The organism is Symbiopectobacterium purcellii, assembly GCF_019797845.1.
Classification (GTDB): domain Bacteria; phylum Pseudomonadota; class Gammaproteobacteria; order Enterobacterales; family Enterobacteriaceae; genus Symbiopectobacterium; species Symbiopectobacterium purcellii.
Genome location: NZ_CP081864.1, coordinates 4,775,472 through 4,833,142, shown reverse-complemented (window position 1 = coordinate 4,833,142; position 57,671 = coordinate 4,775,472). Strand labels below are relative to the sequence as shown.

Below are 57,671 nucleotides of genomic sequence, written 5' to 3'. Positions count from 1 at the left end.
CAACATCGTAGGCCGCACAAATCTCGCAGATTTCACGGAAGTGAACGTAGAGGAAGTTCTCCTGATGGTGCGACAGGCACCACTTCGCCATGATGGAGCCGCCGCGCGATACGATGCCGGTCAGGCGCTGTGCCGTCATCGGCACATAGCGCAGCAGCACTCCCGCGTGAATGGTGAAGTAATCAACCCCTTGCTCTGCTTGCTCAAGCAGCGTATCGCGGAACATTTCCCACGTGAGGTTTTCCGCGACACCATTGACCTTCTCCAGCGCCTGATAAATAGGAACGGTACCAATCGGCACCGGGCTGTTGCGCAGTATCCACTCGCGGGTTTCGTGAATATAGCGTCCGGTGGAGAGATCCATCACCGTATCGGCCCCCCACAGCGTGGACCAGACCAGTTTTTCCACCTCTTCCTCGATGGACGAAGTGACCGCCGAGTTGCCGATGTTAGCGTTTACCTTGACCAGAAAATTGCGCCCGATAATCATCGGTTCTGATTCGGGGTGATTGATGTTGGACGGGATGATGGCACGGCCTGCGGCGACTTCCTGGCGCACAAATTCCGGGGTGATGTTGTCCGGTAGGATTGCGCCAAAGCTTTGCCCCGGATGCTGGTGGCGTAGCACTTCGCTGCGAATGCGCTCGCGTCCCATGTTTTCGCGGATGGCGATAAACTCCATTTCTGGCGTGATGAGCCCTTGGCGCGCATAGTGCAACTGCGTGACGCACTTGCCTGATTGGGCGCGTTTGGGTTGCGGTAACTGTTCAAAGCGCAGGTGATCCAACCCGGCATCCGCCAATCGCTGTTGGGTAAAACGGGAACTGACGCCGGAAAGCGGCGCGGTGTCGTTACGTTCTGCAATCCAGTCAGCCCGCAGTTTGACCAGCCCGGTACGCACGTCCGGCCGCGCATCGGGATCGCCATATGGCCCCGCGGTGTCATACACCGGCACGGCTTCGTTAGGTTCATAGCGGGGAGTGTCTTTGTCGCCCCCCAATAGCGTTGGGCTAAGGGCGATTTCCCGCATCGGCACCCGGATATCACTGCGCGACCCGGTAAGGTAGATGCGCGTGGAGTTAGGGAAGGTGGTGCCGCGCAGGTTATGAATAAACGCCTCGGCGGCTTCGCGCTTTTCGCGACGGCCAGACGGGGTTTTAGGTGTTGTGGCGGGTGATTGAGACATAGCATGTTCCTGATTATGGTTAAGGAAAAATGCTTGTCTGGAGCTCGCAGGGAGTAATTGTGGTTGCCTTGGCCCGATTTTACGCGCTATGTCGGTAACAACATGGCGGTGACAACGGTGACAAAACAGAATGGATTACTCTTGTTCCCTTCGCAGGTTTTAACCTGATCAGGTTCCGCGGATCCCGAATAAACGGTCTCAGCCTGCGGTTTATGTAGGACATAAACACGCTAGGCACTCCGACAAGATACGCCCGATCTACCCGTCATACTTCAAGTTGCAGGTGCGTTGGCTGCGTTCACTCACCCGAATCACTTACCTGAGTAAGCTCATCGGGATTCATTCACTTGCCGCCTTCCTGAAACTCGAATTATTTAGGGTATAGTCAGCACAGTGGCTGCTTACCAGGCAATAACCTCATTACCATGAGGTTAATAAAACCCTGACACTTTAGGACGTCTGAGAGACACTGTCAAAATGTAAGGTGGGGCGATGGCGTTATTCTTTATCAATGACCAGACGAATCAGTCGATCTTCCAATGCAAAGCGTTCCGCCATGGCTTCGCCGACGCTTGACAGCGCTTGCTGAAACTCAATGCAGTTATCGTGATCGATAGCGGTCGCCAGACTGCTGTCGTAGAAATCCATAATGAATTGTGTGTTGGCCTGCAACGCCAGTGCCAGACGGTGCGTTTGCGCCAGCTTTTGATCGCTCAGTGCGACCGCCTCTTGCAAGATGCGCTCATAGACATGGAAATGGCAGGCGGAAAGATAGTCCACAAGGTTGTGGCAAAAATCATCCAGGGCCTGCTCATCGAGCGGGGTGTGTTTATCTTTGTTTGGCTTAATGCCGACCAGATGGTAATAGGCAACCAGAAGTTGCTTGCGCGCTTGTAGCCATTGGTCGATTAACGCATTATTGCCACCAACGTACTCAGTCAGACTTTGTAATTGGTTTAACATTGATGACTTCGTGCATTGATAAGAAAGAACAATCGGTGACGATGAAATTCTGCCATATCCCTGACAGTTAAAATGCCAGTGAAGTGTCTGTGGAGCAATAGAAAAGATATGGAACAAACATTAAAAGGTGATGAGCATGGATGGTGGGTGGTCAGCCATGAGGGTCAAGTGTGGCTGCCTGAAGGGAAACTCCCGCATGGCACGGCAGTACAGTGCGGATTGGAAGGCATTGTTGGGCGCCAGATAGGGGAGTGGCAGGGAGAATGCGTGTGGCTGGTCAGCCACCAGAAAACGTCGCACATGGATTCTGTGCGGCAACTGCTGGATGAAGACGTGGCACTGTTTCAACTGGCCGGTCGCGGTGTACAACTGGCCGAGTTTTATCGTTCGCACCAGTTTTGCGGCTATTGCGGTCAGAAAATGGTGCACAGCAAAACGGAACTGGCTTGCTTGTGTCCGCACTGCAAAGAGCGCTACTACCCGCAAATCGCCCCGTGCGTGATCGTGGCGATCCGGCGTGGCGACGAGATCTTGCTGGCGCAGCATCAGCGTCACCGTGGCAATATGTATACCGTGCTGGCGGGGTTTGTGGAAGTGGGCGAAACCCTCGAACAGGCCGTTGCCCGCGAAGTGATGGAAGAGAGCAATATTCGTATTAAAAATCTGCGCTACATCAGCTCGCAGCCATGGCCGTTCCCGCATTCGCTGATGATGGCGTTTATGGCGGAGTATGCCGACGGCGACCTGCGCCACGATCCCAAAGAACTCCGCGATGCGGGCTGGTTCCGCTACGATCAACTGCCAATTCTCCCGCCGCCGGGTACGGTCGCGCGACGTTTGATTGAAGACACTGTGGTACTGTGCCGTGATGGGCAGGAATAGCGCTGTTGGCGTGCTACACTTCGCGCCAATCGTTTCGTTATCGCGTTTTGACCCCTCTCAGGATGACAAAAGGACATCGCATGCCAGACCTGAAAAATGATCGCTATCTGCGCGCGCTACTGCGCCAGCCCGTTGATGTTACGCCGGTATGGATGATGCGCCAGGCAGGCCGCTATCTGCCAGAGTACAAAGCAACGCGCGCACAGGCGGGTGATTTTATGTCGCTGTGCAGAAATCCAGAGCTGGCTTGCGAAGTCACGCTGCAACCGCTGCGGCGCTATGCGCTGGATGCCGCCATCCTGTTTTCCGATATTCTCACCGTGCCGGATGCCATGGGATTAGGGCTCTATTTCGAAACCGGGGAAGGACCGCGTTTTACCCATCCGGTTCGGAACGCTACGGATGTGGCGCGCTTGCCAATTCCCGATCCTGAGCAGGAGCTGGGCTATGTGATGGATGCGGTTCGCACCATTCGCCGCGAACTGGCGGGTGCTGTGCCATTGATCGGTTTTTCCGGTAGCCCTTGGACACTGGCAACCTATATGGTGGAAGGCGGCAGCAGTAAAGCGTTTACGGTTATCAAGAAAATGCTGTTTGCTGAGCCACAGACGCTCCACTTGCTGTTGGATAAGCTGGCTGACAGCGTGATTCTGTATTTGAATGCGCAGATCAAGGCCGGTGCTCAATCGGTGATGATTTTCGACACCTGGGGCGGCGCGCTGAGCGGGCGCGACTACCGTGAGTTTTCACTGCATTACATGCACAAAATTGTGGATGGTCTGCTGCGTGAGCATGAGGCGCGGCGCGTGCCGGTAACGCTGTTTACCAAAGGCGGCGGCCAGTGGCTGGAGGCGATGGCCGCGACAGGGTGCGATGCGCTGGGTCTGGATTGGACCACGGATATCAGTGAGGTGCGGGCGCGGGTTGGGGACAAGGTGGCGCTGCAAGGCAATATGGACCCATCAATGCTCTATGCACCGCCAGCGCGTATCGAGCAAGAAGTCGAGACGATTTTGACCGCGTTTGGTCAGGGGAATGGGCACGTGTTCAATTTGGGGCATGGGATTCATCAGGATGTGCCACCGGAACATGCCGGTGCTTTTGTGGATGCGGTGCATCGCTTGTCGCGCCCGTTTCATCAATAATCGCCATCATCAGGATTGAACGCGCCTTAAGGGGTAGGCTGATGGATACGCAAGCGTTGAAAGCGGAGCAGAAACGGCGGGCGCAGGAGATCGTGCATGTTGACAGCCTGCCCTTTGCCGAGCCTAGGTTTATTGGCGGGGCTGATGTTGGGTTCGAACAAGAGGGGGCGGTGACGCGAGCGGCGATTGCGATATTGCACTACCCTTCACTTCAGTTGGTTGAGTTCCAGATTGCCCGTATCCCGACGGTAATGCCCTATGTGCCGGGGTTGCTCTCTTTTCGTGAGTGTCCTGGCCTGTTGGCAGCGTGGGAAAAGTTGGTGCAGAAGCCTGATTTGCTGTTTGTTGACGGTCACGGCATTTCACACCCCAGGCGGTTGGGCGTTGCCAGCCATTTTGGGTTATTGGTGGATGTCCCAACCATTGGCGTGGCTAAAAAACGGCTGTGTGGTCAGAGTGCCCCACTTTCTGAAGCACCCGGCAGCCAAAGCGCGCTGATGGATCATGACGAACAGATTGGCTGGGTGTGGCGTAGCAAGGCACGCTGTAATCCGCTGTTTATCTCAACCGGCCATCGGGTGAGCCTGAACAGCGCGCTGATGTGGGTAAAACGCTGCCAGCAGGGCTATCGTTTACCCGAACCTACGCGTTGGGCGGACGCCGTTGCCTCACAGCGGCCAGCCTTTCAACGCTGGCTGCGTGAAAATCCGCAATAACGCAGGCGGGATGCGGTAAGTTTAAGAATTCAGGCATAGGGCAAGGCAAAATTTTCAGGTACACTGCCTGCCATTAAAAATAATGAGCGTCGACGATGTTACGTAATCCGATTCACCTGCGGCTGGAGAAGCTGGAAAGCTGGCAGCATGTGACTTTTATGGCTTGCCTTTGCGAGCGGATGTATCCGAACTATTATGAATTCTGCCGCCAGACCGAGTTTGGTGATGCGCAGCTGTATCGACGCATCCTCGATCTGGTGTGGGAAGTGCTGGTGGTGAAAGAGGCCAAAGTTAATTTCGACAGCCAGTTGGAGAAATGGGAAGACGCTATTCCCTCCGCGGATGATTACGATTTATACGGTGTCTATCCGGCCATTGACGCGTGCATTGCATTGGGTGAACTCATTCATTCGCAACTGAGTGGTGCCACGCTCGAGCATGCGATTGCTATTAGCGAAACCTCCATTCGCACGGTAGCGATGCTGGAAATGACGCAAGCTGGTCGTGAAATGACGGACGAAGAACTCTACACGCTGCCCGCTATCGAAGAAGAATGGGATATTCAGTGGGAGATTTTTCGATTGCTGGCGGCGTGTGAAGAGCGTGATTTGGAATTGATTAAAGGGCTGCGCGCCGACCTGCGGGAAGCTGGGAGCAGCAATATTGGCATAAATTTAGGCCAATAAGGCGATAAAACGTGATTTAAGGCCCTAAATGACAAGTTGAAGGGCTTCACATCCGCCCCCTGTCTGGTCTACATTTGGGGGGCGTAAAAAAAGTGGCTGTCGGTGCGTGTATGCAGGAGAGTGCTTTTGAGCATATCCGTCGCACTCGATGCTAAGCAAGCGATAAACACACTGTAAGGATAACTTATGAATAAGACTCAACTGATTGATGTGATTGCAGACAAAGCTGACCTGTCCAAGGCTCAGGCTAAAACAGCGTTAGAAGCCACTCTGGCCGCGGTAACTGAGTCTCTGAAAGCAGGCGATGCAGTACAATTAGTGGGTTTTGGTACGTTTAAAGTGAACCATCGTAACGAGCGCACTGGCCGCAACCCGCAAACGGGTAAAGAAATCAAAATCGCTGCGGCGAATGTCCCGGCATTTGTTGCGGGCAAAGCACTGAAAGACGCTGTTAAATAAGCGAATGCCAGTGAAGGATTCAAGCAAAGGGGCGTTAGCGCCCCTTTTGCTTTTGTGGCGCAGGTTGGGTTCGGTGGCTATTGCCGGATTGCTCACCGCCTGCTCCAGTCACTCGCCACCGCCAACGACCTTCGCCACCGGCTATGTCGGCGATCGCGCGGTGGTGCGCGTGTGGCGCAAAGATGATAGCCAACAGCACAGCACACAGTTAGTGACACTCTCCAATGCGTTGCAGGATGATAATCTGTGGCCCGATCGCCACGGGGTAGAAACGCGCTACCTGTTTGTTCAGGATCACCTGCGTGAAATAAAACGCAGTTATCGCGGCGCCCATCCGGAAAGTCTCCATCTTCGATTTGCCGATGACGGCACGGTGAGTTTTATGCAACGGCAACTCGATGATCGGCGTGAAAGCGTTTCTGGCGATGAGATTGCGCTGTTTCAGTTTGATGCCAAGCGGGTGCTGGAACTCAGCGAGGTGTTACGCACTGGCAGTGTGAAACTGCGTCAGGGGTTGCTACAGGGCAATCGCGTACTCACCTGCGATGGACAAAATGTCAGCCCTGATTTTGATAGGCTTTCGCTGAGATGGATAGCGGAACAGCGACAGCACCGCCCTGAGGTCACGCAGCGCGTGGCGTGGTTGGATGCCCCTGCGGGTACGCAACTGCTGCTGGTGGCTGAGGAAGATTTGTGCCAGTGGAAGCCATTTCTCAGCGAATAGTGAAGACGTCTGACAACCCGTGGCGTATCAATAAAAAAGCCGGATCGCTCCGGCTTTTTTGTTTTGGCAGTGCTTACTGATTCTGCTCGCGTGCAATGGCGCGATAGCCGATATCGTTGCGGTAGAAACCGCCATTCCAGCGGATATCTTTGGCAACCTCATATGCTTTCTGCTGCGCCAGCGCGACAGTGCTACCCAGGGCGGTTACGCACAGTACGCGTCCACCGCTGGTGACGACGTCATCGCCACGCAGTGCGGTGCCAGCCTGAAACACCTTACTGTCTTCCGCTTCTTCTTGCGGTAATCCGCTGATGACATCGCCGGAAGCGTAGTCACCGGGATAACCGCCTGCCGCGATCACCACGCCTAACGCGGGACGCTCATCCCAGACAGACGTTGTCTGATCCAGTTTGCCTGCACAGGCTGCCAGACACATCTCCACCAGATCCGAGCGCAGGCGCATCATGATCGGTTGCGTTTCCGGATCGCCAAAGCGGCAGTTAAATTCGATCACCTTAGGCTGGCCCGCGTCATCGATTATCAATCCGGCATACAGGAAACCGGTATAGGTATTTCCTTCCGCCTTCATGCCGCGCACTGTCGGCCAAATCACCTGATCCATCACGCGCTGGTGAATCTCATCGGTCACCACCGGAGCGGGAGAGTATGCGCCCATACCGCCCGTGTTCGGACCGGTGTCTTTATCGCCAACCCGTTTGTGGTCCTGGCTGGTGGCCATGGGCAATACGTTATCGCCGTCGACCATGACGATAAAGCTGGCCTCTTCACCTTCCAGAAACTCTTCGATGACGATACGGTGCCCGGCATCGCCAAACGCATTGCCTGCCAGCATATCCTGAACCGCACTTTCCGCTTCTTCCTGCGTCATGGCAACGATAACGCCTTTGCCCGCCGCCAGACCGTCAGCCTTTACAACGATAGGCGCGCCGTGCTTGCGCACATAGGCCAGCGCAGGCTCAACCTCGGTGAAATTCTGATAGAACGCGGTCGGGATCTGCTGACGCGCCAGGAAATCTTTGGTAAAGGCCTTGGAGCCTTCCAACTGTGCAGCCGCCTGCGTCGGGCCAAAAATCGTCAGACCCGCGGCGCGGAAAGCATCAACCACGCCAATCACCAGCGGTGCTTCCGGACCGACGATGGTTAAACCAATCTGTTTTTCCTGGGCAAAAGCAACCAGCGCCGGAATATCGGTAGCGGAGATCGCCACGTTTTGCAGCGCAGGTTCGCGTGCCGTACCTGCATTGCCGGGCGCGACATACACATTATCTGCCAGCGGCGACTGGGCGGCTTTCCACGCCAGCGCATGTTCGCGCCCGCCATTACCAATGATTAAAATGTTCATCTGTGTCATATCCTGAATTAGTGGCGGAAATGGCGCATGTCGGTGAAGATCATAGCAATGCCGTGTTCGTTAGCGGCGGTGATAACCTCGTCATCACGAATGGAACCCCCCGGCTGAATCACACAGGTAATGCCAACGGCGGCGGCGGCATCGATACCGTCACGGAACGGGAAGAATGCATCGGAAGCCATCACGGAGCCTTCAACCTGCAATCCTTCATCGCCGGCTTTAATGCCCGCGATTTTTGCGGAATAGACGCGGCTCATTTGTCCTGCTCCGATGCCGACAGTCATATTATCACGGGCATAGACGATGGCATTGGATTTGACGAACTTCGCGACTTTCCAGCAGAACAGTGCATCGCGCAGTTCGGTTGCTGTCGGTTGACGCGCTGTGACAACGCGCAGTTGGCTCGCATCAACCATGCCCAGATCGCGATCCTGTACCAGCAGGCCGCCGTTGACGCGTTTGAAATCCAACCCGGAAACGCGTTGCTGCCATTGGCCGCAAATGAGGACGCGCACGTTCTGTTTTGCCGCAGTGACTTTCAAGGCCGCCGCACTGGCTGAAGGCGCGATGATCACTTCCACAAACTGACGGCTGATGATCGCTTGCGCGGTGGCTTCGTCCAGTTCGCGGTTAAACGCGATGATGCCGCCAAACGCAGAGGTAGGGTCAGTTTTGTAGGCGCGTTCGTAGGCCGCCAGAATCGACTCGCCAATAGCAACGCCACAGGGGTTGGCGTGTTTCACGATAACGCAGGCCGGTTCGGCGAACTCTTTTACGCACTCCAGCGCCGCATCGGTGTCGGCAATATTGTTGTAGGACAGTGCTTTGCCCTGCAACTGTTCTGCTGTCGCAACAGAGGCCTCTTTCAGCGTCTCTTCAATATAGAAGGCAGCCTGCTGATGGCTGTTCTCGCCGTAACGCATATCCTGCTTTTTGATGAAGTTCAGGTTCAGCGTGCGCGGGAAGTGGCCGGCCGGCTTATCGGTCTCACCATGGTAAGGCGGAACCAGGGTGCCAAAGTAGTTGGCGATCATGCTGTCGTAAGCTGCGGTGTGTTCAAAAGCTTTAATCGCCAAATTGAAGCGGGTTTCCAACGTCAGAGAGTGCGCATTGGTATCCATTTCATTGATGATGTCAGTGTAGTCACTGCTTTTTACCACGATAGCGACATCGTTATGGTTCTTGGCGGCGGAGCGCACCATGGTCGGGCCGCCAATATCGATATTTTCGACGGCATCAGCCAGGGAGCAATCGGGGCGAGCTACCGTTTGCGCGAAGGGATAGAGGTTTACCACTACCATATCGATGGGGCTGATGTCATGTTCTGCCATGATGGCGTCATCCGTGCCGCGACGACCCAGGATCCCGCCGTGTACTTTCGGGTGCAGGGTTTTAACGCGACCATCCATCATCTCTGGGAAGCCCGTGTAGTCGGACACTTCAGTGACGGGCAAGCCCGCATCAGCCAACAGGCGGGCAGTACCGCCAGTGGACAGCAGCTCCACGCCACGTTGAGAAAGCGCCTGAGCAAATTCGACAATACCGGCTTTGTCAGAAACGCTGAGTAAAGCGCGGCGGATAGGACGAGGTTGTGACATGGTGATGTATCCCTTGGCTTTGGATAGGCATAAAAGAACAGTATATGAATGCAGTTTTGCTGTTTTTATCCTTTATCTGGATAAAACCGCATTCCTATTCTGTTCTTGTGCGGTAATTTTGCGCGGGAGAATTGTAGCGAAAACGTTTGCGTGATGCTCGTCTAATTTTAGGGAGAATCTCATTTGTGGATAACATTGTGCAAAAGTGGGTATAAAGCGGGGTTTTGCTGTGGAATTCAGCAAACAGTCAATTTTATTCAAAATACCTATTGCAGGCTGCGCGGAAATCCCTATACTGCGCCTCCACTGACACGGCAACAGCGACACGCGGTTGTGGTAACAGTAAGAAGTAAAACAGGAAAGCCGAACGCGAAATTGAAAAATTAACGTTGACTTTTCAGCGGTGCAGCGTAATATACGCCTCCCGCGCCACGGTTGATGTGGCAACGCTCTTTAACAATTAATCAGACAATCTGTGTGGGCACTCACAGGACTTTATCGTAAAGCCTACGGGCTTAAAAAATAAAAGTCTTGAAGAGTGAACAACAGTTAATTCATTACGAACTAACAGTAATAATTCTTTGAGCATCGCTTCTCTTGCAGAAGCAAATCAAACTTTAAATTGAAGAGTTTGATCATGGCTCAGATTGAACGCTGGCGGCAGGCCTAACACATGCAAGTCGAGCGGTAGCACAGGAGAGCTTGCTCTTTGGGTGACGAGCGGCGGACGGGTGAGTAATGTCTGGGAAACTGCCTGATGGAGGGGGATAACTACTGGAAACGGTAGCTAATACCGCATAACGTCGCAAGACCAAAGCGGGGGACCTTCGGGCCTCGTGCCATCAGATGTGCCCAGATGGGATTAGCTAGTAGGTGGGGTAATGGCTCACCTAGGCGACGATCCCTAGCTGGTCTGAGAGGATGACCAGCCACACTGGAACTGAGACACGGTCCAGACTCCTACGGGAGGCAGCAGTGGGGAATATTGCACAATGGGCGCAAGCCTGATGCAGCCATGCCGCGTGTGTGAAGAAGGCCTTCGGGTTGTAAAGCACTTTCAGCGAGGAGGAAGGCAGTAAGGTTAATAACCTTGCTTATTGACGTTACTCGCAGAAGAAGCACCGGCTAACTCCGTGCCAGCAGCCGCGGTAATACGGAGGGTGCAAGCGTTAATCGGAATGACTGGGCGTAAAGCGCACGCAGGCGGTTTGTTAAGTTGGATGTGAAATCCCCGGGCTTAACCTGGGAACTGCATTCAAAACTGGCAAGCTAGAGTCTCGTAGAGGGGGGTAGAATTCCAGGTGTAGCGGTGAAATGCGTAGAGATCTGGAGGAATACCGGTGGCGAAGGCGGCCCCCTGGACGAAGACTGACGCTCAGGTGCGAAAGCGTGGGGAGCAAACAGGATTAGATACCCTGGTAGTCCACGCTGTAAACGATGTCGATTTGGAGGTTGTGCCCTTGAGGCGTGGCTTCCGGAGCTAACGCGTTAAATCGACCGCCTGGGGAGTACGGCCGCAAGGTTAAAACTCAAATGAATTGACGGGGGCCCGCACAAGCGGTGGAGCATGTGGTTTAATTCGATGCAACGCGAAGAACCTTACCTACTCTTGACATCCAGAGAATTTAGCAGAGATGCTTTAGTGCCTTCGGGAACTCTGAGACAGGTGCTGCATGGCTGTCGTCAGCTCGTGTTGTGAAATGTTGGGTTAAGTCCCGCAACGAGCGCAACCCTTATCCTTTGTTGCCAGCGGTTCGGCCGGGAACTCAAAGGAGACTGCCAGTGATAAACTGGAGGAAGGTGGGGATGACGTCAAGTCATCATGGCCCTTACGAGTAGGGCTACACACGTGCTACAATGGCGTATACAAAGAGAAGCGACCTCGCGAGAGCAAGCGGACCTCATAAAGTACGTCGTAGTCCGGATTGGAGTCTGCAACTCGACTCCATGAAGTCGGAATCGCTAGTAATCGTAGATCAGAATGCTACGGTGAATACGTTCCCGGGCCTTGTACACACCGCCCGTCACACCATGGGAGTGGGTTGCAAAAGAAGTAGGTAGCTTAACCTTCGGGAGGGCGCTTACCACTTTGTGATTCATGACTGGGGTGAAGTCGTAACAAGGTAACCGTAGGGGAACCTGCGGTTGGATCACCTCCTTACCTAATGATACTGATCTTGTGAAGTGTTCACACAGATTGTCTGATGAAAGAAATCGAGCGGTTAGAAGACCTTATAGGCTTGTAGCTCAGGTGGTTAGAGCGCACCCCTGATAAGGGTGAGGTCGGTGGTTCAAGTCCACTCAGGCCTACCAAAATCGTTCTTGTGCTGCGTTGTGAAACAACTCGCATACTGGTGTATGCGTCGTCATTTCACGCCTTGCTCAAAAACGATTTGGCAAAGGTCTAACATTCGATGGGGCTATAGCTCAGCTGGGAGAGCGCCTGCTTTGCACGCAGGAGGTCTGCGGTTCGATCCCGCATAGCTCCACCATTTACCGTATCGATACCCAATACTTCAGAGTGTACTGTTTGACAGTATGCTGCGAAGTATTTTGCTCTTTAACAATCTGGAACAAGCTGAAAATTGAAACGAGCAATAGTGGCTCACTACTACTATTGTGATTCTCTCAAGCTTTCACACCTGAAACATTTTCGGGTTGTGAGGTTAAGTGAATAAGCGTACACGGTGGATGCCTAGGCAGTCAGAGGCGATGAAGGGCGTGCTAATCTGCGAAAAGCGTCGGTAAGCTGATATGAAGCGTTACAACCGACGATACCCGAATGGGGAAACCCAGTGCAATTCGTTGCACTATCATGTCATGAATACATAGTGGCATGAGGCGAACCGGGGGAACTGAAACATCTCAGTACCCCGAGGAAAAGAAATCAACCGAGATTCCCCCAGTAGCGGCGAGCGAACGGGGAAAAGCCCAGAGTCTGAATCAGCTTGTGTGTCAGTGGAAGCGTCTGGAAAGTCGCACAGTAAAGGGTGATAGTCCCGTACACGAAGATGCACAGGTTGTGAGCTCGATGAGTAGGGCGGGACACGTGACATCCTGTCTGAATATGGGGGGACCATCCTCCAAGGCTAAATACTCCTGACTGACCGATAGTGAACCAGTACCGTGAGGGAAAGGCGAAAAGAACCCCGGCGAGGGGAGTGAAATAGAACCTGAAACCGTGTACGTACAAGCAGTGGGAGCACTCTTTATGGGTGTGACTGCGTACCTTTTGTATAATGGGTCAGCGACTTATATTCTGTAGCAAGGTTAACCGTATAGGGGAGCCGCAGGGAAACCGAGTCTTAACTGGGCGTTAAGTTGCAGGGTATAGACCCGAAACCCGGTGATCTAGCCATGGGCAGGTTGAAGGTTGGGTAACACTAACTGGAGGACCGAACCGACTAATGTTGAAAAATTAGCGGATGACTTGTGGCTGGGGGTGAAAGGCCAATCAAACCGGGAGATAGCTGGTTCTCCCCGAAAGCTATTTAGGTAGCGCCTCGTGAATTCATCTTCGGGGGTAGAGCACTGTTTCGGCTAGGGGGTCATCCCGACTTACCAACCCGATGCAAACTACGAATACCGAAGAATGTTATCACGGGAGACACACGGCGGGTGCTAACGTTCGTCGTGAAGAGGGAAACAACCCAGACCGCCAGCTAAGGTCCCAAAGTCATGGTTAAGTGGGAAACGATGTGGGAAGGCATAGACAGCCAGGATGTTGGCTTAGAAGCAGCCATCATTTAAAGAAAGCGTAATAGCTCACTGGTCGAGTCGGCCTGCGCGGAAGATGTAACGGGGCTAAACCATGCACCGAAGCTGCGGCAGCGACACTTAGGCGTTGTTGGGTAGGGGAGCGTTCTGTAAGCCGTTGAAGGTGAACTGTGAGGTTTGCTGGAGGTATCAGAAGTGCGAATGCTGACATAAGTAACGATAAAGCGGGTGAAAAGCCCGCTCGCCGGAAGACCAAGGGTTCCTGTCCAACGTTAATCGGGGCAGGGTGAGTCGACCCCTAAGGCGAGGCCGAAAGGCGTAGTCGATGGGAAACAGGTTAATATTCCTGTACTTGGTGTTACTGCGAAGGGGGGACGGAGAAGGCTATGTCATCCGGGCGACGGTTGTCCCGGTTTAAGCGTGTAGGTGGGTGACTTTGATAAATCCGGGTCACTGTTAACACTGAGGCGTGATGACGAGGTACTACGGTACTGAAGTGACAGATGCCCAGCTTCCAGGAAAAGCCTCTAAGCATCAGGTAACATTGAATCGTACCCCAAACCGACACAGGTGGTCAGGTAGAGAATACCAAGGCGCTTGAGAGAACTCGGGTGAAGGAACTAGGCAAAATGGTGCCGTAACTTCGGGAGAAGGCACGCTGTGCGAGGTGTAGGGATTTACTCCTGAAGCTTTGCGCAGTCGCAGATACCAGCTGGCTGCAACTGTTTAATAAAAACACAGCACTGTGCAAACACGAAAGTGGACGTATACGGTGTGACGCCTGCCCGGTGCTGGAAGGTTAATTGATGGGGTTATCCGCAAGGAGAAGCTCTTGATCGAAGCCCCAGTAAACGGCGGCCGTAACTATAACGGTCCTAAGGTAGCGAAATTCCTTGTCGGGTAAGTTCCGACCTGCACGAATGGCGTAATGATGGCCAGGCTGTCTCCACCCGAGACTCAGTGAAATTGAACTCGCTGTGAAGATGCAGTGTACCCGCGGCAAGACGGAAAGACCCCGTGAACCTTTACTATAGCTTGACACTGAACCTTGAGCCTTGATGTGTAGGATAGGTGGGAGGCTTTGAAGTGTGGACGCCAGTCTGCATGGAGCCAACCTTGAAATACCACCCTTTAATGTTTGATGTTCTAACCTGGGCCCATGATCTGGGCTGGGGACAGTGTCTGGTGGGTAGTTTGACTGGGGCGGTCTCCTCCCAAAGAGTAACGGAGGAGCACGAAGGTTAGCTAATCCTGGTCGGACATCAGGAGGTTAGTGCAAAGGCATAAGCTAGCTTGACTGCGAGAGTGACGGCTCGAGCAGGTACGAAAGTAGGTCTTAGTGATCCGGTGGTTCTGAATGGAAGGGCCATCGCTCAACGGATAAAAGGTACTCCGGGGATAACAGGCTGATACCGCCCAAGAGTTCATATCGACGGCGGTGTTTGGCACCTCGATGTCGGCTCATCACATCCTGGGGCTGAAGTAGGTCCCAAGGGTATGGCTGTTCGCCATTTAAAGTGGTACGCGAGCTGGGTTTAGAACGTCGTGAGACAGTTCGGTCCCTATCTGCCGTGGGCGTTGGAGAATTGAGGGGGGTTGCTCCTAGTACGAGAGGACCGGAGTGAACGCACCACTGGTGTTCGGGTTGTCATGCCAATGGCATTGCCCGGTAGCTACGTGCGGAAGAGATAAGTGCTGAAAGCATCTAAGCACGAAACTTGCCCCGAGATGAGTTCTCCCTTGTCCCTAGAGGACGCTAAAAGGCCGTTGAAGACGACGACGTAGATAGGCTGGGTGTGTAAGTGCAGCGATGCATTGAGCTAACCAGTACTAATGACCTGTGAGGCTTAACCTTACAACGCCGAAGATGTTTTGGTGGTTGTGAGTGGTGATGAAGAGAATCGTTACTCGTAATTCAGCTTGTTGACAGATTGGTCTTGCTGGCTCGAAAGGACGGGTGAGATGAAACAGAATATGCCTGGCGGCGATAGCGCGGTGGTCCCACCTGACCCCATGCCGAACTCAGAAGTGAAACGCCGTAGCGCCGATGGTAGTGTGGGGCTTCCCCATGTGAGAGTAGGGAACTGCCAGGTTTTTATATCGATTATCAGACGATGTCTGATGATAAAAAGTAGCGAAAGGGCTGTCCGAAAGGACAGCCCTTTTTGCTGTGCGTGCTTTTTGGTTATATAGCGTTTTTTAATCGTAACACGCACATAATCCCATACAGTTTATATGTATTAATTTGTCCCTCCTCCTGCGGCAAAGGCCTGAAAATGGCTGAATGAATTAGCTGTAATTATGTACAAACCTATCGTAATACCAGGTTGTGAGCTTGCTCATCCCGCGTCGTCACTATTTCGACTAAAACAGATAAGCCCTGATAAAAATGTCAGGTGCATGTCGTGTCTCTGTACAACCTGCACGTATTGACGTGGGGTTAAAACCTGCAAACAAGCCAAAAAGCTGTCGGCTGCTCATAAAGGAGTAGATTATGTACAGGCGTTTACTGGTCGCAATGGCTGTCGCTACAGCATTATGTGGCGCAACACAGGCTTCGGCGCTCACCGTAGGGTTTTCTCAAATCGGTTCCGAGTCGGGATGGCGCTCTGCTGAAACCAAAGTCGCTAAACAAGAAGCAGAAAAACGGGGTATCACCTTAAAAATAGCGGATGCACAACAGAAACAAGAGAACCAGATCAAGGCAGTAAGATCGTTTATTGCACAAGGCGTTGATGCTATTTTTATCGCGCCTGTGGTCGCAACAGGCTGGACGCCAGTCCTTCAGGAAGCCAAGGAAGCAAAAATACCGGTATTCCTGTTGGACCGTATGATCGATGTTAACGATCCCTCCCTGTATACCGCTGCGGTTGCTTCTGACAGCGTCTACGAAGGTAAGGTTGCAGCCGAATGGTTGCTGAAGGATGTGGCAGGCCAGCCCTGTAACGTTGTTGAACTGCAAGGCACGGTGGGGTCGAGCGTCGCAATAAACCGCAAAAAGGGGTTTGTTGACGGCATTGCGGCTTCTCCGAATGTGAAGATCATCCGCTCGCAATCAGGCGATTTTACCCGTAGTAAGGGTAAAGAGGTGATGGAAAGTTTCATCAAAGCGGAGCAGAACGGCAAGAATATCTGTGCGGTTTATGCCCATAACGATGACATGGCGATCGGTGCCATTCAGGCTATTAAAGAGGCCGGATTAAAACCGGGCTCGCAAATTAAAGTGGTTTCTATCGATGCTGTTCCCGATATTTTTAAAGCAATGATCGACGGTGAAGCAAATGCCACAGTAGAGCTGACGCCAAATATGGCGGGTCCGGCATTTGATGCGTTAATTGCCTTGAAAAAAGAAGGGAAGCAGCCGCAGAAATTTATTCAAACGGAATCAAGATTATTATTGCCGGATACGGCGCAAGCGGAATACCAGTCCAAAAAAGACCTTGGTTATTAAGCCTGATAACGATGGCGTGCAATGCGCCATCGTTACCTGATGTTTTAGGCGTAATCAATAAGGTTGTGTTTTGACCAACACCCAAACGCAAGTGGCATAGGTGAGTCTGATGGACACTGAATTGCTGTTGGACATCCAGGGAATGAGCGTCGAATTTCCTGGCATTAAAGCGTTGGACAGCGTCGATTTCACGCTACGCAAAGGGGAAATTGTTGCCCTGCTGGGTGAAAACGGCGCGGGAAAATCGACGCTGATAAAAGCATTGACCGGGGTTTATCGGCGTTCAGCAGGAGCAATTTTTCTCGAAGGTAACGCTATCGATCCGTTAAACACGGCACACGCACAATCCTTAGGTATCGGTACCGTTTACCAGGAGGTCAATCTATTACCCAATCTGTCGGTGGCTGCGAATTTGTTTTTGGGCCGGGAGCCCTTGCGCTTCGGCATGATTGATCAGAAATAAATGGCGCGGCTTGCCAGAGAAATTGTCGCCTACTACGGGCTACAGATAGAGGTTACCGATCCTTTAGGCAATTACTCGATCGCCATTCAGCAGATCATTGCTATCGCTCGCGCGGTCGATCTTTCCGCCAAAGTGCTGATCCTTGATGAACCTACTGCCAGTCTGGATGCAAATGAGGTCGACATGCTGTTCGGCATTCTGTCCCATTTGCGTGAGCACGGTGTGGGCATGATTTTTGTCACCCACTTTCTCGATCAGGTTTATCGCCTTAGCGATCGCATCACCGTGTTGCGCAACGGCAAACTGGTGGGCAGTGAAATGACGGCGGCGTTGCCACGTATCGATTTGGTACAGATGATGCTGGGCCACAGTTTTGATGAATCGCTATTGAAGCGCTCAGCCCATGCAACTGAAACCGGCGATCCTTTGGTCGAATTCCGTGGCTATGGCCGTCGTAATATGGTTGATCCCTTTGATTTGTCCGTTGCGCCGGGCGAAATCGTCGGGCTGGCTGGATTGCTGGGATCGGGTCGCACAGAAACCGCACAGCTTATCTTTGGCATTAAAACGCCGGATAGCGGCGAAGCCAGGGTTGATGGCCAGCCCGTCTCCATTCGCAGCCCACGCAAGGCGGGTAAACTGGGATTTGGTTATTGCCCTGAAGATCGTAAAACCGAAGGCATCGTGGGTTCAGCGACTGTTCGAGAGAACATTATTCTGGCGTTGCAGGCCCAGCGTGGTTGGTTACGTCCGCTGGCGTTAAAAGAGCAAACCCGCATTGCAGAAATGTTTATTGAGCGATTAGGGATACGAACGCCGAGTCCTGAACAGGAAATTCAGTATCTTTCTGGTGGCAATCAGCAAAAGGTGTTGCTCTCGCGCTGGCTGGCGACAGAACCTCGTTTTCTTATTCTTGATGAACCGACGCGCGGTATTGATGTGGGTGCCCATGCCGAGATCATTCGTTTGATAGAGAAGCTGTGTGAGCGTGGTATGGCGCTGCTGGTTATCTCCTCTGAGCTGGAAGAGCTGACCGGGTATGCCGATCGCATCATTGTGTTGCGCGACAGAAAGCAGGTGGCACATCTGGCGCATCAGGAGATTTCCGTTGCTGCCGTGATGCAAGCCATTGCATTACAACCAGGAGGTACGCATGACGGACAGCCATGTTAAACCCGTGCGGCGGGTGCGCTTCGGCGTCAGTAAAGGGCTACCACAGATTGCGGCGTTGGTGGTCATCCTGTTAATCGATAGCCTGGTAGCGCCCAACTTCTTTTCGCTGCATGTGCAAGATGGACGCTTGTTCGGCAGCCTGATCGATATCCTGAATCGCGGCGCTCCGGTCGCATTGCTGGCCTTGGGCATGGCGCTGGTGATCGCCACCGGCGGTATTGACCTCTCGGTAGGGGCAGTGATGGCGATAGCCGGTGCCACGGCAGCGAGTCTTGCGGCGCAAGGGCATACGTTACCAGTGATTTTACTGACGGCTGTGCTCACCGGTGCCGTGTGTGGGCTGTGGAATGGCTTTCTGGTCGCCGTGTTACAGATCCAGCCCATTGTAGCGACCTTGATGCTGATGGTAGCTGGTCGTGGTGTCGCACAGTTGATTACCGAAGGGCAGATTATTACCTTCGCACATCCTGCGCTGGCACATCTGGGCAGCGGCTCGCTGTTCTACCTGCCGATGCCGGTGATTATCGCCTGTGCCATGCTGCTTCTGCTCTGGTTACTGACGCGCAAAACCGCGTTGGGATTATTTATCGAAGCTGTGGGTATCAACGTTCGCTCGGCGAGAAACGCGGGCATCAGCACGCGCCTGATCTTGATCTCCGTCTATGTCATCTGCGGTATCTGCGCGGCGGTGGCGGGTGTGATTATTACGGCCGACATTCGTGGTGCGGATGCCAACAATGCCGGTTTGTGGCTTGAACTGGATGCCATTCTGGCGGTAGTGATAGGCGGTGGCTCCTTGCTCGGTGGGCGGTTTAATCTGCTGCTTGCCGTGGTTGGGGCTTTGATTATTCAAAGTATGAATACCGGTATTCTATTGGCAGGATACCGTCCTGAACTCAATCTGGTGCTCAAGGCGTTGGTGGTGTTGGCGGTGCTGATTATGCAGTCTCCGCGTTTCTCGCTGCGCCGCCTGTTGCGGAGGCACGAATAATGCTGAAACGAAATATTCCGCTGTTGATTACGCTGGGTGTTTTTATCGTCGGCTATCTGTTTTGCCTGAGTCAGTTTCCGGGGTTTGCATCCACGCGTGTGTTCTTCAACCTGCTGACGGATAATGCCTTTATCGGGATCGTCGCTGTCGGTATGACCTTTGTGATTCTCTCCGGAGGGATCGATCTCTCCGTCGGCTCGGTGATCGCTTTTACCGGTGTACTGTTAGCCAAGCTGATTGGCACCTATGGCATGCACCCCGGCTATGCCATTGCGCTGGCGCTGGTGATGGGGGCGGCATTCGGTGCGCTAATGGGGTGGATTATCGACACCCTGAAACTGCCTGCGTTTATCATCACGCTGGCCGGTATGTTCTTTGTTCGCGGCATGAGTTTTATTGTCTCTCAGGAGTCTATCCCGATTGAACACCCAGTATATCAACAGCTTGCTGGATTGGCGTGGCGCATGCCCGGCGGTGAGAGTCTGACCTTTTTGGCGTTGATTATGCTGATGACGGTGATTGTCGGAATGGTCTTGGCGCACCGCACCTGTTTTGGTCATCGCGTTTACGCCATTGGCGGCAATATCACGTCAGCGGAGCTGATGGGGGTGCGCGTGAGAAAAACCACCATTCAGATCTACATGCTTTCCAGCACGCTGGCAGTATTGTCTGGAATTGTGTTCTCGCTCTATACCTCCGCGGGTTACGCGCTGGCAGCGAGCGGCGTAGAGTTAGATGCGATTGCAGCGGTGGTGATTGGCGGCACGCTCCTGACGGGCGGCGTGGGAACGGTGCTGGGCACTTTCTTTGGGGTACTGATTCAAGGGCTGATTCAAACCTATATCACCTTTGATGGCACCCTCAGTTCCTGGTGGACCAAGATCGTTATTGGCATCCTGCTGTTTACCTTTATCGTCTTGCAGAAAGGACTTAGCGCATTTTGGGTCGCCAAACGCGCCTGACGGCGCTACGCGGCTCACAACATATCGGCAATAGGGGTTTTAAGCAGTTGACGAATTAGCGCCTGCTGGTCGCTGTTTTGCAGCCAAACGGCGTACAGCGGGCGGATCACCGGTGGGGTATGCTGCTGTACGTAAAGCAGCGGATAGGTTTTTTCCCAATGGCGCGGCAGAAAGGCACAGCCGCCGGTAGTCAGTAATAGCTGGCGCGTCAGGTGCGCTGAGGTGGTGGTCAGGATGGGAAGCTGTTCGTTACTCAATAACCGCCCTTCATGTTGATGAAAATCCGCGCCCCATTCCAGTTTGATGAAAGGCCGTTCGGTCTGTTCCTCATCCTGTGTGGCGAACAACGCCAAAGAGAAGTTTCCTAACAGATGGCTGGTTAACTCTTCCATTTTGGGCTGCTCGGTAGTGATCAGCAGGTCCAACCGCCGTTCGTGTAACTGCTGCACCAGAGAGTGGCGCTGTGCGATGCGCGCTTCAAGCTGAAGCAGCGGGCGCTGTTGATACAATGTTTGCAGCCAGGGCGTCAGGTAGGCTTCCCACAGCGATGCCGTCGCACCAATCGATAGCAACTGGTGCTGCTGTGAGCGTGCGACCTCTTTTTTGGCCAGTTGCAAGGTGCCCATCAGACTCTCTGCGTAGGGCAACAACCGCTCGCCTGCTGGCGTCAGGCGAATATTATTGCGATGGCGAGTGAACAAATTTGCACCAAGTTGATTTTCTAATTGGCGAATACGAAAGCTGACCGCCGACTGGGTCAGATAGAGCGATTCTGCGGCGCGCCCAAAATGCCGTGTTCTGCTGACTTCCAGGAAGGTTTTCAGTAATTCGGTATCCACGCTCATCTCCAAAAAAAATTTGTCATGATGATTTAAATGTTTTGTTTTACAGAATGTCAAGCCTATCTAATACTCCGCGCCATAAACAGCACGACCATAAAAGAATTAGGAGCGTGTAAGATGGCGGAAAGCTTCTCTACAACGAATCGTTTTTTTGATAATAAATCCTACCCACGCGGCTTCTCTCGTCACGGTGACTTCACCATTAAAGAGGCCCAGATGTTGGAGCGCTATGGTTATGCGCTGAATGAGCTCGACTTGGGTAAACGCCAACCGGTGACCGAGGAAGAGAGTCAATTCGTCGCCATGTGCCGCGGTGAGCGTGATGCGTCCACGGACATGGAAAAAACCTGGGCCAAATATGTTGCGCGTATTCGTCGTCCGAAGCGTTTCCACACGCTGTCAGGCGGTAAGCCGCAGATGGATGCGGTGGAAGAATACACTGATAGCGACGATTAAGTTCTTCACTCGCGGGGCCAATGGCCCCGTTTTTATGCCTGTGCTTTACCCTAAATCGCGGTGTAAGCGGCGCAGTAGCCTGTCCATGCAGCGATAACTGATCGCCTCCGCCAAATGGTCGCGCTGGATATCGGACTGTTGCGCCAGATCGGCGATGGTCCTCGCTACCTTCAAAATGCGGTGCCAGGCGCGCACAGACAGCTCCAGCTTGGTCATTAACGCTTCCAGCCAGACGGCATCCTCTTCGTGCAAGCGGCAGTGAATATCCATTTCCGGCGGTGTCAGGCGCGCATTGATCTTCCCCGCACGTGCCAGTTGCCTCTCTCGCGCCGCCAATACGCGCGCTCGAACGTAGGCACTGCGTTCTCCCTGTCGCCCCTGTTTGTGCAACGTTCCGGGGGGCAGTAGCGGAACGTCAATCGATAGATCGAATCGGTCGAGAAACGGCCCGGAGAGTTTTCCCAGATAGCGCAGGATCTGCTGTATCGGCAGGCGATTATGGATACCTTGATAATGCCCGGATGGACTCGGGTTCATGGCGGCGACCAGCTGCACGCGAGCGGGATAATTCACTTTGGCCCGGGTGCGGGAAATCACGATTTCACCGGCCTCTAACGGCTCCCGCAGGGCATCCAGTACGCGCCGCTCGAACTCGGGTAACTCATCGAGAAACAGGATGCCATTGTGCGCCAGTGAAATTTCCCCCGGCTTTGGCAGCGTGCCGCCGCCCACCAGTGCTGTCATGGATGCGCTGTGGTGCGGTGCTCGGAAGGGGCGAGTGTGCCATGAGCCGAGTGCGGTATCCGCCGCGCTCACCAGGCTGTTAATGGCTGCGACCTCCAGCGCCTCTTCATCGCTCAACGGGGGCAATAGCCCGGCAAGACGGCTGGCCAGCATGGTTTTTCCGGTGCCGGGGGGGCCCATCAGCAGCAGGTTGTGGCCTCCGGCGGCGGTGACTTCGAGCGCCCGTTTTCCCTGCTCTTGCCCAATAATATCCCCCAGGTCCGGGCTATTGGCGAAGGTAGAGGGATGAACGTCAATCGGCTGACTGTCAGTCAACGGTTCACCGCTGTGCAAAAAGGCACACACCGCATTCAGGTGTTCTGCCAGCAGTACGTCGCCGTGCCCGATAAGCGCCATTTCCTGCTGATGAGCCAGTGGCAAAATAAGCTGGCGGCCTGCCTTGCCAGCCGCGATGGCTGCCGGGATCGCGCCGGTGACCGCGCGCAGCGCCCCGGATAACCCTAATTCACCCAGAAACTCATACTGCGCTAACGCCTTGCCACAAATCTGCTCTGAGGCTGCCAGAATCGATAGCGCGATGGGCAGATCGTAGCATCCCCCCTCCTTGGGCAAATCCGCCGGGGCGAGATTGACGGTGATTCGTTTGGCGGGAAAGGTGAACCCGGCATTGAGCAGTGCGCTGCGCACCCGATCCCGTGCTTCCTTAACCGTCGTTTCCGGCAGACCAACCAGCGTCAGCGCGGGTAAGCCATTGCTGATATGGGCTTCGATCGTCACGCAAGGGGCCTGAATGCCAATCATTGCGCGCGTATAGGTAACAGCCAGCGACATACGCTCCCTCCTGTTAATCCCGGCAGCGTGCGCCATCCTGAGCCTGAGCGGCAGTATAAAAACAAGGTTATCAGCAACGGCTCGCACAAAGACGATTGCCATACAATGTATTTACTCTGGAATGGGCGCTGGCTTGCAGCTTTTGCGTGAATCGATGACGTCGTCGGTAAAAGTCCGAAGAAAAAGCACAATATGAATAATTGTTTATATCTATATAATTAATTTGCCTTTAACGCGGATTTTTTCATTGGCTTCCATCGTGCCGTGGAAAAAAAATATTGTCAGTGGCGTTAAGTCTGTGGTAACTCTGTAGGTATTCGTTCGACTGTGATGACAGAACAAACCATTTATGAAAGCGTTCTCCCTCGTGATTAGCCTAGTCATTATTAGCGTGGTGGTGATTATTAACCCACCGTGCGGGGCGTCGCTGAGACGAAGAATGGCTTAAAAATCAAGCCGTAATTCAAAAAACCCCCGCACCGTAAGGTCGGGGGTTTTTTGTTGGGCGGTAAAAACTACAGAAGGGAGTGGAGTATGTCTTACAGCATAAAATCCTGTTTCTCCCCGACAGCGTCGGGGAAATAAACTATGAATGGGGCTCAATGGGTGGTGCAAGCGTTGCGGGCGCAAGGTGTCGATACCGTGTTTGGTTATCCGGGCGGCGCGATCATGCCGGTTTACGATGCACTCTACGACGGCGGCGTTGAGCACCTGTTGTGCCGTCATGAACAAGGCGCTGCCATGGCGGCGCTCGGTTATGCCCGGGCGACCGGCAAGGTGGGCGTGTGTATTGCCACCTCTGGTCCCGGTGCCACTAACCTGATCACTGGGTTGGCGGATGCGCTGCTGGATTCCGTGCCGGTAGTCGCGATTACCGGCCAGGTGGCTTCACCGCTGATCGGTACTGATGCGTTTCAGGAAATCGACGTGCTGGGTCTGTCGCTGGCCTGTACCAAACACAGCTTCCTGGTGGATTCGCTGGAGTCGCTGCCTGAGATCATGGCGGAAGCCTTCGCCATCGCCAGCAGCGGCCGTCCCGGCCCGGTGCTGGTGGATATCCCAAAAGACATTCAGTTGGCCATCAGTGAGATAGCCCCGCAGTTTACGCCGGTTGATGATAGCCAGCCGGATTTCCCCAAGCAGGCCATCGAACAAGCGCGCGCCATGCTGGCAGCGGCGAAAAAACCGATGTTATACGCCGGCGGCGGTGTGGGCATGGCACAGGCGGTGCCTACCCTGCGCGCGTTCATTGCCGAGACGGGTATTCCCTCCGTCGTTACGCTGAAAGGATTGGGGGCCATTGATGCCGAGCATCCGCACTACCTCGGCATGTTGGGCATGCACGGCACCAAAGCGGCCAACCTGTCGGTGCAGGCGTGTGATTTGCTGATTGCCGTCGGTGCGCGTTTTGACGATCGCGTGACGGGTAAACTGAATGCGTTTGCGCCGCATGCAGCGGTTATCCATCTGGATATCGATCCGGCAGAATTGAGTAAACTGCGTCAGGCGAACGTGGCGCTGCCGGGAGATTTGAACACGCTGTTGCCCGCATTGGCCCAGCCGCTGGCGATTGACGCCTGGCGTCAAGAGGTGGCCGCGCTGAAGGCCGAATACCCGTGGCGTTACGATCATCCGGGTGAAGCCATTTATGCGCCCGCACTGTTAAAAACCCTGTCTGAACGCAAACCGGCGGAAACGGTGATCACCACCGATGTCGGCCAGCACCAGATGTGGGCTGCGCAGCACATGCGTTTTTCCCGTCCGGAAAATTTCATTACCTCCAGCGGGTTAGGCACCATGGGATTTGGTTTGCCAGCGGCGGTTGGCGCGCAGGTAGCCCGCCCTGACGATACCGTGGTGTGTATTTCCGGTGACGGCTCTTTCATGATGAACGTGCAAGAGCTTGGCACCATCAAACGAAAACAGTTGCCGGTAAAAATCGTGCTGCTGGATAACCAACGGTTAGGCATGGTTCGACAGTGGCAGCAGTTGTTCTTCAATGAACGTTATAGCGAAACCAACCTCTCCGATAACCCCGATTTTCTGACCCTGGCGAGCGCATTTGGTATCCCAGGGCAACGCATAACCCGAAAAGATCAGATCGATGCCGCGCTGGATGCCCTGTTGAGCAGTGATGGGCCGTATTTGCTGCATGTCTCTATCGATGAACTGGAAAACGTCTGGCCGCTGGTTCCACCGGGTGCCGGGAATGAAACCATGCTGGAACGTACCGAATAATGGCAGGAGAACAGAGAATGACGCACCATCAACTTTCCATACAGGCTCGCTTTCGCCCCGAAATACTGGAGCGCGTGCTGCGTGTGGTACGCCACCGCGGTTTCCGGGTGTGTGCCATGAACATGATGACGGCCGCCAACCCCGACCATATCAATATCGAATTGACCGTTGCCAGCCAACGGCCGGTGGATTTATTGTCAACACAGTTAAGCAAGCTGCTTGATATCGCTTGTGTTGAAATACAACCCCACACATCACAACAAATACGTGCCTGAAGGCATTAGAAAGGATAAAGAGAATGACGAGCAAAGCTGATTATATTTGGTTCAATGGTGATATGGTGCCGTGGGCGGAAGCCAAAGTACACGTGATGTCCCATGCGCTGCATTACGGTACGTCGGTGTTTGAAGGGGTGCGCTGTTATGATTCCCACAAAGGCCCGGTGGTATTCCGTCACCGTGAACATATGCGCCGCCTGCACGACTCCGCTAAAATTTACCGTATGCCGGTGCAGTACAGCGTGGATGACCTCATGGAAGCCTGCCGCGCAACGCTACGTAAAAATGACCTGAAAAGCGCCTACATTCGTCCGCTGGTGTTCGTTGGCGACGTTGGCATGGGCGTGAACCCGCCGGAAGGTTACGTCACGGATGTCATCATTGCGGCATTTCCCTGGGGCGCGTATCTGGGTGAAGACGCACTGGATCAGGGGATTGATGCCATGGTGTCCTCTTGGAATCGTGTGGCAGCCAACACCATTCCGACGGCCGCAAAAGCGTGCGGTAACTACCTTTCCTCTCTGCTGGTGGGCAGCGAAGCGCGCCGCCACGGTTATCAGGAAGGGATTGCGCTAGACGTCAACGGCTATGTGTCGGAAGGCGCCGGTGAAAACCTGTTTGAAGTGAAGGATGGCGTGTTGTTCACCCCGCCGTTCACCTCATCAGCACTGCCGGGTATCACCCGTGATGCCATCATCAAACTGGCGCAGAGCCTGGGGCTGGAAGTGCGTGAACAGGTGCTGTCGCGTGAGTCGCTCTATCTGGCGGATGAAGTCTTTATGTCCGGCACTGCCGCGGAAATCACCCCGGTGCGCAGCGTGGACGGTATTCAGGTCGGCATTGGTCGTTGTGGCCCAGTCACCAAACAACTACAAAAAGCGTTCTTCGGCCTGTTTACCGGCGAAACCGAAGACAAATGGGGCTGGTTAGATCAGGTTAACCCGTAATCGTAACAAGAAAGATTAATACACCCCTTTCCTTTGCTTCACGAACCCAAGACGCCCGTCGGCGCCGAACGGGAGCAGGAAAGGGGATGAAACACACACTGGAGTAACAGAGTATGCCTAAGTACCGTTCAGCCACAACCACGCATGGCCGTAACATGGCAGGTGCGCGCGCCCTGTGGCGTGCCACCGGAATGACCGATGCCGATTTCGGCAAGCCGATCATCGCCGTGGTCAACTCGTTCACACAATTCGTTCCGGGCCACGTGCATCTGCGCGACCTGGGCAAGCTGGTGGCGGAGCAAATCGAAGCCGCTGGCGGCGTGGCCAAAGAGTTCAACACCATTGCGGTGGATGATGGTATCGCGATGGGGCACGGTGGCATGCTCTACTCCCTGCCGTCACGTGAGCTGATCGCCGATTCGGTCGAATACATGGTCAATGCTCACTGCGCCGATGCGATGGTGTGCATTTCCAACTGCGACAAGATCACCCCCGGAATGCTGATGGCCTCGCTGCGCCTGAATATCCCGGTGATCTTTGTTTCCGGCGGCCCGATGGAAGCCGGGAAAACCAAACTCTCTAACCAACTGATCAAACTGGACTTGGTCGATGCCATGATCCAGGGCGCTAACCCGAACGTCAGCGATGCTGATAGCGATCAGATCGAACGTTCCGCTTGCCCGACTTGCGGCTCCTGTTCCGGCATGTTTACCGCTAACTCGATGAACTGCCTGACGGAAGCGCTGGGCCTGTCACAGCCGGGCAATGGCTCGCTGCTGGCGACTCACGCCGATCGTAAGCAACTGTTTTTGAACGCGGGTACGCGAATCGTTGAACTGACCAAACGCTACTACGAGCAGGATGATGCGAGTGCGCTGCCGCGTAATATCGCCACCAAGGCGGCGTTTGAAAACGCCATGACGCTCGATATTGCGATGGGCGGCTCCACCAACACCGTACTGCACCTGCTGGCCTCCGCGCAGGAAGCAGAAGTGGATTTCACCATGGACGACATCGATCGTCTGTCGCGCGGTGTGCCGCAGCTGTGCAAAGTGGCACCGAGCACGCAGAAATACCACATGGAAGACGTACACCGTGCGGGCGGGGTGATCGGTATTCTGGGCGAACTGGATCGCGCCGGCTTGCTGAACCGTGATGTGCGCAACGTGCTGGGTAAAAGTCTGACCGAAACGCTGAACGCCTACGACGTGATGCTGACCGATGATGACGCGGTGAAAAGCATGTACTCCGCAGGGCCTGCAGGCATTCGTACCACGCAGGCGTTCTCACAGGACTGCCGCTGGGAGTCGCTGGACACCGATCGTGAACAGGGCTGTATCCGTGCGCGTGAGCATGCCTACAGTCAGGATGGCGGTCTTGCCGTGCTGTACGGCAACATCGCGGAAAAAGGCTGTATTGTAAAAACTGCCGGTGTGGATGAAGGTAGCCTGGTGTTCCGTGGCCCGGCGAAAGTGTACGAATCGCAGGATGACGCGGTAGAAGCCATTCTGGGCGGTAAGGTGGTCGCGGGTGATGTTGTGGTTATCCGTTACGAGGGGCCGAAAGGCGGGCCGGGCATGCAAGAGATGCTCTACCCGACCAGCTTCCTGAAATCCATGGGGTTGGGTAAGGCCTGTGCGTTGATCACTGACGGTCGTTTCTCTGGCGGCACCTCCGGGCTTTCCATCGGTCATGCTTCGCCTGAAGCAGCAAGTGGTGGCACCATTGGGTTGGTGGAAGAGGGTGACATCATTGCCATCGATATTCCTAACCGTACCATTGAGTTGGTGGTGGCGGAAGATGAGCTGGCACGCCGCCATGATGTGGAGCTGGCACGCGGCGATGCGGCCTTTACGCCGAAAAATCGCCAGCGTCAGGTGTCCTTTGCGTTACGTGCTTATGCCAGTTTGGCAACCAGCGCGGACCAAGGCGCGGTACGCGATAAGAGCAAGCTGGGAGGCTAAGTTCAATGGCGGTATCACTCCCTCTCCCCGACGCTCCGTGCGGCGCGGAGTATTTGCGTGCGGTGTTGCGCGCGCCGGTCTATGAAGTGGCATTGGTGACGCCGCTTCAGCCGATGGATAAACTCTCGGCGCGTCTTGGCAACACCATTGTGGTGAAACGCGAAGATCGTCAGCCGGTGCACAGTTTCAAACTGCGTGGTGCCTATGCCATGTTGGCGACCCTGACCGAGGCGCAGAAAGCGCACGGTGTGGTAACGGCCTCCGCCGGTAACCACGCACAGGGTGTGGCGCTTTCTGCCAGCAAGCTCGGCATCAAGGCACTGATCGTCATGCCGGTCGCCACCGCGGATATCAAAGTGGATGCGGTGCGCGGTTTTGGCGGTGAAGTGCTGTTGCACGGTGCCAATTTTGATGAGGCCAAGGCCCGTGCGATTGCGCTGTCGCAAGAGCAGCATATGACCTTCATTCCGCCGTTCGACCACCCGGCTGTGATTGCCGGGCAGGGCACGCTGGCGATGGAGCTGTTGCAGCAGGATGCGCATCTTGATCGCGTGTTTGTGCCGGTTGGTGGCGGTGGTCTGGCGGCGGGCGTCGCGGTGTTGATCAAACAGCTGATGCCGCAGATCAAAGTGATCGGCGTTGAGGCGGAAGATTCAGCATGCCTGCGAGCCGCGTTGGATGCCGGACACCCGGTGGATTTACCGCGCGTTGGACTGTTCGCTGAAGGCGTAGCGGTCAAGCGTGTCGGCGATGAAACTTTCCGACTGTGCCGGGAATATCTGGATGATGTCATCACCGTGGACAGCGATGCCATTTGTGCCGCGCTGAAGGATATCTTTGAAGATGTGCGCGCGATTGCTGAGCCGTCTGGTGCACTGGCGCTGGCGGGGATGAAGAAGTATATCCAGCAGCACGGCATTCAGGGTGAACGACTGGCACACATTCTGTCGGGTGCCAACGTCAACTTCCACGGCCTGCGCTACGTTTCTGAACGCTGTGAGCTGGGTGAACAGCGTGAGGCGTTGCTGGCGGTAACCATCCCTGAGCGCAAGGGCAGTTTTTTGACCTTTTGCCAACTGCTGGGTGGTCGCTCGGTGACGGAGTTTAACTACCGTTACGCTGATGACAAGGACGCCTGCATTTTTGTGGGGGTACGTCTGACGCGTGGACATGCTGAGCGGGATGAAATTATTGCAGAGCTCTCCGCTGGCGGTTATCAGGTGGTCGATCTCTCCGATGATGAAATGGCGAAGCTCCATGTGCGTTACATGGTGGGTGGACGTCCTTCCAAGCCGTTGCGGGAACAGCTTTACAGCTTCGAGTTTCCTGAATCCCCCGGCGCGCTGCTGAAGTTCCTGCACACGCTCGGTACGCACTGGAACATCTCGCTGTTCCACTATCGTAGCCACGGCACCGATTTCGGTCGCGTGCTGGCAGCGTTCGAAGTGACCGAGCGCGATCCGGAGTTTGAGCAACGCTTGCAGGCGCTGGGTTATGAGTGCCACGACGAAACCCAAAATCCAGCGTTTCGTTTCTTCCTGGCCGGTAACGCGGCGTGATGTCAGTGCGCCCGACGGTGGAATTTCACCGCCGGGCGCGCTATCGTGGTTGCCATTCAAGGGATTAGCAATGGCAGACCATCATGACGACGTTCAACGGTTTCTCGCAGCAGAGCCTGACTTTTCTTCAACAGGTTAGACAGGAAAACAGCAAAGAGTGGTTTGACGACAACCGCGCGATATACGATGAGACGCTGGTTGCCCCGTTTCGCGCGTTGGTCGATGATTTGAGCTTGACGATGCTACCCATCGACGATCAGTTTGAAATCCGTCCCGCCATTGGTAAAACCCTGTCGCGTATCCACCGCGATACCCGTTTTTCTCACGATAAATCCCTCTACCGCAGCCAGATGTGGCTGACCTTTAAACGCCCGCGTAAAGACTGGACGGACGCGCCGGTGTATTTTTTTGAAATTGGCCCGGACTTCTGGCGTTACGGCTTGGGATACTACAGAGCCACGCGCGATACCATGGCGCTGTTTCGCCAGACGCTGTGCGATAACCCGCAGGCTTTTTTGGCGATGGCGGCGTGTCTGGAACCGACATTTACGCTGGAAGGGGAAAGCTACAAGCGTCCGCTGGTTAAGGATCAGCCTGCGGAATTGGCGACCTGGTATAACCGCAAATCCTTCGCTGCCATGACCACGCGGCAAGATATGGACGCGCTGTTTTCTGCGGATTTGGTCACGGCGCTGGCACAGGGCTTTCGCCAGTTGGAGCCGCTGTATCGCTATCTGATGGGCATTGAGAGTATGAAGCGGCTGACGCCTGAACAGGAGGACGGAAGCTGGTCAAGCTTCCCGGCGTCAGCGCGTTTTGAACGTTAGAGCTTTTGTCGCGTCATCACCATGTTGAACAGATAGCTTTCGCCCTGTGTGTCGAAAGTCGAAATGCGAATTTCGTCATCGCTCACGCAGGTGAACAGGATCTTGGTGGTGCCGCCAAAGCTGCTTTCCCGGCGACCAATCGCCTGCGTATCGCTCATCTGGCGGGCGGTAAACTCACCGTCATCCAGCCGGTTGGCGTAGCGGAACGCGACGGAAATGTTGCCGCTGATTTTCCCTTTCTCCTGCGTCATATCCAAACCGACCGCATTGTAGGGGGCTTTCTGGTCGTACATTTCCTGAAAATAGCTGCCGAGGTTGTCGTACTCTTCCTTGGTGAGATCCTGCAAATAATCCTCGTAGCTGAACGCACCGTGGAAACACCCGGTGGTTTTGATCGGCGTAATGGGCGTCGGTAACGCGTGCTGGGCCACCTGATTGAGGTAGCGCAGCCGGTTGAGCAGCTGCTGATAGCGCTGGCGCAGGCAATCCTCATCCTGACATTGGTTACGCGTGGTGAGCCAGCTGCGCTGAAACAGGTTTAATGCCTGTTCAAAGGGCTGACTCTGTGTGTTGCTTGTCAGTGCGGCTCGCGCGGTCTTCCACTCCTGCGCCAGTTCATCATCCAACTGGCCGAGCAGCGGGCTTTGGCAAATCTGCTTTTCCTGCGCGCTGGTGGCATTGGCGCAGTCGAACGAGACAGCCTGTGCATGAGGCACAAACGCGCAAGCCGCCAATGCCGCTACGGCAGAGAACACAGAGAGCTTCATAGGGGATCCTGTTTCATTACTTGAGCAATTAGTGTTTGTTATACAGCCATCTGCGTTCCTTCGCCAGTCTGGTGCACTAACGTAGAGTGCCGTGACCCTTTAACGTAATCGCTTCCTGTTGGCCGATGTGTTAGCCGCATAGCGGCATGCCCAGAATCGAAAACTGATATTCGCGACGGCGGAGTGGCGTTAAACTACTCACTAATTGCCTTGGGTCTTTGTCCGAGTGATTCTGTCTTATCAGGTATGTCTTGTGACATTTACTGCGAAAGTGATACGCCTTGCGGTTCACGTTCACCGGCAATCAGGAGCAGATTCGTTGCAGCAAGGCTGAGGCGATCGAACACCCGCGCGGTGAATCCCTTTCATTTTTACAACGCAATATTAAATGCAAAGTATGAAATATTAATGCAATTGCACAAGTGCGATTGAGGCGGATTTGCATTTGAAATAATCTATTTTTTTGCATTATCAGCCACGAATATGCTGGCTAATTTGTGATGCATAAAAAGAGTATTGCAGTTAAGGATGAGTGTGTGTCTGAAAATAAAAGGAAATTTTACCTCATTGCGCGGTTATTTTTCGGTTTTATCACGGTATTGAGTGTTGCTTCGTCGTTATTGGTGGCAGCGCAAACGTTGGCCGCCGAAACGGTAACCGGCAACGCTGATGTGATGGTGGTCATTGCTCAGGGCGAGCAAAATACGACGCTTCCTGCTGGTGGAATCATTGCGAAACAGAGTACCGCTGGCACGAAAACGCCAACACCGTTGGTAAAGACGCCACAGTCGATCGCAGTGGTTACGCGTGCGCAAATGGACAAACAGCGGGTGAGGTCCGTCTCCGATGCGTTGAATTACTCTGCTGGCGTGCTTCCAAATTACCGGGGCTCCTCTAACCGCAATGATAAAACCATCGTGCGCGGTTTTCGCTATGCGCCCAAATTTCTGGATGGGCTGAGTTTTGGCCTCATCGGGCAAGGTGCCGGTATTGGAAAGATCGACCCCTGGCTGTTAGAACGCGTTGAATTGATTCGCGGCCCGGCGTCTGTCATGTATGGTCAGGTCGATCCTGGCGGTACGATTATCATGACCAGCAAACGTCCTACGGCAGAAAAGATTCGCCACGTGCAGTTTAGCGCGGGTAACCAACGTTTTGGTGAAGCGGCGTTTGATTTCGGCGGCGTGCTAAACGATGACAGCTCGCTGTTATATCGCTTGAACGGGATAGCCAATACCCAGCAGCAATTTGTCAATAATACGCGGCAACAACGCATGGCGATTGCCCCGGCTTTGACGTGGTTGCCCAACGCTGACACCAGCCTGACCGTGCTGACCCGTTACCAATACGATCCCGAGGCGGGTTTTCGTAACTTCTTGCCCGCTTACGGCACCGTGTTTGCCACCAACGCGGGTTATATTCCTTACACGCTGAATGTCAGCGATCCAAATTACCATCACTCAACGCGTGAGCAGACGGCGTTCGGTTATATTTTCGAGCACTCCTTTAACAGCGCTATTTCCCTTCAACAGAATCTGCGTTACTCACAACTGCATGATAACTATAAATCTCTGGTTTACAGCACCGGAGGCAGCGTCGCGGATACTACGCTAATACGTAATCAGCAACGCGAAAAAATAGATGCGGATGAATTGGGGATCGATACCCAATTGAAAGCGAACGTCGTGACCCATGCGGTGAGCCATACCCTGCTGGCTGGGTTGGACTACATCTGGCAGAAGCGTAACGCTAATTTCTGGCTCAATAGCGGGAGTCAGTATGATTTTGATTGGACTCACCCGCACTATGGTGGGGCCTATCTGGAAAATGACAGCGATTTGCACTTGGTGCGTAGCGCGAATAAAAAGCTCGATCAGGTCGGACTCTATGTGCAGGATCAGGCGATATGGCGGCAGTGGAACCTGCTGCTCTCTGGACGTCACGATTGGACAGAAATTCGCACTTACGAAAGCACGCTCAATAATGCCAAAAGGCAGTCGAATTATAATGATTTTACCGGTCGTGCAGCGCTGCTGTATGCGTTTGAGAATGGTTTTTCACCCTATATCAGTTACAGCACCTCCTTTGAGCCCAATCTTGACAGTGGCATTCCGGGTTCGGAGCCCTTCAAACCGACAACCGGTGAGCAAACTGAAGTGGGGATAAAGTTTCAGCCCGTCGGCCGCGACACTTTGTTAACGCTATCGTTGTTTGACATCACGCAGAAAAATATCACCTCATGGAACAGCAAACTCAAGTTCAACGAGCAAATTGGCAGAGTCGAATCGCGGGGCGCTGAAGCGGAGATCCATACCCAGATTACACCCGCACTGAGTCTGATGTCAGCGTACAGTTATACGGAGGCGGAAACCAAGGAGAGCATCAATGCGAGCATACCGGCGGGGAACCGGCCAGCGGCCACACCACGCCATATGGCCTCCGCCTGGGGCACCTATGTTGTTCGCGACGGCCCGTTGGCTGGGTTGGCGCTGGGAACGGGCGCGCGTTATATCGGCAGCAGTTATGGCGATAACCAGGAGAGCTTCAGCGTGCCGCACTACATCCTGTATGACGCGATGGTGAGTTATGATTTGGGCTCAGCCGCGTCGCAGTGGAAAGGTGCGGTGTTGCAGATCAATGTCAACAACCTGACCGATAAGCATTATGTGGCGTCTTGCAGCAATAGCGAAGCCTGTTTTTATGGCGCGGGTCGTACCATTATCGCCACTGTCAGTTACCGTTGGTAACCCCTCAGGCGTTGTCCTGCAAGATATGCCAGAACGCGGCGATCAAGGGCTCATTGAGTCGCTTTTTCTGTACGCATACGCCAAGCTCAAACGGCTCCATGGCCTGCTCCAATAATACCGAGACGCGATTGCGCACCGGCTCTGGGCTGTTTTCCAGCACCACGTCCGGGATCAGCGAAATGCCACAGCCCAGTGCCACCATCGACACCATCGCTTCATGCCCGGACACGGTGGCGTAAATCAGCGGATTGACGATGTGGTGGCGGCGAAACCAGACATCAATACGTTTTCGCACCGGGCCGTGCTCGGGCAAAATAAACGGAATCTGTGCCCAGTCTGGATTGGGTTGCCGTACCATCGACTGCACCGGTGATGCCAGCGCCGGGGCAATCAGTACCAGGGGGATCTTGCCGATAGGCATAAAATCGATGGTGGTGGGCAGGGTTTCCGGGTGGCCTGCGATACCGAGATCGGCTTCATTAGACTGCACTTTTTCCACCGCATCGGCGGCATCGCCAGTGGTTAGCTTGATTTCGACCAGCGGATGCTGGGCGCGGAAACGGTCGAGGATCGGCGGTAGGTGGCTATAGGCGGCGGTTACGGAACAGAAAATGCGTAGCTCGCCGCTCAATGACGGCCCGCGTTGCCCAATAGCGTGGCGCAACTGCTCATAGTGCAGCAGCGTTTGCTGAGCAAATTGTTTCAATTGCTCACCGGCATCGGTCAGTTGCACCGTGCGGTTATCACGTAAAAACAGGGCTTGCCCAACATCCTCTTCCAGCCGTTGGATTTGGCGCGACAAGGTTGACGGACTCAGGTGCATGGCTTTGGCGGTGCGCCCGAAATGGCGGCTGTCACACAGATGCAGAAACAGTTTTAAATCTCGTAAATCCATGTGCGCGCGGCCTCATTTTCATCTTGCAGTTATTGCAATGTCATCTTGTTAATATATCAATTTAAGCAATACTTTTCCTGTCATATCATGAGGGCATTCAGGCTTCCCTGACAGGAAACCTCTTCTGAACACTCGCAATTAACAGATTAAACGGAGTTGTGCATGGCTAACTATTTCAACACTTTGAACCTGCGTCAGCAGTTGGCGCAATTGGGTGTATGTCGTTTCATGGGGCGTGATGAATTCGCAGACGAAGCGAACTACCTGAAAGGCAAAAAAGTGGTGATCGTCGGTTGCGGCGCGCAAGGGCTGAACCAGGGGTTGAACATGCGCGATTCCGGGCTGGATATCGCCTATGCGCTGCGTGCAGAAGCTATCGCGGAAAAACGTGCGTCATGGCGTAAAGCGACAGAAAATGGCTTTAACGTCGGCACCTATGAAGACCTGATCCCGCAGGCTGATCTGGTGGTGAACCTGACGCCAGACAAGCAGCACTCCGCTGTCGTTCAGGCTGTTCAACCGCTGATGAAGCAGGGCGCATCGCTGGGTTACTCTCACGGCTTCAACATCGTTGAAGTGGGTGAGCAGATTCGTAAAGACATCACTGTGGTGATGGTGGCGCCGAAATGTCCGGGCACCGAAGTGCGTGAAGAGTACAAACGTGGCTTTGGCGTTCCGACGCTTGTCGCAGTTCACCCGGAAAACGATCCGAAAGGTGAAGGCATGGCGATCGCCAAGGCCTGGGCTGCGGCAACGGGTGGTCACCGTGCGGGCGTGCTGCAATCTTCTTTCGTTGCTGAAGTGAAATCTGACCTGATGGGTGAGCAGACCATCCTGTGCGGTATGTTGCAGGCGGGTTCTTTGCTGAGCTTTGATAAACTGGTTGCTGAAGGCACCGATCCGGCCTATGCAGAAAAACTGATTCAGTTCGGCTGGGAAACCATTACCGAAGCGCTGAAGCAAGGCGGTATCACGCTGATGATGGATCGCCTGTCTAACCCGGCAAAACTGCGTGCTTATGCGCTGTCTGAGCAGTTGAAAACCATCATGGCTCCGCTGTTCCAGAAACACATGGATGATATCATCTCCGGTGCGTTCTCCAGCGGTATGATGGAAGACTGGGCCAACGACGACATCAAACTGCTGACCTGGCGTGAAGAAACCGGTAAATCCGCGTTTGAAAATGCCCCGCAGTTCGACGGTAAAATCGCCGAGCAAGAGTATTTTGACCACGGTGTGCTGATGATCGCGATGGTTAAAGCGGGTGTGGAACTGGCGTTCGAAACCATGGTAAGCGCGGGTATCATCGAAGAATCTGCGTACTACGAATCGCTGCATGAACTGCCGCTGATTGCGAACACCATTGCACGTAAGCGTCTGTATGAAATGAACGTGGTTATCTCTGATACCGCAGAATACGGTAACTACCTGTTCGCGAATGCCGTCGTGCCGTTGCTGAAACAGGCATTCATGGCTTCACTGCAAGCGGGTGACATCGGCAAGCCGGTGGCTGCCAGCAGCGTGGACAATGCACAACTGCGCGACGTCAATGATGCGATCCGCAACCACCCGATCGAAGCGGTTGGTCAGAAACTGCGTGGCTATATGAAAGACATGAAACGCATTGCAGTTGCGGGTTAACAATAAACGCATTACTCCGGCAATGAAAAAGGCGCAACCGTGGTTGCGCCTTTTTTATATGTGAAACTTATCTTCTTTAACGGCTCTGGAACTGGGCTTCTGCCTGCTGGAAGCGATCGGTGACGGCTTTGGACGGCGCACGACCCATCAGGCTAACGATAAAGATCGCCAGGCTGGCAAAGAGAAAGCCGGGGATGATTTCATACAGATTAAACCAGGCATTCTGTTTCCAGATAATCACTGTGGCAGCCCCGATCAGCATACCGACCAGTGCACCGTTACGCGTCATGCGCGGCCACAGCAGAGAAATCAGGATCACCGGACCAAACGCGGCGCCAAAACCGGCCCAGGCGTAGCTGACCAGCCCCAATACGCGGTTTTCCGGGTTGGCGGCCAACACGATTGAAATGATGGCAATCAGTAGCACCATAATGCGACTGACCCAGACCAGCTCGCGCTGCGTAGCACCGGGGCGGAAGAAGGGGCGGTACAAGTCTTCGGTAATGGCGCTGGAACAGACCAGCAACTGACAACTCAGGGTGCTCATCACCGCCGCCAGAATGGCGGAGAGCAGGATACCGGCAATCCACGGGTTAAACAGCAGCATAGAAAGCTCAATAAATACCCGCTCGGCATTGTTGGTGACGTTGCCCGCTTGTTCCGGGTGATTGCTGAAGTAGGCGATACCGAAGAAGCCCACGCTCACCGCACCGGCGAGACACAGGATCATCCAGGTCATGCTGATGCGGCGTGCGCTGCGAATGGTGTGGTGAGAATCCGCCGCCATAAAGCGTGCCAGAATGTGCGGCTGTCCAAAGTAGCCCAGACCCCAACCCAGCAGCGAAATGATGGCGATAACGTCCAGCCCTTTGAACATATCCAGGTTGGCCGGGTTTTTCGCCGCGATAACCAACAGTGAGGTATCGACGCCATCCAGCGCCAGAATCACCATCACCGGTGTCAGGATCAGGGCGAAAATCATCAGCGTGGCCTGTACCGTATCCGTCCAACTGACCGCCAGATAACCACCGATAAAGGTATAGGCGATGGTCGCTGCCGCACCAGCCCACAATGAGGTGGCGTAGCTCATGCCAAAGGTGCTTTCGAACAAGCGGGCACCGGCAACGATGCCAGAAGCGCAGTAAATGGTAAAAAACACCAGAATAATCAAGGCCGCAATGACTCTCAGGATTTTTCTGGTGTCTTCGAAACGGTGGGTAAAATAGTCTGGCAAGGTCAACGCGTTATGGTTCACCTCAGTGTGAACGCGCAGGCGGCCTGCAACCCAGCGCCAGTTGAGGTAAGCGCCGATAGTCAACCCGATAGCGATCCAGCTTTCAGAAATGCCGGAAATAAATATCGCACCCGGCAACCCCATCAGCAGCCAGCCGCTCATGTCAGAAGCCCCCGCTGAAAGTGCCGTGACCACGCTGCCCATCCGGCGTCCGCCCAGGATATAGTCGCCAAGGGTGGTGGTTGAGCGATAGGCGGCCAGGCCGATCAAGACCATTCCGAAGATATACACCAGAAAGGTCACCAGCATGGGTGTACTCATTGTCATTAGAATCTCCAAGTTAAAGCGCCCCGTCTATCCCCATCATGTAGGGCATAAAGGCAAATCATATTGTTGGTATATACCCGTCATACTTCAAGTTGCAGGTGCGTTGGCGGCGTTCACTCACCCGAATCACTTACCTGAGCAAGCTCATCGGGATTCATTCACTTGCCGCCTTCCTGCAACTCGAATTATTTAGGGTATGACCTGACGGGAACGACGTCAGGTAAAGCGCAGTCTGCACGATAGCGTATCCCTCGTGCAGCCTGTTTTTTCTTATAATGTAAAGCGTTAACGATTTGTTATATTTCCCCGTCACGCCGATGTTATACACTTGTTAACTGCATTGCATCTTATGGCAACTCGCAAAAAACCAGGTTGCATAATCCGATAACGACGGCCAAGCTTCGAAGGCATACCTTCAAAAAATCAACGTTATCCGATCCCTCACTATCGATGATTATCTTGGCTTCACTGGAGTGAAACGATGGGATTCTCCACTATAGCGGTAAAGCTTGACGATGCGACCCGCAATCGTATCGAACGTACAGCGCAGCGCCTTGATCGCACATCGCATTGGCTGATTGAGCACGCCATTTTTTGTTATCTCGACGCCGTCGAACGCGATGGCAAGGCACCTGATATCACGCCAGAGCAAGGGGCGGCATTCCAGCGCGCGCCGGAGATTATGCCGCAATCTCGTCAGGAAGGAAGCTATCAACCGTTTTTAGCTTTCACGCAAACGCTGTTACCCCGTTCACCGCTGCGTGATGCTATCACGGCAGCATACCGCCGTTCCGAGGGGGAGATGGTGCCATTGCTGCTCGAGCGGGTAGAACCGATGGCATCTATGGCCCCGGCTGTGCAGGCGCTGGCCTATCGGTTGGCGCAGACGCTGCGGAGTGAACAGCAGACGCACGGGCGAGCGGGACGGGTGCAAAGTTTGCTACAGGCCTTCTCCCTGTCGTCATCAGAGGGGATTGCGCTGATGTGTCTGGCGGAAGCGTTGCTGCGCATTCCCGATGCTTCAACGCGCAATGCGCTGATCCGTGACAAGATCAGCAGCGGAGACTGGTCTTCCCACTTGGGGAAAGGGCAATCGCTGTTCGTCAATGCGGCGACCTGGGGACTGTTGCTGACCGGAAAGCTGGTTGCGACGCACAGTGAAACCCGTCTGGCGCACACCCTGAAGCAACTGATTAACAAAGGGGGCGAGCCGGTCATTCGATTGGGGATGGATCGCGTGATGCGCCTGATGGGGGAGCAGTTTGTTACCGGCGAAACCATCGAAGAGGCGCTGTCCAACGCACAACACCTGGAGCAGCAGGGATTTCGCTACTCCTATGATATGTTAGGCGAAGCGGCGCTTACCGCACAGGATGCGGAGGCTTACTTCAACGCTTATCAGCAGGCGATTCATGCTATCGGCAGGGCGTCGCAGGGGCGCGGGGTGTACGAGGGGCCGGGCATCTCCATCAAGTTGTCGGCGCTGCATCCGCGTTATAGTCGCGCGCAATATGACCGCGTGATGGAGGTGCTCTATCCCCGTTTGTTGGCGTTGACGTTGCAGGCGATGCAGTACGACGTCGGCATTAATATTGATGCGGAAGAAGCGGAGCGGCTGGAGATCTCCCTCGACCTGTTGGAGCGGTTGTGCCATGAGCCTTCGCTGACGGGGTGGAAAGGGATCGGTTTTGTGGTACAGGCTTATCAGAAACGCTGCCCGTTTGTGATTGATTTCCTTATCGATCTGGCACAGCGTACCCAGCGACGCTTGATGGTGCGGTTGGTGAAAGGGGCTTACTGGGACAGCGAGATCAAGCGTACGCAAATGGACGGTCTGGAGGATTATCCCGTCTATACCCGCAAAGTTTATACCGATGTCGCCTATCTGGCCTGCGCCCGTCAACTGCTGGCGGCACCGGATGCCATTTACCCGCAGTTCGCTACCCACAATGCCCATACTCTGAGCGCGGTGTATACGCTGGCAGGTGACAGTTATTACCCTGGGCAATATGAATTTCAATGCCTGCACGGTATGGGGGAGGCGCTTTATTCACAGGTCGTCGGTCCCGAAGATCAGGGCAAGCTGGGGCGCCCCTGTCGGATTTATGCCCCCGTCGGCACCCATGAAACCCTGCTGGCCTATCTGGTACGGCGTTTATTGGAAAATGGTGCCAACACCTCGTTTGTTAACCGCATTGCGGATGCAGAGATCCCGCTGGAGCAACTGATTGCCAGCCCAATAGCTGAAGTACAGGCGCTGGCTTACAAAGAGGGCGCTCCCGGCTGCCCGCATCCGCGCATTCCTCTGCCCGCTCAGCTCTACGGCGCAGAGCGCTGCAATGCACAAGGCATAGACTTGACCGATGAAGGTTGCCTGCAAATGCTCGCGGCGGCCTTAAGCGCCGATGCCGCGCAGGTGCGGTATGCGGCACCGATGATGGTCGATGCCGCATCGCCGCTGGCGGCTCGGCCGGTGATCAATCCGGCCCAACAGCACGATATCGTGGGGTACGTTCATGATGCCAGCGAGGAGGATGTGTGCATCGCGCTGGGCCGTGCGGTGCAAGCGGCAGAACGGATTTCGACCGCATCACTGCCGCAGCGGGTTGCCAGTCTGCAACGCGCTGCCAGCCTGCTGGAAGCGGCGTATCCACAGTTCATCGGGCTACTGGTGCGGGAGGCGGGAAAAACCGTGCCAAACGCCATTGCTGAACTCCGCGAAGCGGTGGATTTTTTGCGCTATTACGCACAGCAGTCTGCTGTGGTGTCATTGGAACAGGCCTGTCCGCTGGGCGTGGTGGTTTGCATTAGTCCGTGGAACTTCCCGCTGGCCATTTTTACTGGGCAGGTCGCTGCCGCGCTGGCGGCGGGGAATGTGGTACTGGCAAAACCGGCGGAACAAACACCGCTGGTCGCCGCATTGGCGGTGCAATTGCTGCACCAGGCTGGCATTGCGCCAGATGTGTTGCAACTGCTGCCCGGTGCTGGGGAACGCGTCGGCGCGGCGTTGGTGCGCGATGCGCGCGTGAATGGCGTGCTGTTTACCGGCTCCACGGCGGTTGCCAAAAGCTTGCAGTGCACGCTGGCAGACCGGCTTGATGCGCACGGGCGACCTGCGGTGCTGATCGCTGAAACCGGTGGGATGAATGCCATGATTGTCGACTCGTCCGCGCTGACGGAACAGGTGGTCAGTGATGTCATGGCATCCGCCTTTGACAGCGCAGGGCAACGTTGTTCAGCACTGCGTCTGCTCTGTCTTCAGGAGGACATTGCGGAGGCGACCCTGAACATGCTGCGTGGTGCGATGGCACAGTTCCGCGTGGGCAATCCCGACCGTCTGGCAACGGACTGCGGCCCGGTGATTGACGATGAAGCTCGCGAACGGATCGAACAACATATTCACCTGATGCAAGCGGACGGGCATGCGGTGTTTCAGGCGGCTTTTGGTGCGCAGACGTGCGTGGCCTCATGGCGACAGGGCACCTTTGTGTTGCCAACGCTGATTGAACTGGATCACGTAGCCGACTTGCAACAAGAGATCTTTGGTCCGGTGCTGCACGTGGTGCGCTATGCCCGCGAGGGGCTGGATACCTTGATCGAGGAGATTAACGCCCTGGGGTACGGGCTCACGCTGGGCATCCATTCACGGATTGATGAAACCATTTCGCGTATCACGCAGCGAGCGCATGTGGGTAACCAATACGTCAACCGCAATATGGTGGGCGCCGTGGTGGGGGTGCAGCCGTTCGGGGGCGAAGGGCTATCCGGTACCGGGCCGAAAGCGGGCGGGCCGCTCTATCTGCCGCGTTTGCAGAGCACACCGCCTGGCCTGCCGAGCGCAGCGAGCAACGCACTGGGTGTCAATGCCACGTTGGCGACGACGCCAGAACGTGCAGGATTTGCGCTACTGGTTGACTGGGCGCAACAACAGGGGCGGCTGGCGGTGTTAGAGGCCGCGCAGAGCTACCGCGCCTGGGGCGCGGTCAGCGGTGTGATACGCCCACTGCCGGGGCCCACCGGCGAACGTAATACCTATATGCTGACACCGCGCGATAACGTGCTGTGTCTGGCGCAGGACAGTGACGATATTCTGCGCCAGTTGGCGGCGCTGCTGGCCGTGGGCAGTAACGCGCTATGGCCTGACAGCGTAGCGTTACGTGAACTTGCCGGCAGCTTGCCGCAGGAAGTGCAGCACCGCATCCGTTTTACCTCACAATGGCAACAGGACGCTGAGCATATTGGCGCGGTTATCTGCCACGGCGATGGTGACATGCTGCGTCAGGTTAACCAGCAGCTTACGCAATGGGCGGGGGCGATTATTCCTCTGCTCGGCTGTGAACCCGGCAGTGACACGGTACCGCTGGAGCGGTTATGGCATGAACGTGTGCTCAGCGTGAATACGGCGGCAGCGGGAGGAAATGCCAGCCTGCTGATGATGACCGAGTCATAATGCGGTACGCGCCGCGCAGTGTGCGCGGCGTAACAACACAGAACGCCCGGTTGGCAGAACGGTTAGTTGCGGTACAGCACCTTGATGATGTGGTAGCCGAACTGGGTTTTTACCGGTCCAAAGGGTTTTAGCAACTCGCAGGAAAATACCGCCTTGTCGAACGCGGGCACCATATCGCCCTGACGGAATTCACCCAGATTACCCCCCTCCCGTTTGGACGGGCAGGTAGAGTGCTTTTTGGCTAACTGCTGAAAATCTGCCCCTTGCGCCAATTGGTCCAGTAGATCATTCGCCTGTTGTTCCGTATCGACCAGGATATGCAGAGCAGATGCTGTTTTCGCCATGGGAATACCTTTCATGTGATTAAGAAGCGTGAATTGAACAGGCCTCACGCCGACGCCAATGGCTGGCAATGTAGCACGATGCCGGCCTGATGTGGATCGGTAAAGGCGAATCCGGCCATCAAGATCTGTGCGGCTTTCTGCTACAATCGGCTTCCGTTTTTATTGCGAGCTGAACGTCATGCGCCTGAATCCCAGTCAACAACATGCTGTCGAATTTGTTACCGGCCCTTGTCTGGTGCTGGCTGGCGCGGGGTCAGGTAAAACGCGCGTTATCACCAACAAGATTGCGCATCTGATCCGTCAGTGTGGCTATCAGGCGCGTCATATCGCCGCGGTGACCTTTACCAACAAGGCCGCGCGCGAAATGAAAGCGCGCGTAGCGCAAACCTTAGGACGTAAGGAGACGCGCGGGTTACTGATCGCCACCTTCCACACCCTGGGGCTGGAGGTTATCAAACGGGAATACGCCGCGTTGGGCATGAAGGCAAACTTCTCGCTGTTTGACGATCAGGATCAGGCCGCACTGCTCAATGAATTGACGGAAACCTGGTTGGAAGGGGATAAAACCCAGCTACAGCAGTTGACCTCCACCATTTCCAACTGGAAGAACGATCTGATGGACCCGCTTCAGGCGGCGGCATCGGCACAGTCGGAGCGCGATAAGCTGTTTGCACACTGCTATGGCCTGTATCACGACCATTTACGCGCCTGTAACGTACTGGATTTTGACGATCTAATCCTGCTGCCAACGCTGCTGTTCAAGCGCAATGAAGAGGTGCGTGAGCGCTGGCAAAACCGCTTGCGCTACCTGCTGGTGGATGAGTATCAGGACACTAACACCAGTCAGTATGAGCTGATCAAACTGTTGGTGGGTGCGCGTGCACGCTTTACCGTGGTCGGTGATGACGACCAGTCCATCTACTCTTGGCGCGGTGCCCGCCCGCAAAACCTGGTGCTGCTCTCTCAGGATTTCCCCCAGCTTGAAGTGATTAAGCTGGAGCAAAATTACCGATCCTCGGGCCGTATTCTCAAAGCGGCCAATATTCTGATCGCCAATAACCCACACGTATTTGAAAAAAAACTCTTTTCGGAATTGGGTTACGGCAGTGAACTGAAGGTGATCACCGCCAACAACGAAGACCATGAGGCGGAACGGGTGGTGGGCGAACTGATTGCTCATCACTTTATCAACAAGACGCAGTACAGTGACTATGCCATCCTTTATCGTGGCAACCATCAGTCGCGGCTGTTTGAAAAGATGCTGATGCAAAACCGCATTCCCTATCGTATCTCCGGCGGTACCTCCTTCTTTTCTCGTCCGGAAATCAAGGATCTGTTGGCCTATCTGCGCGTATTGACCAATGCGGATGATGACAGCGCCTTTCTGCGCATCGTTAATACCCCTAAGCGAGAAATCGGCCCTGCGACGTTACAGAAACTGGGAGAGTGGGCCAATGTGCGCAACAAAAGCCTGTTTACCGCCAGTTTTGATTTAGGGTTGGAAGCACACCTGTCTGGGCGTGGGTTGTCCTCACTGCAACGCTTTACCCACTGGATGCGGGACATTGCCCAGCAAGCGGAGCGGGAACCGGTGGCGGCGGTGCGCGACCTTATTCACGGGCTGGATTATGAAAGCTGGCTGTATGAAACCTCAACCAGCCCGAAAGCGGCGGAAATGCGTATGAAAAACGTCAACCAGCTGTTCAGTTGGATGACGGAAATGCTGGCAGGATCAGATCTTGATGAGCCGATGACGCTGACGCAGGTGGTGACGCGGTTTACGTTGCGCGACATGATGGAGCGCGGCGAAAACGAAGAAGAGCTGGATCAGGTACAACTGATGACGCTGCACGCCTCCAAAGGGCTGGAATTCCCCTATGTGTATCTGGTGGGGATGGAAGAGGGGCTATTGCCGCACCAGAGCAGCATTGACGAAGACAATGTCGATGAAGAGCGTCGCCTGGCCTATGTGGGCATCACACGGGCGCAACGTGAGCTGATTTTTACCCTGTGCAAAGAGCGACGCCAGTATGGCGAACTGATGCGGCCAGAACCCAGCCGTTTCTTGCTGGAACTGCCGCAGGACGATCTGCAATGGGAAACGGCGCGCAAAGTGGTTAGCGCGCAAGAGCGGATGCAAAAAGGGCAAAGCCATTTGGCGAACCTGCGCGCACAGCTGGCGCAGGCGCGCGATAAGGAGTAGCGCCGTTGTTACGGCGCGGCTTCCTCAATCACCAGCGGCCAGTGGGCATAGCCTTGCCAACGGCTCTCTTGTTCCAACGCTTCTGCGCGCAGGGGATGCGCTGCCAGCCAGCCAGCAGGCAACTGGATATGCAGAGTATCGCCGCTTGCCCGTAAAATGCTGTCAGGTAAGGTGTCATCACGGCGGCGGCTGGCGAAAATAATGGCCAGTCGCAACAAACGGCATAAGCGTTGTGCAGGCAGAACAGGCACAGCGTTTTGCTGATTCAATGACTGAAGATCGAGCGCACCACTCTGATTTAACACCAGAATAGCCAGTAGTTTTTTTTGTGCCGGTGTAAAACCGGGAAGATCGCTATTGCGAATGAGATAGGCGGCGTGTTGCGGTGCATTGCGAAAATCAATGGCCAGACCGATTTCATGCAGAAAACCGGCGCTGTGCAACAGCTCGCTACATCGATGATCCAACGGCCAATCCTGCGCTAGCTGATGCAGGAAATTATCGGCTAGTGTGCTGACGCGATGCCCTTGTTCACCGTCTAGCAGGTAGCGGCGTTGCAAATTGAGCAGCGTGCGTTGGCGAATATCTTGCTCTACGGGCAGGTGCAGCATCCCGTACACCAGGCCTTCACGCAGCGCGCCACCGGCCAGTGTCATACTCTGAATGCCAAGCTCCTGAAAAATAGCCAACAGAATGGACAATCCGCTGGGGAACACCAGCGCCCGTTCCAACCTCAGGCCGTCAATTTCCAGCTCTTCCAGCTTATGGCACGCAATGGCATGCTCTTTCAGGGCATGCAGCTTGTCGAGCGTAATGTCCTCGTCCATGCCAGCGGCCACCATAATCTCTTGCAATGCTTGTACCGTGCCGGATGCACCTACGCACACTTGCCACCCCTGCGCACGCAGTTGGTCGGCAACGGGGCGAATCATGTCACTGGCCGCCTGCTCAGCACGGGCAAAATTTTCTGCCGTCAGGGTGCGATCGCTGAAATAGCGCTCGAGCCAGGTCACACATCCCATCGGCAAGCTGAGCAACTGCGTGGCCTGCGCGGCGGTCCCGGTTGCCAGTTCGGTACTGCCACCGCCGATATCCACCACCAGACGTTGTTCCGGTCCACCGGTGGTGTGGGCCACGCCCTGATAAATCAGGCGTGCTTCCTCTTCACCGCTGATGACTTGAATCGGCAGGCCCAGAATTTGCTGCGCCTGTGCCAGAAACTCATCGGCATTAGTGGCAAGCCGCAGGGTTGCCGTGGCGACAACGCGGGTTTGCGTCTGAGGGATATCCTGCAAGCGTTCGGAAAACAGGCGCAAGCACTGCCAACCGCGCTGCATGGCTTCCTGTGACAAGCGGTTATCGCGATCCAGTCCTGCGGCCAAACGCACTTTCCGCTTAATGCGCGCCAGCGTCTGAATGCTGCCAGCGCTCTCCCGCACCACCAGCATATGGAAGCTGTTAGAGCCCAGATCGATCGCCGCATACAGCGAGGAAGCGTTTAGCATGGATGCTTAACTCGGCCTTTTACGGTTGCCGCGCGGTGCGCCGCTGCGACGTGGCGGACCACTGCGACGCGGGCCGCTGCTGGTACGCGTGCGAGGCAAGCGCTTCGGCGCAGGCAGATCGGTCATCAGCGCATCGCTATCGTATTTGCTCACCGGGATTGAATGGCCGGTGTATTGCTCAATAGCGGGAAGATTCAACGCATACTCTTCACAGGCCAGGCTGATGGAGAAGCCGCTGGCACCTGCACGTCCGGTACGGCCGATGCGGTGCACATAGTCTTCGCAATCGTCCGGCAAGTCATAGTTGAATACATGGGTGACGGCAGGAATGTGCAGGCCGCGGGCCGCAACATCAGTGGCGACCAAAATGTCCAGGTTGCCCTGCGTGAAGTCATCCAGAATGCGCAGGCGTTTTTTCTGCGCCACGTCGCCGGTCAGCAGGCCAACGCGATGGCCGTCCGCAGCCAGATGGCCCCAGATGTCTTCGCAGCGGTGCTTGGTGTTGGCGAAAATGATGCAGCGATCCGGCCACTCTTCTTCCAGCAACGTTTGTAGCAGGCGCATCTTCTCTTCGTTTGACGGATAGAACAGCTCTTCCTTAATGCGGTGCCCGGTTTTCTGCTCCGGCTCCACTTCAACGTACTCGGCGTTGTTCATCTGTTCAAACGCCAACTCACGCACACGGTATGACAGCGTGGCGGAGAACAGCATGTTCAGACGCTGCGTTACCGGTGGCATGCGGCGAAACAGCCAGCGAATATCTTTGATAAAGCCCAGATCGTACATTCTGTCGGCTTCATCCAGCACCACAACCTGAATGGCACCAAGGTTAATATGATTCTGCTTGGCGTAGTCGATCAAACGGCCCGTGGTACCGATCAGGATATCAACACCCTGCTCCAGTACTTTAAGCTGCTTATCGTAACCGTCTCCGCCGTAAGCCAGACCCAGTTTCAAGCCCGTCGATTCTACCAGTGGCTGTGCATCCGCGTGGATTTGCACAGCCAACTCGCGAGTGGGAGCCATGATCAGCGCGCGCGGCTGGTTGGTTTGACGCTCTGCCGAAGCAGGATGCGACAAGAGATAGTGGAAAGTAGACGCCAGAAATGCCAGCGTCTTGCCAGTTCCGGTTTGCGCCTGACCCGCGACGTCCCGACCATCAAGGGCGAGAGGTAGTGCGAGTGCTTGGATGGGCGTGCAGTTATAAAACCCTTTTCTTTCAAGGGCTTTTATCACCTGTGGGTGCAGCGCGAAGTCGGAAAACTTCTGTTCAGTCAAGTGTGTTTTGCTCATAGTGTGGTAGAATATCAGCTAACTATTGCTTTACGAAAGCGTATACAGTGAAATAAAGTCAAGCTTTGTTGGTTAATGCTACACCAACTCGCTAAAGATAATCCTGCGGAGTAAAAAATGAGCGATAAAATTATTCACCTGACAGACGACAGCTTCGAAACGGACGTGTTGCAGGCCGAAGGGGCAACACTGGTTGATTTTTGGGCTGAATGGTGTGGTCCCTGCAAAATGATCGCTCCTATTCTCGATGAAATCGCTGATGAATTCGAAGGTCGCATTACCGTTGCCAAGCTTAACATTGATGAAAATCCGGCGACTGCACCGAAATACGGCATCCGTGGTATCCCGACCCTGCTGCTGTTCAAGAACGGTGAAGTGGCGGCAACGAAAGTCGGCGCGCTGTCTAAAGGCCAGTTGAAAGAGTTTTTGAACACCAATCTGTAATGCCTGACAGATTTATCAACGCTATTTCATCGCACAAAGCGGTCAGTGTGGATTTCTCGTATTGACCGCTTGCCGCACGTCATGAAGCGTGCTAGATTCATCAGTACTGCATATCGTACTTGCCTATGTTTAAGCCTCACAGGCTTGAGCCTGAAAGTTTGAATCTATAGCATTACTCGCTGTCTATACCTTAACGCTGCCCGTTCGTGACAACAAATCGCACAAACACGGCATAAGAATCCGTAGCGTGGTCAGGCAATCTAAAAGTATTACATTAATTGGTTTCAGGTGTCTTCGATCTCTTGCCGTCGTTTTGTATCGGGCTTGCGTGGTCAACGTGTAACACGTTCACGTATCAAGCCAAACGGAATGGTGTGATTGAGGGCGGTATATGATAGTGGCACGGTGACCCTTGCCATCCCATTCACGTTAATTGTTCGAGATTTACCCCGAGTTTAAGAACCCACCACTATGAATCTTACCGAATTAAAGAATACGCCAGTTTCTGAGTTAATTACTCTTGGCGAAAACATGGGGCTGGAAAACCAGGCTCGTATGCGCAAGCAGGATATTATTTTCGCCATTTTGAAGCAGCACGCTAAAAGTGGCGAAGATATTTTCGGCGATGGCGTGCTGGAAATCTTGCAGGATGGTTTCGGTTTCCTCCGCTCCGCAGACAGCTCCTACCTCGCCGGCCCTGATGATATCTACGTTTCTCCCAGCCAAATTCGCCGCTTTAATCTTCGTACTGGTGACACCATTTCAGGCAAGATTCGTCCTCCCAAAGAAGGGGAACGCTATTTTGCTTTGTTGAAAGTCAACGAAGTCAACTACGACAAACCTGAAAACGCCCGCAACAAGATCCTGTTCGAAAACCTCACCCCGCTGCATGCCAACTCACGTTTGCGCATGGAACGCGGTAACGGTTCAACAGAAGACCTGACAGCACGCGTATTGGATTTGGCATCGCCGATCGGTCGTGGTCAGCGTGGTTTGATCGTGGCGCCGCCGAAAGCCGGTAAAACCATGCTGCTGCAAAATATTGCACAGAGCATCGCGTATAATCACCCTGATTGCGTGCTGATGGTGCTGCTTATCGACGAACGTCCGGAAGAAGTGACCGAGATGCAACGTCTGGTGAAAGGGGAAGTGGTCGCGTCTACCTTTGACGAGCCGGCCTCTCGCCACGTTCAGGTTGCTGAAATGGTGATTGAAAAGGCCAAGCGCCTGGTCGAGCATAAAAAAGACGTTATCATCCTGCTGGACTCCATCACCCGTCTGGCGCGTGCCTACAACACCGTGGTACCGGCGTCTGGCAAAGTGCTGACCGGTGGTGTGGATGCCAACGCCCTGCACCGTCCGAAACGCTTCTTTGGCGCTGCGCGTAACGTGGAAGAGGGCGGCAGCCTGACCATTATCGCCACGGCGCTGGTGGATACCGGCTCGAAGATGGACGAAGTCATTTACGAAGAGTTTAAAGGTACAGGTAACATGGAACTGCATCTGGCGCGTAAAATCGCTGAGAAGCGTGTGTTCCCGGCTATCGACTACAACCGTTCCGGTACGCGTAAAGAAGAGCTGCTTACCACCTCCGAAGAACTGCAAAAAATGTGGATCCTGCGCAAAATCATTCACCCAATGGGGGAAATCGATGCGATGGAGTTCCTGATCAACAAGTTGGCGATGACCAAAACCAACGATGAATTCTTCGACATGATGAAGCGCTCATAAGCACGCTGTGTTCTCGGGGAAAACGCCACGCGGGTCGTGGCGTTTTTTTTTAGGAACTTACCGACCTTTACACTACAGGGTGTTTTTCCAGAGTATTCTAGGATGTCCCGGCGTCATGCTTTCCGTTATGGTACGCACTGATTTGATGGCGTCATCATAACCCCGTTGCGAGCGCTTGCCCTGTGCATGTCCGCGCGATACCGTCGGCCGCATAATGATGTTGTGGTGAACGGCCCTGTTATGGCGAACCATGCTTCGCCGTGGCAGCCGACGGCGGCTTGTAGCCATAAACGGTAAACTTACTCGCTATGCGTCTAGAGTTATTATTGATTTTCTTGTTTTCTCTGGCTTTTCTATTCCTGGCCCGTTGCGTGGCAGGGCCGCTCGGTCTTGTCGATCGTCCCAATCAGCGTAAACGTCACCAAGGGCTGATCCCGTTGGTGGGGGGCATTTCCGTTTATGCTGGCTTGTGCTTCACCTTCCTGATCACCGACTACTACATTCCCCATTTCCGCTTTTACCTGCTGTGCGCCGGTATTTTGGTGTTTGTCGGGGCATTGGACGATCGCTTTGATATCAGTGTCAAAATTCGTGCGCTGGTTCAGGCGCTGGTGGCCGTTGCCATGATGGTGTTTGCGCATCTCTCATTGCGCAATCTGGGGGAGATGTTTGGCCCGTGGGATATGGTGCTGGGACCATTGGGCTATCTGGTGACGCTGTTTGCGGTGTGGGCGGCCATTAATGCGTTTAACATGGTCGACGGTATTGACGGTCTGCTCGGCGGTCTTTCCGCGGTGTCGTTTGGCGCGATGGGTATCCTGCTCTATGGCTACGGTCACCACAGTTTGGCGCTGTGGTGCTTTGCCATGATTGCGGCCACGCTGCCGTATATCTTGCTCAATCTCGGTTTTTTTGGCCGCCGCTATAAAGTGTTTATGGGCGATGCAGGCAGCACCATGATAGGGTTCACCGCCATCTGGATCCTGATGCAATCCACGCAGGGTAAATACCATCCGATTAACCCGGTAACGGCACTGTGGCTGATCGCCATTCCGTTGATGGACATGGTGGCCATCATGTACCGTCGCTTACGTCGAGGGATGAGCCCCTTCGCGCCGGATCGTCAGCATATCCATCACTTACTGATGCGTGCCGGGTTTACACCGCATCAGGCTTTTGTGTTGATCACCGTGGCTGCGGTGCTGTTGGCGGGTATCGGCATGGCCGGAGAGTATCTCTCTTTCATTCCTGAATGGGCCATGTTGGTGCTGTTTTTACTGGCCTTTGGGCTTTACGACTATTGCCTGAAACGGGCGTGGCGCGTGGCACGCTTTCTAAAACGCATCAAGCGTCGAACGCGTCGTAACGACAATCATCGACACTCAACTTGAAACCACATCACTTTGGGGAAGTAATGAAACACGAAAACCCTGCTAACGGAACCTCTGGCGAAGCCCATTACCGCGTGACGACTGCGGATGCCGGTATCGAGAATGAACTGGACATTCGTGGCCTGTGCGGTGCGTTGTGGCGAGGCAAATTCTGGATTGCCGGCGTAGCGCTGGCTTTCGCGCTGGTGGCGTTGGGGTATTCCTATCTTGCGCGCCAGGAGTGGAGCGCCATGGCAATAACGGACCGGCCCGGCGTCACGCGGCTGGGCGGTTATTATCCGCAACAGCAGTTCTTACGCAATCTGGATGCCAAAGCCTTTGCATCGCTGCCGCCCGAGGCGCTGTCGGTGTCAGCCAAAGTATACGACGAGTTTGTCATGCAGGTTGCCGCGTATGATACCCGGCGCGATTTCTGGCTACAGAGCGACTACTATAAATCGAATCAGGACGGTGATGCCAAGGCGGATGCAGCCTTGCTGGACGAACTGATCGCCGACATCCAGTTTACCCCGCGCGACGACGGCAAAAAGACCTTCGATAGCGTGCGCCTGACGGCGGACAACGCACCTGACGCCAATCGCCTGTTGCGCGACTATATCGAGTTTGCCAGTCAGCGCGCCGCGCAACACCTTAACGGTGAACTGAAGGGTGCCTGGGCGGCACGTAAGGTGTTTTTACAGTCGCAGATTCAGCGCCAGGAAGCGGTCGCGCAGGCCATTTTCGATCGCGACCTGAATAGCGTGAAGATGGCGCTAAAAATTGCGCAACAGCAGGGGATAAGCCGCAGCCAGACCGATACCCCCGCGCAAGAATTGCCGCCCTCAGAACTTTTCCTGTTGGGGCGTCCGATGTTGCAGGCGCAATTGGAATCCCTGCAGGCCAGTGGGCCGCGCTACGACATCGATTATGACCAAGATCGCGCCATGTTGGCGACGTTAAGCGTTGAGCCAACCCTCGATGCGGCATTGCAGACCTACCGTTATCTGCGCACGCCAGAGGAGCCGGTGAAGCGAGACAGTCCGCGTCGCCTGTTCTTGATGGTGATGTGGGGCGCTATCGGTGCATTAACCGGGGCGGGCATTGCATTGGTTCGCTGTAAACCTCAGCGGCGGGTGGATTGACCGTTTATGCCGCCTGAAAGGGCATCCCCTAACCTGATGAAAGAGATTCATAGTGAAAGTGTTGACTATTTTCGGCACCCGTCCAGAAGCCATCAAAATGGCCCCTCTGGTTTATGCCCTGGCTCAAGATGAAGCCTTTGAATCGAAAATATGCGTAACTGCCCAGCACCGGGAGATGCTGGATCAGGTGCTGCGTTTATTTGCTATTACGCCAGATTATGACTTGAACATTATGCAGCCGGGACAGGGGTTGAGCGAGGTCACTTGCCGTATTCTGGAAGGACTGGAGCCGGTATTGACGGCGTTCAAACCCGATCTTGTGCTGGTGCATGGTGATACCACCACCACGTTGGCCGCCAGCCTAGCGGCGCTGTATCAGCGTATCCCTGTCGCTCATGTGGAGGCGGGGTTGCGCACGGGCAATCTCTATTCGCCCTGGCCTGAAGAGGCCAACCGTAAGCTGACCGGCCATTTGGCGACCTATCACTTTGCGCCAACCGAGCGGGCGCGTGATAACCTGCTGCGGGAAAATCTCGGCGACCGGCAGATTCTGGTGACGGGAAATACGGTTATCGATGCGCTGTTCTGGGTGCGCGATCGAATTCTTGGCGATGAAACATTGCGCCACTCCCTGGATACCCACTACGGTTTTCTGGATGCGAATAAAAAACTGATTCTGGTTACTGGGCATCGTCGTGAAAACTTTGGCGACGGATTCGAGCGTATTTGTACTGCGCTGGCGGGCATTGCCCGTCGCCACCCACAAGCGCAGATTCTGTACCCGGTGCACCTGAACCCCAATGTGCGTGAGCCGGTTAATCGTATTTTAAGCGGTATTGATAACGTGTTTCTGATCGCGCCGCAGGAGTACTTGCCGTTTGTTTACCTGATGAACCGGTCGTACCTGATTTTGACCGATTCTGGCGGCATTCAGGAAGAAGCGCCCTCGCTGGGCGTGCCCGTGCTGGTGATGCGTGAAACAACCGAGCGGCCAGAAGCTGTGGACGCGGGAACGGTGCGGTTGGTTGGCACTGAGGTGATGACGATTCTGGACGCGGTGTCGCAACTGCTGACCGACAATGCGGCCTATCAGGCCATGAGCCGAGCGCATAACCCGTTCGGTGACGGCACCGCCTGTCAGCGTATTATTGCCGCACTGAAGAACCCTTTGGTTACACGACAATGAGCAATACCATGACAACTAACGCAATGACAATCAATAAAATAGTGGTAGTTGGGTTGGGCTATATCGGTTTGCCGACCGCAGCCGCGTTTGCCTCACGGAAAAAACAGGTGATTGGCGTGGACGTTAATCGCCATGCGGTGGAAACCATCAATCGCGGTGAGATTCATATTGTCGAACCCGATCTGGGGGCCATGGTAAAGGTCGCCGTGGAAAACGGTTATTTGACGGCAACGCATAAAGCCGAGGCGGCTGATGCCTTTCTGATTGCGGTGCCAACGCCGTTCAAAGAGGGACACGAACCGGATTTGAGCTATGTACAGGCAGCGGCAGCGTCGATTGCACCCGTGTTGCAGCCCGGCGCGCTGGTGGTGCTCGAATCCACCTGTCCCGTTGGCGCGACGGAGCAGATGGCGGCGTGGCTGGCCGACGCCCGACCCGATCTGACCTTCCCGCAGCACACCGGGGACGATGCCGATATTCATATTGCCTACTGTCCGGAGCGAGTATTGCCTGGGCAGGTGGTGGTGGAGCTCGTGAAAAACGATCGGGTAATTGGCGGTATGACGCCATCATGTGCCGCGCACGCCAGCGCGTTATACAAGATTTTTCTTGAAGGTGAATGCGTTGAAACTGACGCTCGCACGGCCGAGATGTGTAAACTGACAGAAAACAGCTTCCGTGACGTGAATATCGCCTTTGCCAACGAACTGTCGCTGATTTGTGCCGAACAGGGTATCAACGTATGGGAACTGATTCGTCTGGCGAATCGTCACCCGCGCGTGAATATCCTTCAGCCTGGCCCCGGCGTTGGCGGTCATTGCATCGCGGTAGACCCGTGGTTTATTGTGGCGCAAAACCCGCAGCAGGCGCGTTTGATACACACCGCGCGATTGGTGAACGACGGTAAGCCGTTGTGGGTGGTCGATCGCGTCAAAATGGCGGTAGCAGATTGTCTGGTGCAGAGCGGCAAACGCGCCAGTGACGTGACCATCGCCTGTTTTGGGCTGGCGTTTAAGCCGGATATTGACGATTTGCGCGAAAGCCCGGCGGTCGGGATTACCGAAATGATTGCGCAGTGGCACAGTGGCACGACGCTGGCCGTGGAGCCGAATGTGGCTGCGTTACCGCCACGTTTGACCGGGTTGGTCACCTTGACCGAATTGCCGACGGCGTTGCGTGAGGCAGATGTGGTGGTGATGCTGGTCGATCACCGTGCATTCCGCGCGATAGAACCTGAAAAGATAAAACAACAGTGGATTGTAGACACGAAAGGAGTATGGCGTTGAAACGTATTTTGGTTACAGGCGGCGCAGGGTTTATTGGTTCAGCGCTGGTGCGTTATCTGGTAACAGAAACGCAAGACAGTGTCGTGGTCGTCGATAAGCTGACCTATGCCGGGAATCTGGCGTCATTGGCCCCGGTGGCGGCCAGCGATCGTTTCGCGTTCGAGCAGGTTGATATCTGCGATCGTCCCGCTTTGGATCAGGTTTTTGCTACGTATCAGCCGGATATGGTGATGCATCTGGCGGCGGAAAGTCACGTTGACCGCTCGATTGACGGTCCGGCGGCATTTATTGAAACCAATATCGTCGGCACCTATCAGATGCTGGAAGCGGCGCGCCACTACTGGAACGCACTGGATGACGAGAAAAAAGCCGCCTTCCGTTTCCACCATATTTCCACCGATGAAGTGTTTGGCGATCTGCACGGCACGGACGATCTGTTTACCGAAACCACGCCGTATGCACCCAGCAGCCCTTATTCCGCCTCTAAAGCCTCCAGCGATCATCTGGTGCGTGCCTGGATGCGCACTTATGGGCTGCCGACGATCATCACCAACAGCTCCAATAACTACGGCCCTTACCACTTTCCGGAAAAATTGATTCCGTTGATGATCCTCAACGCATTATCCGCTAAGCCCCTGCCCGTGTATGGCAACGGTGCGCAGATCCGTGATTGGCTGTTTGTTGAAGATCATGCGCGTGCGCTTTACCGCGTGGTGACGGCGGGTGAGGTCGGGGAAACCTACAATATCGGCGGCCATAACGAGCGTAAAAACCTCGACGTGGTACATACCCTGTGCGACCTGCTGGAAGAGCTGGCGCCGCAAAAACCGGCGGGTGTAACCCATTATCGCGATTTGATTACCTATGTGACTGACCGACCCGGCCATGACATGCGTTATGCCATCGATGCCAGCAAAATGGCGCAGGAGCTGGATTGGAAACCGCAGGAGACGTTCGAGACCGGCATGCGTAAAACGGTATTGTGGTATCTGAATAATGAAGCCTGGTGGCGCAGCGTGCAGGATGGTTCCTATACCGGAGAACGGTTGGGACTGGACGCGTAATCGACGCGTTTGTCGCGCCCCTGTGTCAGTAACAGCAGCGTGCAAGCCATGACAGGAGAGGCGATGACAGCCAGGATCCGTGCGCATCTGATGCCGTTAGCGTGGGAAAGCGATTTTTTCGCCCTCCCCAGCGCGCGCCTGTCGTTCAGTGATGATGCGCCAGTGCTAACGCCCATGGCGTTGAATGCCTATGCGGTGGTGCAGGCCAAAGTTTCTGCCAGCGATCTGGCGACGATCGATGCGCTCTCAGCAAGAGGTTTCCAACTGGCAGAGAGCGAAGTGGATTTTTGCCTGCCCATCGATTCTGGTGAGGTGGTGCTTCCGGCCTGGCGCGTGGCGGATACTTCGGATATTGCGCCGCTGCGTGACGCCGCTGCGCGCGTTTTTTTGCAGAGCCGGTTTCGCGCACCCTGGTATTGCGCGGCCGACAGCGGCCGTTTTTACGCCCAATGGGTGGAAAACGCGGTGCGTGGTACCTTTGATGATGTCTGCCTGATTGCGCACAACGCGCAAGGTGCGCCACTCGGTTGGGTGACACTGCGCCAGACGCAGGCAGACCAGGCGCGCATCGGCCTTTTGGCCGCGTGGCCGGGCACCGCCGGCGGGCAGGGCATGCCGCTTATGGCGCTGGCAAGGCACTGGTGCCAGCAGCGTCACGTTGCGCACCTGTGGGTGGCTACGCAGTTGGGTAATACGCGTGCGCTGCGCCTTTATCAACGCAGTGGCGCACAGATTCATGACACGGCGCATTGGTTTTACAGGAGACCGCATGATTCCCTTTAACGCTCCTCCGGTTGTGGGTACCGAACTGGACTATATGCAGGCCGCCATGAGCAGCGGCAAGCTGTGTGGTGATGGCGGCTTTACG

The 57,671-nt window shown here is 54.8% G+C and carries 42 protein-coding genes, 2 tRNA genes, 3 rRNA genes, 1 pseudogene and 1 riboswitch (2 of these 49 cut by a window edge); of the genes and pseudogenes, 36 read left to right on the top strand and 12 right to left on the bottom strand.

Translation table 11 applies throughout. The features are described from left to right. Both thiC and rsd read right to left on the bottom strand, forming a co-directional pair. Positions 1–1,186, bottom strand: partial view of a phosphomethylpyrimidine synthase ThiC gene (thiC, locus tag K6K13_RS22465; RefSeq protein ID WP_222158919.1) — the 5' portion only. Its footprint begins 773 nt before the window's first position; the window shows 1,186 of its 1,959 coding nt (coding positions 1–1,186); it begins with the start codon at positions 1,184–1,186; its stop codon lies beyond the left edge, outside the window. Positions 1,187–1,314: 128 nt separating this feature from the next. Next, positions 1,315–1,438, bottom strand: a riboswitch (TPP riboswitch). Between the two features lie 246 nt (positions 1,439–1,684). Beyond that, positions 1,685–2,149, bottom strand: a complete 465-nt coding sequence (gene rsd, locus K6K13_RS22460) for a sigma D regulator (RefSeq protein ID WP_222158918.1) — start codon at positions 2,147–2,149, stop codon at positions 1,685–1,687. A 108-nt stretch (positions 2,150–2,257) separates the two neighbouring features. Here rsd and nudC point away from each other — a divergent pair, with 108 nt between their 5' ends. The 6 genes from nudC to K6K13_RS22430 all read left to right on the top strand — a co-directional run bounded on the left by nudC (position 2,258) and on the right by K6K13_RS22430 (position 6,761). Further along, positions 2,258–3,031, top strand: coding sequence for an NAD(+) diphosphatase (gene nudC, locus K6K13_RS22455; RefSeq protein WP_222158917.1), 774 nt, complete (start codon positions 2,258–2,260; stop codon positions 3,029–3,031). Between the two features lie 80 nt (positions 3,032–3,111). Then, positions 3,112–4,176, top strand: coding sequence for a uroporphyrinogen decarboxylase (gene hemE / locus K6K13_RS22450; protein WP_222158916.1), 1,065 nt, complete (start codon positions 3,112–3,114; stop codon positions 4,174–4,176). A gap of 41 nt (positions 4,177–4,217) precedes the next feature. Then, positions 4,218–4,892 carry a deoxyribonuclease V gene (nfi, locus tag K6K13_RS22445; protein ID WP_222158915.1) on the top strand — a complete coding sequence of 225 codons (675 nt, stop codon included), beginning with the start codon at positions 4,218–4,220 and terminating at the stop codon, positions 4,890–4,892. Between the two features lie 95 nt (positions 4,893–4,987). Next, positions 4,988–5,578: a YjaG family protein gene (locus K6K13_RS22440; protein ID WP_222158914.1), complete on the top strand. Its 591-nt coding sequence runs from the start codon at positions 4,988–4,990 to the stop codon at positions 5,576–5,578. Between the two features lie 186 nt (positions 5,579–5,764). Next, the gene (gene hupA / locus K6K13_RS22435) at positions 5,765–6,037 is read left to right on the top strand and encodes a nucleoid-associated protein HU-alpha (RefSeq protein ID WP_195316323.1); all 273 of its coding nucleotides are present in this window, start codon (positions 5,765–5,767) and stop codon (positions 6,035–6,037) included. Between the two features lie 73 nt (positions 6,038–6,110). After that, complete coding sequence (locus tag K6K13_RS22430; protein ID WP_350338144.1) at positions 6,111–6,761, top strand: DUF1481 domain-containing protein; 651 nt, start codon at positions 6,111–6,113, stop codon at positions 6,759–6,761. Positions 6,762–6,834: 73 nt separating this feature from the next. Here the strand turns inward: K6K13_RS22430 and purD are convergent, their stop codons facing one another. Further along, the gene (purD, locus tag K6K13_RS22425) at positions 6,835–8,124 is read right to left on the bottom strand and encodes a phosphoribosylamine--glycine ligase (protein WP_222158912.1); all 1,290 of its coding nucleotides are present in this window, start codon (positions 8,122–8,124) and stop codon (positions 6,835–6,837) included. A gap of 17 nt (positions 8,125–8,141) precedes the next feature. After that, a complete protein-coding gene (gene purH / locus K6K13_RS22420; protein WP_222158911.1) occupies positions 8,142–9,731 on the bottom strand; it encodes a bifunctional phosphoribosylaminoimidazolecarboxamide formyltransferase/IMP cyclohydrolase in 1,590 nt (529 codons plus the stop codon). 619 nt (positions 9,732–10,350) lie between these two features. Between purH and K6K13_RS22415 the strand changes: the two genes are divergently transcribed. From K6K13_RS22415 to yjfF, 9 genes and pseudogenes are all read left to right on the top strand, one after another. Further along, positions 10,351–11,892, top strand: a 16S ribosomal RNA gene (locus K6K13_RS22415). Between the two features lie 75 nt (positions 11,893–11,967). After that, positions 11,968–12,044 (top strand) — tRNA-Ile (locus K6K13_RS22410). A gap of 103 nt (positions 12,045–12,147) precedes the next feature. Further along, a tRNA-Ala gene (locus tag K6K13_RS22405) sits at positions 12,148–12,223 on the top strand. 172 nt (positions 12,224–12,395) lie between these two features. Beyond that, positions 12,396–15,303 (top strand): 23S ribosomal RNA (locus K6K13_RS22400). Between the two features lie 122 nt (positions 15,304–15,425). Then, positions 15,426–15,541, top strand: a 5S ribosomal RNA gene (rrf, locus tag K6K13_RS22395). Together the 16S, 23S and 5S rRNA genes with 2 tRNA genes alongside form the textbook arrangement of a ribosomal RNA operon. Before the next feature lie 401 nt (positions 15,542–15,942). Beyond that, entirely contained in the window at positions 15,943–16,899 is a 957-nt protein-coding gene (gene ytfQ / locus K6K13_RS22390; protein ID WP_222158910.1) for a galactofuranose ABC transporter, galactofuranose-binding protein YtfQ, read from the top strand. A 109-nt stretch (positions 16,900–17,008) separates the two neighbouring features. Beyond that, positions 17,009–18,535, top strand: a pseudogene (gene ytfR, locus K6K13_RS22385) (galactofuranose ABC transporter, ATP-binding protein YtfR). Next, the gene (ytfT, locus tag K6K13_RS22380) at positions 18,516–19,526 is read left to right on the top strand and encodes a galactofuranose ABC transporter, ATP-binding protein YtfT (protein WP_222158909.1); all 1,011 of its coding nucleotides are present in this window, start codon (positions 18,516–18,518) and stop codon (positions 19,524–19,526) included. The pseudogene ytfR and the gene ytfT overlap by 20 nt, the downstream one beginning before the upstream one ends. Further along, on the top strand, positions 19,526–20,488 hold the full coding sequence (gene yjfF, locus K6K13_RS22375) for a galactofuranose ABC transporter, permease protein YjfF (protein ID WP_222158908.1): 963 nt from the start codon (positions 19,526–19,528) through the stop codon (positions 20,486–20,488). The genes ytfT and yjfF overlap by 1 nt, the downstream gene beginning before the upstream one ends. Before the next feature lie 14 nt (positions 20,489–20,502). Here the strand turns inward: yjfF and hdfR are convergent, their stop codons facing one another. After that, positions 20,503–21,327, bottom strand: a complete 825-nt coding sequence (gene hdfR, locus K6K13_RS22370) for an HTH-type transcriptional regulator HdfR (protein ID WP_222158907.1) — start codon at positions 21,325–21,327, stop codon at positions 20,503–20,505. Between the two features lie 120 nt (positions 21,328–21,447). Between hdfR and K6K13_RS22365 the strand changes: the two genes are divergently transcribed. After that, entirely contained in the window at positions 21,448–21,786 is a 339-nt protein-coding gene (locus K6K13_RS22365; protein ID WP_222158906.1) for a MaoP family protein, read from the top strand. 45 nt (positions 21,787–21,831) lie between these two features. On the opposite strand, the gene K6K13_RS22360 is transcribed toward K6K13_RS22365, so the two are convergent. Then, positions 21,832–23,361, bottom strand: a complete 1,530-nt coding sequence (locus tag K6K13_RS22360) for a YifB family Mg chelatase-like AAA ATPase (protein ID WP_222158905.1) — start codon at positions 23,359–23,361, stop codon at positions 21,832–21,834. A 349-nt stretch (positions 23,362–23,710) separates the two neighbouring features. Between K6K13_RS22360 and K6K13_RS22355 the strand changes: the two genes are divergently transcribed. From K6K13_RS22355 to K6K13_RS22325, 7 genes are all read left to right on the top strand, one after another. Then, positions 23,711–23,809: an IlvGEDA operon leader peptide gene (locus tag K6K13_RS22355; protein WP_195314403.1), complete on the top strand. Its 99-nt coding sequence runs from the start codon at positions 23,711–23,713 to the stop codon at positions 23,807–23,809. Positions 23,810–23,949: 140 nt separating this feature from the next. After that, positions 23,950–25,599, top strand: a complete 1,650-nt coding sequence (gene ilvG, locus K6K13_RS22350) for an acetolactate synthase 2 catalytic subunit (protein ID WP_222158904.1) — start codon at positions 23,950–23,952, stop codon at positions 25,597–25,599. A 17-nt stretch (positions 25,600–25,616) separates the two neighbouring features. Beyond that, positions 25,617–25,874 (top strand): acetolactate synthase 2 small subunit, encoded by a 258-nt coding sequence (ilvM, locus tag K6K13_RS22345; RefSeq protein WP_222158903.1) that lies wholly within the window; start codon positions 25,617–25,619, stop codon positions 25,872–25,874. 23 nt (positions 25,875–25,897) lie between these two features. Next, positions 25,898–26,824, top strand: coding sequence for a branched-chain amino acid transaminase (locus K6K13_RS22340; RefSeq protein ID WP_222158902.1), 927 nt, complete (start codon positions 25,898–25,900; stop codon positions 26,822–26,824). A 113-nt stretch (positions 26,825–26,937) separates the two neighbouring features. Continuing rightward, entirely contained in the window at positions 26,938–28,788 is a 1,851-nt protein-coding gene (gene ilvD, locus K6K13_RS22335) for a dihydroxy-acid dehydratase (RefSeq protein ID WP_222158901.1), read from the top strand. Between the two features lie 5 nt (positions 28,789–28,793). Continuing rightward, the gene (gene ilvA / locus K6K13_RS22330; RefSeq protein ID WP_222158900.1) at positions 28,794–30,347 is read left to right on the top strand and encodes a threonine ammonia-lyase, biosynthetic; all 1,554 of its coding nucleotides are present in this window, start codon (positions 28,794–28,796) and stop codon (positions 30,345–30,347) included. Positions 30,348–30,427: 80 nt separating this feature from the next. Beyond that, entirely contained in the window at positions 30,428–31,174 is a 747-nt protein-coding gene (locus tag K6K13_RS22325; protein ID WP_222161228.1) for a DUF2461 domain-containing protein, read from the top strand. On the opposite strand, the gene K6K13_RS22320 is transcribed toward K6K13_RS22325, so the two are convergent. Then, entirely contained in the window at positions 31,171–31,941 is a 771-nt protein-coding gene (locus K6K13_RS22320; RefSeq protein WP_222158899.1) for a lysozyme inhibitor LprI family protein, read from the bottom strand. The genes K6K13_RS22325 and K6K13_RS22320 overlap by 4 nt on opposite strands. A 500-nt stretch (positions 31,942–32,441) precedes the next feature. Between K6K13_RS22320 and K6K13_RS22315 the strand changes: the two genes are divergently transcribed. Next, positions 32,442–34,688, top strand: a complete 2,247-nt coding sequence (locus tag K6K13_RS22315; protein WP_222158898.1) for a TonB-dependent siderophore receptor — start codon at positions 32,442–32,444, stop codon at positions 34,686–34,688. Positions 34,689–34,692: 4 nt separating this feature from the next. Here K6K13_RS22315 and ilvY read toward each other — a convergent pair whose 3' ends face one another. Next, complete coding sequence (ilvY, locus tag K6K13_RS22310) at positions 34,693–35,583, bottom strand: HTH-type transcriptional activator IlvY (protein ID WP_222158897.1); 891 nt, start codon at positions 35,581–35,583, stop codon at positions 34,693–34,695. Positions 35,584–35,745: 162 nt separating this feature from the next. Here ilvY and ilvC point away from each other — a divergent pair, with 162 nt between their 5' ends. Then, a complete protein-coding gene (ilvC, locus tag K6K13_RS22305) occupies positions 35,746–37,224 on the top strand; it encodes a ketol-acid reductoisomerase (RefSeq protein ID WP_222158896.1) in 1,479 nt (492 codons plus the stop codon). A 76-nt stretch (positions 37,225–37,300) separates the two neighbouring features. Here ilvC and putP read toward each other — a convergent pair whose 3' ends face one another. Further along, positions 37,301–38,785 carry a sodium/proline symporter PutP gene (gene putP, locus K6K13_RS22300; protein ID WP_222158895.1) on the bottom strand — a complete coding sequence of 495 codons (1,485 nt, stop codon included), beginning with the start codon at positions 38,783–38,785 and terminating at the stop codon, positions 37,301–37,303. A 481-nt stretch (positions 38,786–39,266) separates the two neighbouring features. Here putP and putA point away from each other — a divergent pair, with 481 nt between their 5' ends. Next, the gene (putA, locus tag K6K13_RS22295) at positions 39,267–43,235 is read left to right on the top strand and encodes a trifunctional transcriptional regulator/proline dehydrogenase/L-glutamate gamma-semialdehyde dehydrogenase (protein WP_222158894.1); all 3,969 of its coding nucleotides are present in this window, start codon (positions 39,267–39,269) and stop codon (positions 43,233–43,235) included. Positions 43,236–43,297: 62 nt separating this feature from the next. Here putA and ppiC read toward each other — a convergent pair whose 3' ends face one another. Continuing rightward, a complete protein-coding gene (gene ppiC / locus K6K13_RS22290; protein ID WP_222158893.1) occupies positions 43,298–43,579 on the bottom strand; it encodes a peptidylprolyl isomerase PpiC in 282 nt (93 codons plus the stop codon). A 178-nt stretch (positions 43,580–43,757) separates the two neighbouring features. Here ppiC and rep point away from each other — a divergent pair, with 178 nt between their 5' ends. Further along, the gene (gene rep / locus K6K13_RS22285; protein ID WP_222158892.1) at positions 43,758–45,782 is read left to right on the top strand and encodes a DNA helicase Rep; all 2,025 of its coding nucleotides are present in this window, start codon (positions 43,758–43,760) and stop codon (positions 45,780–45,782) included. Positions 45,783–45,790: 8 nt separating this feature from the next. On the opposite strand, the gene gppA is transcribed toward rep, so the two are convergent. Both gppA and rhlB read right to left on the bottom strand, forming a co-directional pair. Continuing rightward, positions 45,791–47,287 (bottom strand): guanosine-5'-triphosphate,3'-diphosphate diphosphatase, encoded by a 1,497-nt coding sequence (gene gppA, locus K6K13_RS22280; protein ID WP_222158891.1) that lies wholly within the window; start codon positions 47,285–47,287, stop codon positions 45,791–45,793. Positions 47,288–47,293: 6 nt separating this feature from the next. Further along, positions 47,294–48,580 (bottom strand): ATP-dependent RNA helicase RhlB, encoded by a 1,287-nt coding sequence (gene rhlB / locus K6K13_RS22275; RefSeq protein WP_222158890.1) that lies wholly within the window; start codon positions 48,578–48,580, stop codon positions 47,294–47,296. A 117-nt stretch (positions 48,581–48,697) separates the two neighbouring features. On the opposite strand from rhlB, the gene trxA reads away from it, so the two are divergent. The 9 genes from trxA to rffA all read left to right on the top strand — a co-directional run. After that, complete coding sequence (trxA, locus tag K6K13_RS22270) at positions 48,698–49,024, top strand: thioredoxin TrxA (protein WP_196908155.1); 327 nt, start codon at positions 48,698–48,700, stop codon at positions 49,022–49,024. Positions 49,025–49,495: 471 nt separating this feature from the next. After that, the gene (rho, locus tag K6K13_RS22265; protein ID WP_010283881.1) at positions 49,496–50,755 is read left to right on the top strand and encodes a transcription termination factor Rho; all 1,260 of its coding nucleotides are present in this window, start codon (positions 49,496–49,498) and stop codon (positions 50,753–50,755) included. 308 nt (positions 50,756–51,063) lie between these two features. Continuing rightward, a complete protein-coding gene (wecA, locus tag K6K13_RS22260; protein ID WP_222158889.1) occupies positions 51,064–52,146 on the top strand; it encodes a UDP-N-acetylglucosamine--undecaprenyl-phosphate N-acetylglucosaminephosphotransferase in 1,083 nt (360 codons plus the stop codon). Between the two features lie 23 nt (positions 52,147–52,169). Beyond that, complete coding sequence (wzzE, locus tag K6K13_RS22255; RefSeq protein ID WP_222158888.1) at positions 52,170–53,267, top strand: ECA polysaccharide chain length modulation protein; 1,098 nt, start codon at positions 52,170–52,172, stop codon at positions 53,265–53,267. Positions 53,268–53,319: 52 nt separating this feature from the next. Further along, positions 53,320–54,453 (top strand): non-hydrolyzing UDP-N-acetylglucosamine 2-epimerase, encoded by a 1,134-nt coding sequence (gene wecB / locus K6K13_RS22250; RefSeq protein ID WP_222158887.1) that lies wholly within the window; start codon positions 53,320–53,322, stop codon positions 54,451–54,453. A 23-nt stretch (positions 54,454–54,476) separates the two neighbouring features. Next, entirely contained in the window at positions 54,477–55,739 is a 1,263-nt protein-coding gene (gene wecC, locus K6K13_RS22245; RefSeq protein ID WP_222161227.1) for a UDP-N-acetyl-D-mannosamine dehydrogenase, read from the top strand. Next, complete coding sequence (gene rffG / locus K6K13_RS22240; RefSeq protein WP_222158886.1) at positions 55,730–56,803, top strand: dTDP-glucose 4,6-dehydratase; 1,074 nt, start codon at positions 55,730–55,732, stop codon at positions 56,801–56,803. Before wecC ends, rffG begins: the two co-directional genes overlap by 10 nt. A gap of 63 nt (positions 56,804–56,866) precedes the next feature. Beyond that, complete coding sequence (gene rffC / locus K6K13_RS22235) at positions 56,867–57,586, top strand: dTDP-4-amino-4,6-dideoxy-D-galactose acyltransferase (protein WP_252120377.1); 720 nt, start codon at positions 56,867–56,869, stop codon at positions 57,584–57,586. After that, positions 57,573–57,671, top strand: partial view of a dTDP-4-amino-4,6-dideoxygalactose transaminase gene (rffA, locus tag K6K13_RS22230; RefSeq protein WP_222158884.1) — the 5' end (the start) only. It continues 1,041 nt past the right edge of the window; the window shows 99 of its 1,140 coding nt (coding positions 1–99); its start codon is at positions 57,573–57,575; its stop codon lies off the right edge, out of view. Before rffC ends, rffA begins: the two co-directional genes overlap by 14 nt.

What these genes read in the sequence shown, in the direction of transcription:
- rsd (WP_222158918.1), bottom strand. Translation starts at nt 2,149, where the DNA reads ATGTTAAACCAATTACAAAGTCTGACTGAGTACGTTGGTGGCAATAAT.
- nudC (WP_222158917.1), top strand. Translation starts at nt 2,258, where the DNA reads ATGGAACAAACATTAAAAGGTGATGAGCATGGATGGTGGGTGGTCAGC.
- hemE (WP_222158916.1), top strand. Translation starts at nt 3,112, where the DNA reads ATGCCAGACCTGAAAAATGATCGCTATCTGCGCGCGCTACTGCGCCAG.
- nfi (WP_222158915.1), top strand. Translation starts at nt 4,218, where the DNA reads ATGGATACGCAAGCGTTGAAAGCGGAGCAGAAACGGCGGGCGCAGGAG.
- K6K13_RS22440 (WP_222158914.1), top strand. Translation starts at nt 4,988, where the DNA reads ATGTTACGTAATCCGATTCACCTGCGGCTGGAGAAGCTGGAAAGCTGG.
- hupA (WP_195316323.1), top strand. Translation starts at nt 5,765, where the DNA reads ATGAATAAGACTCAACTGATTGATGTGATTGCAGACAAAGCTGACCTG.
- purD (WP_222158912.1), bottom strand. Translation starts at nt 8,124, where the DNA reads ATGAACATTTTAATCATTGGTAATGGCGGGCGCGAACATGCGCTGGCG.
- purH (WP_222158911.1), bottom strand. Translation starts at nt 9,731, where the DNA reads ATGTCACAACCTCGTCCTATCCGCCGCGCTTTACTCAGCGTTTCTGAC.
- ytfQ (WP_222158910.1), top strand. Translation starts at nt 15,943, where the DNA reads ATGTACAGGCGTTTACTGGTCGCAATGGCTGTCGCTACAGCATTATGT.
- ytfT (WP_222158909.1), top strand. Translation starts at nt 18,516, where the DNA reads ATGACGGACAGCCATGTTAAACCCGTGCGGCGGGTGCGCTTCGGCGTC.
- yjfF (WP_222158908.1), top strand. Translation starts at nt 19,526, where the DNA reads ATGCTGAAACGAAATATTCCGCTGTTGATTACGCTGGGTGTTTTTATC.
- K6K13_RS22365 (WP_222158906.1), top strand. Translation starts at nt 21,448, where the DNA reads ATGGCGGAAAGCTTCTCTACAACGAATCGTTTTTTTGATAATAAATCC.
- K6K13_RS22360 (WP_222158905.1), bottom strand. Translation starts at nt 23,361, where the DNA reads ATGTCGCTGGCTGTTACCTATACGCGCGCAATGATTGGCATTCAGGCC.
- K6K13_RS22355 (WP_195314403.1), top strand. Translation starts at nt 23,711, where the DNA reads ATGAAAGCGTTCTCCCTCGTGATTAGCCTAGTCATTATTAGCGTGGTG.
- ilvG (WP_222158904.1), top strand. Translation starts at nt 23,950, where the DNA reads ATGAATGGGGCTCAATGGGTGGTGCAAGCGTTGCGGGCGCAAGGTGTC.
- ilvM (WP_222158903.1), top strand. Translation starts at nt 25,617, where the DNA reads ATGACGCACCATCAACTTTCCATACAGGCTCGCTTTCGCCCCGAAATA.
- K6K13_RS22340 (WP_222158902.1), top strand. Translation starts at nt 25,898, where the DNA reads ATGACGAGCAAAGCTGATTATATTTGGTTCAATGGTGATATGGTGCCG.
- ilvD (WP_222158901.1), top strand. Translation starts at nt 26,938, where the DNA reads ATGCCTAAGTACCGTTCAGCCACAACCACGCATGGCCGTAACATGGCA.
- ilvA (WP_222158900.1), top strand. Translation starts at nt 28,794, where the DNA reads ATGGCGGTATCACTCCCTCTCCCCGACGCTCCGTGCGGCGCGGAGTAT.
- K6K13_RS22320 (WP_222158899.1), bottom strand. Translation starts at nt 31,941, where the DNA reads ATGAAGCTCTCTGTGTTCTCTGCCGTAGCGGCATTGGCGGCTTGCGCG.
- K6K13_RS22315 (WP_222158898.1), top strand. Translation starts at nt 32,442, where the DNA reads ATGCATAAAAAGAGTATTGCAGTTAAGGATGAGTGTGTGTCTGAAAAT.
- ilvY (WP_222158897.1), bottom strand. Translation starts at nt 35,583, where the DNA reads ATGGATTTACGAGATTTAAAACTGTTTCTGCATCTGTGTGACAGCCGC.
- ilvC (WP_222158896.1), top strand. Translation starts at nt 35,746, where the DNA reads ATGGCTAACTATTTCAACACTTTGAACCTGCGTCAGCAGTTGGCGCAA.
- putP (WP_222158895.1), bottom strand. Translation starts at nt 38,785, where the DNA reads ATGACAATGAGTACACCCATGCTGGTGACCTTTCTGGTGTATATCTTC.
- putA (WP_222158894.1), top strand. Translation starts at nt 39,267, where the DNA reads ATGGGATTCTCCACTATAGCGGTAAAGCTTGACGATGCGACCCGCAAT.
- ppiC (WP_222158893.1), bottom strand. Translation starts at nt 43,579, where the DNA reads ATGGCGAAAACAGCATCTGCTCTGCATATCCTGGTCGATACGGAACAA.
- rep (WP_222158892.1), top strand. Translation starts at nt 43,758, where the DNA reads ATGCGCCTGAATCCCAGTCAACAACATGCTGTCGAATTTGTTACCGGC.
- gppA (WP_222158891.1), bottom strand. Translation starts at nt 47,287, where the DNA reads ATGCTAAACGCTTCCTCGCTGTATGCGGCGATCGATCTGGGCTCTAAC.
- rhlB (WP_222158890.1), bottom strand. Translation starts at nt 48,580, where the DNA reads ATGAGCAAAACACACTTGACTGAACAGAAGTTTTCCGACTTCGCGCTG.
- trxA (WP_196908155.1), top strand. Translation starts at nt 48,698, where the DNA reads ATGAGCGATAAAATTATTCACCTGACAGACGACAGCTTCGAAACGGAC.
- rho (WP_010283881.1), top strand. Translation starts at nt 49,496, where the DNA reads ATGAATCTTACCGAATTAAAGAATACGCCAGTTTCTGAGTTAATTACT.
- wecA (WP_222158889.1), top strand. Translation starts at nt 51,064, where the DNA reads ATGCGTCTAGAGTTATTATTGATTTTCTTGTTTTCTCTGGCTTTTCTA.
- wzzE (WP_222158888.1), top strand. Translation starts at nt 52,170, where the DNA reads ATGAAACACGAAAACCCTGCTAACGGAACCTCTGGCGAAGCCCATTAC.
- wecC (WP_222161227.1), top strand. Translation starts at nt 54,477, where the DNA reads ATGACAATCAATAAAATAGTGGTAGTTGGGTTGGGCTATATCGGTTTG.
- rffG (WP_222158886.1), top strand. Translation starts at nt 55,730, where the DNA reads ATGGCGTTGAAACGTATTTTGGTTACAGGCGGCGCAGGGTTTATTGGT.
- rffC (WP_252120377.1), top strand. Translation starts at nt 56,867, where the DNA reads ATGACAGCCAGGATCCGTGCGCATCTGATGCCGTTAGCGTGGGAAAGC.